At 65.8% G+C, this 56,381-nt stretch carries 48 protein-coding genes; 21 read left to right on the top strand and 27 right to left on the bottom strand.

What is annotated here, in order from left to right:
* On the top strand, positions 1–399 hold a 399-nt coding region (locus Q8M13_RS15650; RefSeq protein WP_305300958.1), incomplete at its 5' end, for an SDR family oxidoreductase.
* 12 nt (positions 400–411) lie between these two features.
* On the opposite strand, the gene Q8M13_RS15645 is transcribed toward Q8M13_RS15650, so the two are convergent.
* Positions 412–1,383, bottom strand: coding sequence for a polyprenyl synthetase family protein (locus tag Q8M13_RS15645; protein ID WP_305300961.1), 972 nt, complete (start codon positions 1,381–1,383; stop codon positions 412–414).
* 157 nt (positions 1,384–1,540) lie between these two features.
* Between Q8M13_RS15645 and Q8M13_RS15640 the strand changes: the two genes are divergently transcribed.
* Positions 1,541–2,308: a tRNA1(Val) (adenine(37)-N6)-methyltransferase gene (locus Q8M13_RS15640; protein ID WP_305300957.1), complete on the top strand. Its 768-nt coding sequence runs from the start codon at positions 1,541–1,543 to the stop codon at positions 2,306–2,308.
* A gap of 67 nt (positions 2,309–2,375) precedes the next feature.
* Here Q8M13_RS15640 and otsA read toward each other — a convergent pair whose 3' ends face one another.
* Entirely contained in the window at positions 2,376–3,779 is a 1,404-nt protein-coding gene (otsA, locus tag Q8M13_RS15635; protein WP_305300960.1) for an alpha,alpha-trehalose-phosphate synthase (UDP-forming), read from the bottom strand.
* 392 nt (positions 3,780–4,171) lie between these two features.
* Between otsA and Q8M13_RS15630 the strand changes: the two genes are divergently transcribed.
* Positions 4,172–4,864: a M23 family metallopeptidase gene (locus Q8M13_RS15630; RefSeq protein ID WP_305300955.1), complete on the top strand. Its 693-nt coding sequence runs from the start codon at positions 4,172–4,174 to the stop codon at positions 4,862–4,864.
* A 65-nt stretch (positions 4,865–4,929) separates the two neighbouring features.
* Here the strand turns inward: Q8M13_RS15630 and ilvC are convergent, their stop codons facing one another.
* Positions 4,930–5,949 (bottom strand): ketol-acid reductoisomerase, encoded by a 1,020-nt coding sequence (ilvC, locus tag Q8M13_RS15625; RefSeq protein WP_305300954.1) that lies wholly within the window; start codon positions 5,947–5,949, stop codon positions 4,930–4,932.
* Between the two features lie 203 nt (positions 5,950–6,152).
* Between ilvC and Q8M13_RS15620 the strand changes: the two genes are divergently transcribed.
* The 7 genes from Q8M13_RS15620 (at position 6,153) to Q8M13_RS15590 (ending at position 11,875) form a co-directional block, all read left to right on the top strand.
* Positions 6,153–6,707 carry a DUF924 family protein gene (locus Q8M13_RS15620; RefSeq protein ID WP_305300953.1) on the top strand — a complete coding sequence of 185 codons (555 nt, stop codon included), beginning with the start codon at positions 6,153–6,155 and terminating at the stop codon, positions 6,705–6,707.
* A gap of 92 nt (positions 6,708–6,799) precedes the next feature.
* Positions 6,800–7,648: a thymidylate synthase gene (locus Q8M13_RS15615; protein ID WP_305300952.1), complete on the top strand. Its 849-nt coding sequence runs from the start codon at positions 6,800–6,802 to the stop codon at positions 7,646–7,648.
* Positions 7,649–7,923: 275 nt separating this feature from the next.
* Entirely contained in the window at positions 7,924–8,145 is a 222-nt protein-coding gene (locus Q8M13_RS15610; RefSeq protein WP_305300951.1) for a hypothetical protein, read from the top strand.
* 109 nt (positions 8,146–8,254) lie between these two features.
* Positions 8,255–8,938 (top strand): response regulator transcription factor, encoded by a 684-nt coding sequence (locus tag Q8M13_RS15605; RefSeq protein ID WP_305300950.1) that lies wholly within the window; start codon positions 8,255–8,257, stop codon positions 8,936–8,938.
* Positions 8,939–8,943: 5 nt separating this feature from the next.
* The gene (locus Q8M13_RS15600; protein WP_305300949.1) at positions 8,944–10,296 is read left to right on the top strand and encodes a HAMP domain-containing sensor histidine kinase; all 1,353 of its coding nucleotides are present in this window, start codon (positions 8,944–8,946) and stop codon (positions 10,294–10,296) included.
* 19 nt (positions 10,297–10,315) lie between these two features.
* Positions 10,316–10,834: a dihydrofolate reductase gene (locus tag Q8M13_RS15595; protein ID WP_305300948.1), complete on the top strand. Its 519-nt coding sequence runs from the start codon at positions 10,316–10,318 to the stop codon at positions 10,832–10,834.
* A gap of 129 nt (positions 10,835–10,963) precedes the next feature.
* Entirely contained in the window at positions 10,964–11,875 is a 912-nt protein-coding gene (locus tag Q8M13_RS15590; protein ID WP_305300947.1) for an SMP-30/gluconolactonase/LRE family protein, read from the top strand.
* Between the two features lie 156 nt (positions 11,876–12,031).
* On the opposite strand, the gene Q8M13_RS15585 is transcribed toward Q8M13_RS15590, so the two are convergent.
* Complete coding sequence (locus Q8M13_RS15585) at positions 12,032–13,132, bottom strand: NADH:flavin oxidoreductase (RefSeq protein WP_305300945.1); 1,101 nt, start codon at positions 13,130–13,132, stop codon at positions 12,032–12,034.
* Positions 13,133–13,299: 167 nt separating this feature from the next.
* On the opposite strand from Q8M13_RS15585, the gene Q8M13_RS15580 reads away from it, so the two are divergent.
* Entirely contained in the window at positions 13,300–14,574 is a 1,275-nt protein-coding gene (locus Q8M13_RS15580) for a cytochrome P450 (RefSeq protein ID WP_305300943.1), read from the top strand.
* Between the two features lie 69 nt (positions 14,575–14,643).
* On the opposite strand, the gene Q8M13_RS15575 is transcribed toward Q8M13_RS15580, so the two are convergent.
* Together Q8M13_RS15575 and Q8M13_RS15570 are read right to left on the bottom strand one after the other, a co-directional pair.
* Positions 14,644–15,783, bottom strand: a complete 1,140-nt coding sequence (locus Q8M13_RS15575) for an OprO/OprP family phosphate-selective porin (RefSeq protein WP_305300941.1) — start codon at positions 15,781–15,783, stop codon at positions 14,644–14,646.
* A gap of 221 nt (positions 15,784–16,004) precedes the next feature.
* Complete coding sequence (locus Q8M13_RS15570) at positions 16,005–18,230, bottom strand: tetratricopeptide repeat protein (RefSeq protein WP_305300939.1); 2,226 nt, start codon at positions 18,228–18,230, stop codon at positions 16,005–16,007.
* A 238-nt stretch (positions 18,231–18,468) separates the two neighbouring features.
* Here Q8M13_RS15570 and Q8M13_RS15565 point away from each other — a divergent pair, with 238 nt between their 5' ends.
* Positions 18,469–19,071 (top strand): TetR/AcrR family transcriptional regulator, encoded by a 603-nt coding sequence (locus Q8M13_RS15565; RefSeq protein ID WP_305300938.1) that lies wholly within the window; start codon positions 18,469–18,471, stop codon positions 19,069–19,071.
* A gap of 67 nt (positions 19,072–19,138) precedes the next feature.
* On the opposite strand, the gene Q8M13_RS15560 is transcribed toward Q8M13_RS15565, so the two are convergent.
* The 3 genes from Q8M13_RS15560 to Q8M13_RS15550 all read right to left on the bottom strand — a co-directional run bounded on the left by Q8M13_RS15560 (position 19,139) and on the right by Q8M13_RS15550 (position 24,149).
* Positions 19,139–21,454, bottom strand: coding sequence for a TonB-dependent receptor (locus tag Q8M13_RS15560; RefSeq protein WP_305300937.1), 2,316 nt, complete (start codon positions 21,452–21,454; stop codon positions 19,139–19,141).
* A 274-nt stretch (positions 21,455–21,728) separates the two neighbouring features.
* The gene (locus Q8M13_RS15555) at positions 21,729–22,604 is read right to left on the bottom strand and encodes a crotonase/enoyl-CoA hydratase family protein (RefSeq protein WP_305300936.1); all 876 of its coding nucleotides are present in this window, start codon (positions 22,602–22,604) and stop codon (positions 21,729–21,731) included.
* A gap of 120 nt (positions 22,605–22,724) precedes the next feature.
* Complete coding sequence (locus Q8M13_RS15550; RefSeq protein ID WP_305300935.1) at positions 22,725–24,149, bottom strand: MFS transporter; 1,425 nt, start codon at positions 24,147–24,149, stop codon at positions 22,725–22,727.
* A 366-nt stretch (positions 24,150–24,515) separates the two neighbouring features.
* On the opposite strand from Q8M13_RS15550, the gene Q8M13_RS15545 reads away from it, so the two are divergent.
* Positions 24,516–27,020: a TonB-dependent receptor gene (locus Q8M13_RS15545; RefSeq protein WP_305300934.1), complete on the top strand. Its 2,505-nt coding sequence runs from the start codon at positions 24,516–24,518 to the stop codon at positions 27,018–27,020.
* 115 nt (positions 27,021–27,135) lie between these two features.
* Here the strand turns inward: Q8M13_RS15545 and Q8M13_RS15540 are convergent, their stop codons facing one another.
* A complete protein-coding gene (locus tag Q8M13_RS15540; RefSeq protein ID WP_305300933.1) occupies positions 27,136–27,666 on the bottom strand; it encodes a TetR/AcrR family transcriptional regulator in 531 nt (176 codons plus the stop codon).
* 369 nt (positions 27,667–28,035) lie between these two features.
* A complete protein-coding gene (locus Q8M13_RS15535; RefSeq protein ID WP_305300932.1) occupies positions 28,036–30,048 on the bottom strand; it encodes an ATP-binding protein in 2,013 nt (670 codons plus the stop codon).
* 45 nt (positions 30,049–30,093) lie between these two features.
* On the opposite strand from Q8M13_RS15535, the gene Q8M13_RS15530 reads away from it, so the two are divergent.
* Positions 30,094–30,468: a hypothetical protein gene (locus Q8M13_RS15530; RefSeq protein WP_305300931.1), complete on the top strand. Its 375-nt coding sequence runs from the start codon at positions 30,094–30,096 to the stop codon at positions 30,466–30,468.
* Here the strand turns inward: Q8M13_RS15530 and Q8M13_RS15525 are convergent.
* The 5 genes from Q8M13_RS15525 to Q8M13_RS15505 form a co-directional block, all read right to left on the bottom strand.
* Positions 30,444–31,133, bottom strand: coding sequence for a response regulator transcription factor (locus tag Q8M13_RS15525; protein ID WP_305300929.1), 690 nt, complete (start codon positions 31,131–31,133; stop codon positions 30,444–30,446). The two genes, Q8M13_RS15530 and Q8M13_RS15525, sit on opposite strands and share 25 nt — an antisense overlap.
* A 158-nt stretch (positions 31,134–31,291) precedes the next feature.
* Entirely contained in the window at positions 31,292–31,864 is a 573-nt protein-coding gene (locus Q8M13_RS15520; protein ID WP_305300928.1) for a thioesterase family protein, read from the bottom strand.
* A 7-nt stretch (positions 31,865–31,871) separates the two neighbouring features.
* Positions 31,872–33,218: a hypothetical protein gene (locus tag Q8M13_RS15515; RefSeq protein WP_305300927.1), complete on the bottom strand. Its 1,347-nt coding sequence runs from the start codon at positions 33,216–33,218 to the stop codon at positions 31,872–31,874.
* Positions 33,215–36,382: an outer membrane lipoprotein-sorting protein gene (locus Q8M13_RS15510; protein ID WP_305300926.1), complete on the bottom strand. Its 3,168-nt coding sequence runs from the start codon at positions 36,380–36,382 to the stop codon at positions 33,215–33,217. The genes Q8M13_RS15515 and Q8M13_RS15510 overlap by 4 nt, the downstream gene beginning before the upstream one ends.
* Before the next feature lie 208 nt (positions 36,383–36,590).
* The gene (locus Q8M13_RS15505; RefSeq protein ID WP_305300925.1) at positions 36,591–38,006 is read right to left on the bottom strand and encodes an aldehyde dehydrogenase family protein; all 1,416 of its coding nucleotides are present in this window, start codon (positions 38,004–38,006) and stop codon (positions 36,591–36,593) included.
* A gap of 106 nt (positions 38,007–38,112) precedes the next feature.
* Between Q8M13_RS15505 and Q8M13_RS15500 the strand changes: the two genes are divergently transcribed.
* Together Q8M13_RS15500 and Q8M13_RS15495 are read left to right on the top strand one after the other, a co-directional pair.
* On the top strand, positions 38,113–38,457 hold the full coding sequence (locus Q8M13_RS15500; RefSeq protein ID WP_305300924.1) for a hypothetical protein: 345 nt from the start codon (positions 38,113–38,115) through the stop codon (positions 38,455–38,457).
* A 66-nt stretch (positions 38,458–38,523) separates the two neighbouring features.
* Positions 38,524–39,225 carry a glutathione S-transferase gene (locus Q8M13_RS15495; RefSeq protein WP_305300923.1) on the top strand — a complete coding sequence of 234 codons (702 nt, stop codon included), beginning with the start codon at positions 38,524–38,526 and terminating at the stop codon, positions 39,223–39,225.
* 31 nt (positions 39,226–39,256) lie between these two features.
* Here the strand turns inward: Q8M13_RS15495 and Q8M13_RS15490 are convergent, their stop codons facing one another.
* Both Q8M13_RS15490 and Q8M13_RS15485 read right to left on the bottom strand, forming a co-directional pair.
* Positions 39,257–39,556 (bottom strand): hypothetical protein, encoded by a 300-nt coding sequence (locus tag Q8M13_RS15490; RefSeq protein ID WP_305300922.1) that lies wholly within the window; start codon positions 39,554–39,556, stop codon positions 39,257–39,259.
* A 141-nt stretch (positions 39,557–39,697) separates the two neighbouring features.
* Positions 39,698–40,291, bottom strand: coding sequence for an inner membrane-spanning protein YciB (locus Q8M13_RS15485; protein WP_305300921.1), 594 nt, complete (start codon positions 40,289–40,291; stop codon positions 39,698–39,700).
* Between the two features lie 95 nt (positions 40,292–40,386).
* On the opposite strand from Q8M13_RS15485, the gene Q8M13_RS15480 reads away from it, so the two are divergent.
* Positions 40,387–40,989, top strand: coding sequence for a TetR-like C-terminal domain-containing protein (locus Q8M13_RS15480; protein WP_305300920.1), 603 nt, complete (start codon positions 40,387–40,389; stop codon positions 40,987–40,989).
* 68 nt (positions 40,990–41,057) lie between these two features.
* Here Q8M13_RS15480 and Q8M13_RS15475 read toward each other — a convergent pair whose 3' ends face one another.
* The 9 genes from Q8M13_RS15475 to Q8M13_RS15435 form a co-directional block, all read right to left on the bottom strand.
* Positions 41,058–41,696 (bottom strand): glutathione S-transferase family protein, encoded by a 639-nt coding sequence (locus tag Q8M13_RS15475; RefSeq protein WP_305300919.1) that lies wholly within the window; start codon positions 41,694–41,696, stop codon positions 41,058–41,060.
* 203 nt (positions 41,697–41,899) lie between these two features.
* A complete protein-coding gene (locus tag Q8M13_RS15470; protein WP_305300918.1) occupies positions 41,900–42,880 on the bottom strand; it encodes a transporter in 981 nt (326 codons plus the stop codon).
* Positions 42,858–44,213, bottom strand: a complete 1,356-nt coding sequence (locus Q8M13_RS15465) for a Dyp-type peroxidase (RefSeq protein WP_305300917.1) — start codon at positions 44,211–44,213, stop codon at positions 42,858–42,860. The genes Q8M13_RS15470 and Q8M13_RS15465 overlap by 23 nt, the downstream gene beginning before the upstream one ends.
* Positions 44,214–44,222: 9 nt before the next feature.
* Positions 44,223–45,230: a hypothetical protein gene (locus Q8M13_RS15460; RefSeq protein WP_305300916.1), complete on the bottom strand. Its 1,008-nt coding sequence runs from the start codon at positions 45,228–45,230 to the stop codon at positions 44,223–44,225.
* Positions 45,231–45,237: 7 nt separating this feature from the next.
* The gene (locus tag Q8M13_RS15455; RefSeq protein ID WP_305300915.1) at positions 45,238–45,795 is read right to left on the bottom strand and encodes a hypothetical protein; all 558 of its coding nucleotides are present in this window, start codon (positions 45,793–45,795) and stop codon (positions 45,238–45,240) included.
* Positions 45,796–46,078: 283 nt separating this feature from the next.
* Positions 46,079–47,302 (bottom strand): acyl-CoA dehydrogenase family protein, encoded by a 1,224-nt coding sequence (locus Q8M13_RS15450; RefSeq protein ID WP_305300913.1) that lies wholly within the window; start codon positions 47,300–47,302, stop codon positions 46,079–46,081.
* Between the two features lie 5 nt (positions 47,303–47,307).
* A complete protein-coding gene (locus Q8M13_RS15445) occupies positions 47,308–47,598 on the bottom strand; it encodes a putative quinol monooxygenase (protein ID WP_305300912.1) in 291 nt (96 codons plus the stop codon).
* A 197-nt stretch (positions 47,599–47,795) separates the two neighbouring features.
* Complete coding sequence (locus Q8M13_RS15440; RefSeq protein ID WP_305300911.1) at positions 47,796–48,098, bottom strand: hypothetical protein; 303 nt, start codon at positions 48,096–48,098, stop codon at positions 47,796–47,798.
* Between the two features lie 102 nt (positions 48,099–48,200).
* Positions 48,201–48,896 carry a DnaJ family molecular chaperone gene (locus tag Q8M13_RS15435; RefSeq protein WP_305300910.1) on the bottom strand — a complete coding sequence of 232 codons (696 nt, stop codon included), beginning with the start codon at positions 48,894–48,896 and terminating at the stop codon, positions 48,201–48,203.
* Between the two features lie 71 nt (positions 48,897–48,967).
* Between Q8M13_RS15435 and Q8M13_RS15430 the strand changes: the two genes are divergently transcribed.
* The 4 genes from Q8M13_RS15430 to Q8M13_RS15415 all read left to right on the top strand — a co-directional run.
* Positions 48,968–52,621: a hydantoinase B/oxoprolinase family protein gene (locus Q8M13_RS15430; protein WP_305300909.1), complete on the top strand. Its 3,654-nt coding sequence runs from the start codon at positions 48,968–48,970 to the stop codon at positions 52,619–52,621.
* Positions 52,622–52,633: 12 nt separating this feature from the next.
* Positions 52,634–53,236 (top strand): hypothetical protein, encoded by a 603-nt coding sequence (locus tag Q8M13_RS15425; protein WP_305300907.1) that lies wholly within the window; start codon positions 52,634–52,636, stop codon positions 53,234–53,236.
* 104 nt (positions 53,237–53,340) lie between these two features.
* Complete coding sequence (locus tag Q8M13_RS15420) at positions 53,341–54,018, top strand: ParA family protein (protein ID WP_305300906.1); 678 nt, start codon at positions 53,341–53,343, stop codon at positions 54,016–54,018.
* Positions 54,019–54,422: 404 nt separating this feature from the next.
* The coding region (locus Q8M13_RS15415) for a TonB-dependent receptor domain-containing protein (RefSeq protein WP_305300905.1) at positions 54,423–56,381 on the top strand (1,959 nt) is incomplete at its 3' end.

The following is a 56,381-nucleotide window of genomic DNA, read 5'->3' as shown; positions in this document are numbered from 1 at the left end:
ATGAAGTCCCGCGGCTGGGGTCGGATCATCTCCACGGCCTCGGCTCACTCGCTGGTGGGCTCGCCCTACAAGTCGGCCTATGTGGCGGCCAAGCACGGCATCGCCGGGCTTACCAAGGCTGTCGCTCTTGAGGTGGCCACCAACGGTATCACCGTCAACTGCATCAGCCCCGGCTATGTCTGGACGCCGCTGGTGGAAAGCCAGATCCCGGACACCATGAAGGCCCGCAACATGACCAAAGAGCAGGTCATCAACGACGTGCTGCTGGCCGCCCAGCCCACCAAGCAGTTCGTCACGCCGGAGGAAGTCGCCGCCGTGGCCATCTTCCTCTGCTCGGACGCCGCCAAGCAAATGACCGGCGCGAACATCTCCGTCGATGGGGGATGGACGGCGGCCTAGCCGCCGCAGCGCCTAGGCCTGGCGCCCGACCGCGAAGTCCGCCAGGTCCTCAAGCGCCGGACGCCAGCTATTGTTGCTGGCGAATTCGGCGAGCTGGGCCTTGGCTGTGTCGGCATAGTCCGCCGCCAGGTCCAGGGTCGCGGCGTCCGCGCCGGTGGAGACGATCAGGTCGCGAGTGCGCTCGAAGTCGCCTTCGTTCTGTTCCAGCCGCCCGACCGTACGATCCCAGAACGCCTTCTCGGCCGCGCCGGTGCGGGCGATGGCCAGCAGCAGCGGCAAGGTCGCCTTGCCCTCGCGGAAGTCGTCGCCTGGGTTCTTGCCGAGCGTCGAGCTGACGCCGCTATAATCGAGGGCGTCGTCGACGAGTTGGAACGCCAACCCCAGATCCTGGCCGAACGTCCGCAACGCCTTGCAACGCTCAGGGCTGGCGCCGGCCGAAACCGCACCGGCTTCCGCCGCCGCCGCGAACAGCTCGGCGGTCTTGGCCTTGATGATCTCTAGATAGAGATCCTGGCCCAGGTTGAGATCGTGGGCGCGGGTGAGTTGCAGCACCTCGCCCTCGGCGATCACGCGGCTGGCGCGCGCTAGGATCTCGAGCGCTTGCATCGAGCCGGCCTCGACCATCAGTTCAAAGGCGCGCGCGAAAAGGAAATCCCCGACCAACACGCTGGCCGGCGCGCCCCAGATCAGGTGGGCCGCGACCTTGCCGCGCCGCAACTGGGAGGAATCGACAACGTCGTCGTGCAACAAGGTGGCGGTGTGGATGAACTCGACCGCGGCCGCCAGCTTGAGGCAGGCGTCATCCTGCGCGCCGGCGACGCGCGCGGCGGCGATCGTAAGCAATGGACGCAGCCGCTTGGCCGATCCGCCGATCAGGTGTTCGGCGAGGGCCGGGATCACCGAGACAGGGCTTTGCATCCGATCGCGGATGAGCGCGTCGACCTTGGCCATGTCGGGCCGCGCGAGTTCCAACAGCCCGTCGATGGACACGGGCTTTTCACGGGCGATCGCAGCATTGACGACGTCCAAGCTATCGAAACTCCAAGGCGTTGCACGGCGCCGAACAGGGCCGTCATTTGCGGGCGACAATGGTCACGGGTAAGACCAGGGTCAAGGCGGGCTAGGCTGTCTCTAGGCGTAAATGGAACCGACGTCACACCCCTTGCTTAAAGGCAGCGTCACCGAGGACCGCCTCTTGGGGGGCAGGATCGTGCTGCGCCAAGGCCAGGACGGCTATCGCGCGGGCATGGACGCGGCGCTTCTGGCGGCCGCATGCGACGCCGGCGAAGGCGCGCGGGTGCTGGAAGCGGGCTGCGGCGCGGGCGGCGCGCTGCTGGCGGCGGCGGCCCGCAGGCCTGGCGCGAGCTTCCTTGGCGTGGAGCGTGACAGCGCTGCGGCCGGCTTCGCTCGCCAAAATGTCCAATTGAACGACCTGCAGCATCGGGTCGAGATTGTCGAAAGCGACGTGCGCCAACCGTTTCGCGCGCTCGGCCTCGCCCCGTTCGACGCCGTGATGAGCAATCCCCCGTTCTTCGACGATCCCAGCGCCCTGCGCGCGCCGGCCGCCGCCAAGCGCGGCGCCTGGATGGCCGATGGCGGGCTTGGCGTCTGGACGAGTTTTCTACTGAAGGCCGTGCGGGAAGGCGGTTCGATCACCATCATTCATCGCGCCGACCGCCTGGCGGACATCCTGGCCCTGCTAGCGCCGAAGGCCGGTTCATTTCAGATCCGGCCCGTTCTGCCCCACGCGGACGCGCCGGCGAAACGTGTGCTGGTCAGGGCGCTGAAGACCGGCAAGGCGCCGCTGCAACTGCTGCCGGCCCTGGTGCTGCATCCACGTGAGGGCGCCAAGCACACGCCAGAGGCCGAGGCGATCTTTCGCGGCGAAGCGGCCCTGCCCTGGCTCTAGCCCTTGAACCAGACGACCTGATGCGACATGGCCCACCCTGCCCCGCCGACGGCCGCCTTGTCGACAGCTACGAGGCCGCCAAACGGTCTGACGCAGCGTCATCCCCGCGCAAGGCTGCGACGAATGCGTCTCGCCAAGCCATGACGTCAGTCCGCTTCAGATCGGCCATGAGCTCGGTCCAGCGGGCGATGCGTTCGGCCTTCGGCATGTTCAGGCCCTGGACGATCGCCTCGGCGACCTCCTCGCGGTTGAACGGGTTGACGATCAAGGCCTGGCGCATCTGCTCGCTCGCCCCAGCGAACTCCGACAGGATCAGGACGCCAGGATCTTCCGGATCCTGAGCTGCGACATATTCCTTGGCCACCAGGTTCATCCCGTCTCGCAGCGGCGTAACCAGCCCGATCTTGGCGGCGCGGTAGACCCCGGCCAGCTCATCGCGGCGATAGGCGCGGTTTACATAGCGGATCGGCACCCAGTCCACGGTGGCGAAGGCGCCGTTGATGCGTCCGGTCACCGCGTCCAGCCGGGCGCGAATGTCCTGATAGGCGCCCACCTCTTCACGGCTGGGCGTCGCGATCTGCAGCAGGAAGACCTGCTCACGCAGTTCCTCATGGTCGATCAGCGCCTGCTCGTAGGCCAGGAAGCGCTCCTCAAGCCCCTTGGAGTAGTCCAGGCGATCGACGCCGACGATCATGGCGCGGCCGCTCAGGCTGGCCTGCATGCGCTCGAACTCGGCCTGGGCGACCTCGTCCTGCGCGGAGGCCTCGAAGGTCTCGACGTCCAGGCCGATAGGGAAGGCCCCAACCTGTGCAGTTCGGCCAAAAGCGTGCGCGCGCCGATCGGGCGTCACCGTCCCGCCAAGCTCGCCGGTCACATAGTCCTCGAACGCGCTGGCCGAGTCCTCGGTCTGGAACCCCAGCAGGTCGAACTCAAACAGCGCCTCGACCAGCTCGCGGTGGTTTGGAAGCGTCGCCAGCAATCGCCGCGCAGGCCATGGGATGTGCAGGAAGAAGCCGATCCGGTTCTTCACCCCGCGCCGCCGCAGCTCCTGGGCCAGCGGCATCAGGTGATAGTCGTGAACCCACACCAGATCGTCCGGTTGGATCAGCGGGGCCAGGGCGTCGGCGAACCGCGCATTGACCCGGGCGTAGCCTTCGCTGAACGAGCGCTCATAGGCGCTCAGGTCGACGCGATAGTGGAACAGCGGCCACAGGGTCTTGTTGGCGTAGCCGTTGTAGTACTCCTGCCGGTCCTGCTCCTCGAGATCAATGGTCGCGACCGTGACGCCGCCGATCCGCTGCACCGAAAGCTGGCCGGTGTGCTCTTCGGTGGTTTGACCGCTCCACCCGAACCACACGCCGCTGTGTTCGCGCAGGGCCGCGGCCAGCGCCATCGCCAGCCCGCCGACGGCGCCGCTGGACGCATCGCCAGGCGGCTGCACGCGGTTGGAGACAACGATCAGCCGCCCCAGGGGAAACTCCCCTTCAGATCATGAAAGACCGAATCCATCCGGCCACGCATTGCGTTCAATAGTAAGATTGAAATTACAGAATTTCCCTCTATGCGCGCAGAATAGTTTCGGCTCGTCCGAAATATGGGAACCCAATAGTTCGCGCTATTCGCGCGACATCACCTCATCCGGCACGGGATTGCTGCCCGCCTGCGCTGAGAACTCATACCACATCTTGCGCTTGTGTCTGCCACGCTCACACATCTGTGACCTCAACCAGCGGCAACCGGTCACATCCGAATTTGTCGCCATACCCTCCATATCAACCGCCAAGGGGACCAGAACGCCAATCCACAGCCAAGAGCAGCGACAGACCGCTCGGCCAAAACATCGGGAATAGGATCGAACCCTGCATGATGCGAACTGTGACGTTGCCCAAAGCCACCTCCCGGCGGACGTGGCTAGCCCAGACCTGTGCAACCCTGGGCGCGGCCGTAGGTGTGGCGGTATTGCTGCACGCCGGCGCTGCGGCGGCGAAGTTCGACGTCAATTTCACCAGCGCCCGCCCCTCGGCCCGGCTTGACCTGGCGATCACCTCGACGCCGGCCACGGTCAAGGTCCTGACCTGGCAGGGGGCCGACATCGACGGCGACGGCGCGCCGGACTTCGTCAATCCCACCGGCAAGGCGCCTCGCCAGCATGACGCCTATGGCTACGGCGCATTCGGCGCCTCGCGCGACGGCGGCTCGCGACCGCACGAAGGGGTCGACTATATGGTCGACGCCGGTCAGGACGTGGTCGCGCCGGTTTCCGGCTTCGTGACCAAGATCGGCTTCGCCTATGCCGACGACGCGCACCTGAAGTTCGTCGAGATCACCAATCCGGCGATCGGCTATGTGGCGCGCGTCTTCTACGTCGATCCGTCGGTCGAGGTCGGCGACACCCTGCGGCTGGGAGAGGTCATCGGCCGCGCCCACGGCCTTGAGGCCAAGTACCCGGGGGGCATGACCGACCATGTGCATTTTGAGTTGATCGCGCCGGGCCAGAACCGCATCGATGCGACCCGCGTCCTGGCCGAACGCTACGTGACCCGGCTCGCCACCTAAACCCCAATAGAAAAAGGCCCGGACTTGCGTCCGGGCCTCTCTGTCGTTCTGGCTGTGCGCCGCGCCTAGTTGCGCGCGGTGTCGACCAGCTTGTTCTTCGTGATCCAAGGCATCATGGCGCGCAGGCGGCCACCGACGTCTTCGATCTCGTGCTCGCTGGCGCGGCGACGGGTCGCCTTCAGGCTCGGCTGACCAGCCTCGTTCTCCAGCATGAAGTCGCGCACGAAGCGGCCCGACTGGATGTCTTCCAGCACGCGCTTCATTTCCGCCTTGGTGTCGGAGGTCACGATGCGGGGGCCGGTCACGTACTCGCCGTACTCGGCGGTGTTCGAGATCGAGTAGTTCATGTTGGCGATGCCGCCTTCGTAGATCAGGTCCACGATCAGCTTCACTTCGTGCAAGCACTCGAAATAGGCCATTTCGGGCGCGTAGCCCGCTTCGACCAGGGTTTCGAAGCCAGCGCGGATCAGTTCCACCAGGCCGCCGCAGAGCACGGCTTGCTCGCCGAACAGGTCGGTTTCGCACTCTTCACGGAAGGTGGTCTCGATGACGCCCGAACGGCCGCCGCCGATGGCCGAGGCGTAGGCCAGACCGAAGTCCAGCGCATTGCCGGTGGCGTTGGCGTGGATGGCGATCAGGCAAGGCACGCCGCCGCCCTTTTGATATTCGCCGCGCACGGTGTGACCCGGGCCCTTCGGCGCGATCATCAGGACGTCGATGCTGTCCTTGGGCTCGATCAGGTTGAAGTGAACGTTCAGGCCGTGAGCGAACAGCAGAGCCGCCCCGTCCTTGATGTTCGGCGCGATTTCTTCCTTGTAGATGCCGCGCTGCAGTTCATCGGGCGCCAGCACCATGACGGCGTCGGCCCAGGCCGAAGCCTCGGCGACAGTCATGACCTTCAGGCCGTCAGCTTCCACCTTCTTGGCGGTGGCCGAACCCGGACGCAGGGCTACCACGACGTCCTTGACGCCGGAGTCCTTAAGGTTGAGCGCGTGCGCGCGACCCTGGCTGCCATAGCCTACGATCGCGATCTTCTTGTCCAGGATGCGGGCGAGGTCGGCGTCGCGGTCATAGTAGACGCGCATGATCATTCTCCTGAAGTCGAAGGTAGCTGCGGTTCCGCGCAACGGCGCCGCAGCAAAGGCGGGGCTATGAAGGGGAATCTTGCGCGAACGTCAAGGGAAGGCCGCCCATCTGCGGCGATATCTCCGCAAAAAGACGCCGCAAGCCGCCGCTTGAACCAAACGCCGGGCTGTTGGACATAGTCGGCTGGCTTGGAGGGCTCCCCATGGCGGCGACACCGCAGGACGTGATCGGCTTCTGGCGACTGGCCGGACCGGAGAAATGGTTCTCCAAGAATCCGAAGTTCGACGACGCCATCGCGCTGAAGTTCGAACCGGTCCATCTGCGCGCCGCCCGGGGCGAATATGACGCCTGGGCCGCCAGCCCGGAGGGATCGCTGGCCCTGCTGATCCTGCTCGACCAGTTTCCGCGCAATCTCTACCGCAACTCCGGCCACGCCTTCGCCACCGATCCGAAAGCGCGGCAGATCGCCCGCACAGCCATCTCCGCCGGGCATGACAAGCAGGTCGATGCGAACCTGCGGCAGTTCTTCTACCTGCCGTTCGAGCATTCCGAGGACCTGCCCGACCAAGACCGCGCGATCGAGCTGTTCACAACCATGCGCGACGAGACCGGCGACGCCGAGGGCTTGAAGTGGGCCGAACTGCATCGCGACATCATCGTGCGCTTCGGCCGCTTCCCGCATCGCAACCCCTGCCTGGGACGCACCACCACGCCGAACGAGCAGGCGTTCCTGGATGAAGGTGGTTTCTCAGGCTGAGCCGAATCCATCTGTGGATGACGCAAACCTAGATCCCAATCGTTCTACAGTATCGGCTACGAATCACCCCGATCACGAGAACGGGCCGCCCGATGAACGTCCACGTCGCCATCGCTGACACGACCGATGCCGCTCCGGCCGACCATCCTGAGCGCCAGTATCTGACTCTGCTGTCCGACATTCTGAACAACGGCGTCCAGCGAGGCGACCGCACCGGCACCGGCACTCTCGGCGTGTTCGGCCGCCAGATGCGCTTCGACCTGGCCAAGGGCTTTCCGCTCCTGACCACCAAGAAGCTGCACCGCAAGTCGATCATCCTGGAACTGCTGTGGTTTCTGCGCGGCGACACCAATGTCCGCTGGCTGCAGGAACGCGGCGTCAGCATCTGGGACGAATGGGCCGCGCCCGACGGCGAGCTCGGCCCGGTCTACGGCAAGCAATGGCGCTCCTGGACCGCCCCCGACGGGCGGGTGATCGACCAGATCGCCAATGTCCTCGAAGGCCTGAAGACCAACCCCAACTCGCGCCGCCATATCGTCTCGGCCTGGAACCCTGCCGACGTCGACGACATGGCCCTGCCGCCCTGCCACTGCCTGTTCCAGTTCTTCGTGGCTGACGGAAAGCTGTCCTGCCAGCTCTACCAGCGATCGGCCGACGTCTTCCTGGGCGTGCCGTTCAACATCGCCTCCTACGCCCTGCTGACCATGATGGTCGCCAAGGTGACGGGGCTGGAGCCGGGCGAGTTCGTCCACACCCTGGGCGACGCCCACCTCTATCTGAACCACCTGGACCAGGCGAAGGAGCAGATTGGGCGCGAGCCCCTGCCCCTGCCGATCATGGAGATCGCCGACAAGCGCGACCTCTTCGCCTTCGAATACGAAGACTTCAAACTGCGCGGCTACAAGGCCCACGAAAAGATCGCCGCTCCGATCGCGGTCTGAGCAGCTCTCCGCTGACGTCCCGGATTGTCATCCCGGTTTGCGAAGCAAGACCGGGACCTATGAACACCTGATGGTTCAAGCTGCGGCGAGACCTCTCCATTTTCTGAAGCCCCAGCGTGAATGGGTCCCGGCCTTGCTTCGCAAACCGGGATGACACCTGGAGCGTCGCTCGCTTCCAACCTTACAGATTTGCGAGCTGAGCGACCGCGGGCCGTGGGGCTGCGATGGTCTTCTGTGATCACCGGCACAGACCGGTTGAACACATGGAGAGCCTTATGCGTAACCTGATCGCCCCCGCCGCCCTGATCCTGAGCCTGGCCGCGGGCTCCGCCGCTTTCGCCGCCACGCCTGCGCCAGCCGCCGCCGTAAAGCCCGCGGCCACCGCCAAGATGGACGCGAGCGCCAAGCGCACCGCCTGCGAGCAGTCCTGGAAGAGCCAGAAGACCCACACCGGTACGGAAGCCGCCTTCGTGAAGGCCTGCGTCGCCAAGGGATAGCTCGGCGCTGGCAAGGTCGGGCGGCCGGTCTCCCGCGGCCGCCCGATCGCCATTTGGATCGCCGGCGAAAGAGGGCCATCTTCAGCAGACCTAACGTTAGGAAGGCCCCATGAGCCGCCGCATCCTGCTGGTCGAGGACGACGCCGAGACGGCGGACTACATCCTCAAGGGACTTCGTGAGGAGGGCTACACCGTCGAGCATATGGCCGACGGCCGTGACGGCTTCTATGCAGCGTCGGGATCGGAATTCGACGCCATCGTCATGGATCGCATGATCCCCGGAATGGACGGCCTAAGCGTCGTGAAGGCGCTGCGTGCGGCCTCGATTCCCACCCCTATCCTGTTCCTCAGCGCCCTCAGCCACCTGGACGAACGTGTCACCGGGCTGCGCGCCGGCGGCGACGACTATCTCACCAAGCCCTTTGGCTATTCAGAGCTCTCTGCCCGACTGGAGAACCTGTTGCGGCGGCGGACCGGGCCGGAGGTCGAGACCCAGCTTGCCTGCGGCGATCTTGTGGTCGATCTCCTGACCCGCCGGGTGAGCCGCGCCGGCCGCGCCCTCGACCTGCTGCCCCGCGAATTCAAGCTGCTTGAGTACCTGCTGCGCCACAAGGACCGCGTCGTCACCCGCACGATGCTGCTGGAACAGGTCTGGGATTATCGTTTCGACCCGCACACCAGCGTCGTCGACACCCACATCAGCCGCCTGCGCAAGAAGATCGACGACGGCTTCGCCCAACCGCTGCTGCACACCCTGCGCGGAACCGGATACCGGCTATCCCTGGAACCATGACGCCCGTGCGATCCAGACTGCGGCCCGGCGCAGTGATTTTTGTCATGCTCGCCGTGGCGCTGTCGGCCCTGGCCGTCGGCCTGCTGATGATCGATCGGATCGGCGAGGCGATCATCGCCGAGCGGCAGCAGGCCGTGGCCACCGCCGCCCGCGACTATTTCGTGGCCTTCGCGCATGAGGAGGGCGTCGCCCCTCTCGCCCGCGCCCTGGACCTGCGCGAGCGCACCGATCCAGGCGGCGCCTTCCGCTATGCTCTTTACGCCGAAGACGGCCGACTTCTGGGCGGCGCGCGATTGCTGGGCGCCGAGCGCCTGCCCGCCTCGGGCGCGGCAAAGCTGAAGATCCTGACGGAGGGCCGCGACACGCCCTGGCGGGTGCTGGTCCAGCCGCTCTCGGTCGGCGGCACGCTGGTGGTCTACGAAGACATCGGCGAGCGCATCGCCTTCCAGCGCGCCCTGGTCGCCAGCGGCGGGGTCGCCCTGCTGGCCGGGGTGGGGGTGGTGCTCCTGGCCGCCCTCTGGCTCAACCGCCTGCTGCTGAGCCGGATGGAGACCCTGGCCTCCACCGCCGGCCGCATCGCCGAGGGCGACCTTTCGGCCCGCACCGAGACGCACCCGAAGGGCGACGTCTTCGACCGCCTCGGCGAGGCCATGAACGGCATGCTCGACCGGATCGAGGAGCTGATGACCGGCATGCGGACCGTCACCGACAGCCTGGCCCACGACCTACGCTCGCCCCTGACCCGCATGCGCGCCGACCTTGCCCGCGCCATGGAGCCCGGCGTGGATGAGCGCACGCGCCTGGACGCCATCGAGCTGGCCCACGCCGAGGCCGACCGCTCTCTCGCCACGCTTTCGGCCTTGATGGACATCGCTCGCGCCGAGGCCGGCCTCTCGCGCGAAATGATGGCGCCGGTGGACCTGACCACCCTGGTCAGCGAAATCGGCGAGCTCTTCGCCCCGATGATCGAGGACGCCGGCCAGGCGCTGATGACCTCGACCCCATCGGAACCGGTCGTCGTCAACGCCCACGAACTGATCCTGCGCCAGGCGGTCGGCAACCTGCTGCACAACGCCGCCCTCTATGCCGGCGAAGGCGCCGTGATCCGGCTACTCCTCGAACGGACGCCAGGCCGCGTGAAGATCGTCGTCGCCGATTCCGGCCCCGGCATCCCGCTCGAGCACCGCGGCCGGGTACGCGAGCGGTTTGTGCGGCTGGACGCGGCCCGCTCAGCCCCCGGCGGCGGCCTTGGCCTGGCTATCGTCGCGGCCTGCGCCAAGCTGCATGGCGGGTCGCTCGACCTGCTGGACGCCGACCCAGGGCTTCGCGTCGTGATCGACTTGGCCGACCACCGATAGAAGCTGCTAAGAGGCTGGCATGACCTCACCCATCCTCACCGCCGGCCCCATCGCTCGCTCCCGCAACGGCGTCATCGGGCGCGACGGCGCCCTGCCTTGGCGGTTGAAATCCGACATGGCGATCTTCCGCGCGGTGACCATGGGCAAGCCGGTGATCATGGGGCGCAAGACCTGGGACAGCCTGCCCAAGAAGCCCCTGATCGGCCGCACCAACATCGTGCTCTCCAAGGACGGCTCGTTCGAGCCGAAGCAGGCCGTGGTCTGCGACGAGTTCGCCGAGGCGGTCTCCATCGCCCGCGAACAAGCCGAGGAGGATGGCCGCGACGAATATTGCGTGATCGGCGGCGCCTCGCTGTTCGAGATCGCCCTCGGCCGCGCCAAGCGCCTCTACCTGACCGAGGTCGACGCCGAGGTGGAGGGCGACGTGAAGCTCTCGCCGATCGATGAAAGCCGCTGGACCGAAGTCCGCCGCGAGGAACATCCCGCCGGGCCTGACGACGAATACGCCTTCACCTTCCGGGTGCTGGAGCGCCGCTAGTCCCGCGCTCGGCCTGCCGCAACGGAAGGTGAACGGTCGTTTAAATTCCGGCTGTTGCAACGGCGCTGATCGGTCATAGTCGCTCCCAAACGCTGCCGATCCGTGCGGCGAACCGCCAGGGAGATGACCATGGACATGCAGCTAGTCGCCGAGGGCTTCGAGTTTCCGGAAGGCCCGATCGCCATGGCCGACGGCTCGGTGATCCTGACCGAGATCAAGGGCCAGCGCCTGACCCGGGTCTATCCCGACGGCCGCAAGGAGACCGTGGTCGAGACCGGCGGCGGTCCCAACGGCGCGGCCATCGGGCCGGACGGCGCGATCTACATCACCAACAACGGCGGCTCCTTCACCTGGCCCCAGCAAGACGGCCTGACCATTCCAGGCCCGACGCCCGACACCCACAAGGGCGGCTATATCCAGCGCTTCGACCTGGCGACCGGCGAGCTCAAGACCCTTTACGAAACCTGCGATGGCCGGCCCTTCGTCGGGCCCAACGACCTGGTGTTCGATAAGCAGGGCGGCTTCTGGTTCTCCGACCACGGCTGCTCGACGCCCGAAGGCCGCAAGTTTGGCGCGCTCTACTACGCCAAGATCGACGGCAGCCATGTCAGCTGCCAGCGCGACCACCTGATCTCGCCGAACGGCGTCGGCCTCTCGCCCGATGAGAAAACGGTCTATCTCGCCGACACCCAACTCGGCCGCCTCTGGGCCTTCGACGTCGTCGAGCCGGGCGTCCTGGCGCCGCAGGTAGGCTTCGGAGCCGGTCGCTCGGTCGCCAACCTGCCCGGCGTGCAGTTCCTCGACAGCCTGGCCGTCGAGGCTTCCGGCAAGGTCTGCGTGGCGACGATCCTGAACGGCGGGATCACCGCCTTCGATCCGTCAGGCTCGACCGAGCACTATCCGGTGCCGGACCTGATCGTGACCAACATCTGCTTCGGCGGTTCAGACATGATGACCGCGTGGATCACCGCCTCGTCCACCGGCAAGCTCTACAAGACCACCTGGCCGCGCGCAGGCCTGAAGCTGAACTTCAACGCCTAGCGGTCGCTTCATTCCTCTCCCCGCTGGCGGGGAGAGGTTAGGTGAGGGGTTGGGCGCGCCAGCGACGACATCCGGCCTGGCGAGCAAACGGCGATGTTCGTGAAGGAGCGGCAAGCCGCCCCCTCACCTAGCCTCTCCCGAGGGAGAGGAACCGCTCTAGTACAACGTGCCCAGCGCGGCGCGTTCGAAGCTCTTCAGTTCGTCCGTCCGGCCATCGCGGATCTTCAGCACCCAGTCAGGGTCCTGCAGCAGCGCGCGTCCTACCCCGACCAGATCGAAGTCGCCGCGATCGAGGCGGCGCTCCAACTCGTCCAGCGAAGCCGGCTTCGAGCCCTCGCCCGCGAACGCGGCGATGAACTCTCCCGACAGGCCTACCGAGCCCACGGTGATGGTCGGCACACCGGTCAGCTTCTTGGCCCAGCCGGCGAAGTTGAGATCCGAACCCTCGAATTCCGGCTCCCAGAACCGGCGTTGCGAGCAGTGCAGGATGTCGGCGCCGGCGTCGACCAGAGCGCCGAGCCAGGCTTCCAGCGCCTTCGGATCCTGGGCCAGCTTCACCTCGTAGTCCTGCTGCTTCCACTGGCTGATGCGGATGATAACCGGATAGTCGGGGCCGACCTCCTTGCGCACCGCCTTCAGGATGTCGCCGGCGAACCGCGCCCGGCCAGGGAGGTCTTTCGAGCCGTAGGCGTCCTCGCGCAGATTGGTGCCGTCCCAGAAGAACTGGTCGATCAGATAGCCGTGCGCGCCGTGCAGTTCGATGGACTCAAAGCCCAACTTCTTGGCCGCGCCCGCCGCTTCGGCGAAGGCGCGAACGGCGTCCGCCACTTCTTCCTCGGTCATCGGCGCGCCGAACGGCTTGTCGGGACGCGAGAGGCCCGACGGGCTGTCATAGGGGCCGGGCGGGGTCCACTCGGGGTCGCGCGTGCGGACATTGCCGACGTGCCATAGCTGCGGGGCCATCACCCCGCCGACCGCATGAACCTCGTCGATTACATGCTTCCAGCCGGCCAGTTCCTTCTCGCCGTGGAAACGCGGAACGTTCTTGTCGTTCAGGGACGCGGGGCGATCGACGCCGGTGCCTTCTGAAACGATCAGCCCGACCTCGGCCGCCGCGCGGCGCTTGTAGTACTGGGCCACCTCATCCGTCACTACGCCGCCCGGCGAGAACGAACGGGTCATGGGAGCCATGACAATGCGGTTCTTTAGATGCAGGCCCTTGAAATCAAAGGGCTTGAAGAGGGCGTCGGCCGACATGGGCGCTCCGGATTCAAACGATTGTTCGCTAGCCTCAAATAAGCACGACCGGTCGCTTTGTCAGTTAAGATTTTCTGTTGCACACCCGTAACTTCCCCTGAAGGCGATACGGCGCCATTGTAATGTGAACAGCGGTCACTCAAGGCCTGGATGCGGAGGAAGTTGTCATGAGCGATGGTGCGATCGATCTCAAAGCCGAGGCGCGCGCGAAGGCCTACGCCATGCCGCTTGAGGAAATCAACGTGGCCGATCCGGACCTTTTCCGGACCGACACCATGTGGCCCTACTTCGAGCGCCTGCGCAAAGAGGACCCGGTTCATTACAACGCCACCGGCCACGAGGACGGCCCCTATTGGTCGGTGACCAAGTACAACGACATCATGAGCGTCGACACCAACCACGAGGTCTACTCGTCGGAACCGTCGATCACGATCTTCGATCCCAAAGAAGACTTCACCATGCCGATGTTCATCGCCATGGACCCGCCCAAGCATGACATCCAGCGCAAGACCGTCAGCCCGATCGTCTCGCCCGCGAACCTGCACGAGCTTGAGCCGCTGATCCGCCAGCGCATCTGCGCCACGCTCGACGCCCTGCCGATCGGCGAGGAGTTCGACTGGGTGGACAAGGTGTCGATCGAACTGACCACCCAGATGCTGGCCACCCTGTTCGACTTCCCCTGGGAAGAGCGGCGCAAGCTGACCCGCTGGTCGGACGTCGCGACCGCGGGCCCGGAGTCGGGTTTGTTCAGCTCCGAAGATCCCGACATCGTCGATCAGGAACGCAAGGCTGAGCTGTTCGAGTGCGTGGACTACTTCACGCGGCTCTGGAACGAGCGGGTCAACGCCCCGCCGAAGGGCGACCTGATCTCGATGCTGGCGCATGGCGAGGCCACCCGGAACATGGACCGGATGGAGTATCTCGGGAACCTGATCCTGCTGATCGTCGGGGGCAACGACACCACCCGCAACACCATGACCGGCTCGGTGGTCGCCCTGAACCAGTTTCCCGACCAGTACCGGAAGCTGCGCGACAACCCCTCTCTGATCCCCTCGATGGTGTCGGAGACCATCCGCTGGCAGACCCCGCTGGCCCACATGCGCCGCACCGTCACCCAGGACACCGAACTGGGCGGCAAGCAGCTCAAAAAGGGCGACAAGGTCATCATGTGGTACGTCTCGGGCAACCGCGACGACGAGGTGATCGAGAACCCGAACGCCTACATCATCGACCGCGAACGGCCCCGCCAGCACCTGTCCTTCGGCTTCGGCATCCATCGCTGCGTCGGCAACCGCTTGGCCGAACTGCAGCTCAAGATCCTCTGGGAAGAGATCCTGACGCGCTTCCCCTCCATCGAGGTCGTCGGCGAGCCCAAGCGTGTCCCCTCCTCCTTCGTGAAGGGTTACGAAAACCTGCAAGTCGTGATCCCGAGCCGGCTCTAAGCTCACCACGCCTCGTCATCCACCGGTCGCCTGAAAGGTGACCCGGAGGGTGACGAGCAATTGTGGTCTCTAGAACGCGACCTGCAGCCGCCCAGCCAGGCTGTCGCCAGCATCCTTGCCGGCGAACTTGCCGACCTTGTGCTCGATGTCCCAGTGGCTGACATTGACCATCAGGCGCAGCCACTCTTCCAGGCGCCAATTGACGCCGACCGTAGCCTCTCGCCCCTTCGCGCCACTCGGCGCATCGCTGTTGTCCAGAAGTTGGTAGCGCAGCGCGAGTTCGAACGCCCCGGCTCCACCCTTCGACAACGGCGCCCTGGGATGCACCTTGCCCAGCGTCCCGCCGCGCGACGAATAGGACGGCGTCTCGCCCGTGATCATCCAGCCGGCCGACAGCGCCAAAGCGTCGATATCGACATGGTCGGTCCGCGTCTGGATCTCGCGCCGCCCCACTTCCAGGAAGGTCCAGGACGTGCCCGCCACCCCGCCTAACTCCAGCCCGTAGCCGGTTCCGTCCAGCGGATCTCGCAGCGCGCCCAGCGGCACCTGCAGCCGATCGTTGAAGTGACCGCCCCAACTGCTGTTGCGCGATACGCTGTTCAGGTCGGCGGGGAAGTCCTCATAATAGCTCCAGGCCGCCACATGCAGGGTGGCGTCCGCCGTCTTGACCGGGTTCCAGTGCCCCCGCGCCAGATAGGTGAACGTGTCGCGCGCGACGCCCGGATTGCCGAGTTCATCGCCTGCGACCTGGGTCGCCACGTGCCAGTCGCGGCCATAGACCTTGCCGATCACGCCCAGGCCGTAGAACCCCTTCAGCGGCGTGATCGCAGACGCGACCGCATTTCGCTCCATGAACGGCACGCCATCCGAACCGCTGGACCCTTCCAGGCTCCGCTCGCTCAGCCGGTTGCCAAAGGTGAACTCGACATCATTGGCCCGCCAATGATCGCGCCAGACCAAATAGGCGCCCTTCACGACCGCCTTGTGGTCCACGAAGTCGCTCTCAAAACTGTAGGCCAGGTGGCCTCCCACCCGGCCCTCGAACCCGAGACGCAGAGTGCGAAACTCGTCACCCGACAGGTTGCGCTCGGGGCGGTTGGAGCCCGTGGTGGAGCCGACGTCGAGGATGATCCGTCCCTTGGGGCGGAAGGTGATCTGGCCATCCAGGCTTGAGAGCTCCGGCACGCCCTTGTCCCAGTTCACGTTCACCGACGCGAGCCCAGGGGCGATAGAGGTTTCAGACGCCAGAGCGGGCGAGATCGCGCAGAAAGCTAAAACGCCACCCGTAAGCGCCGGCGCAATTCCGGCCGCAGGCGACAAAACTGATACTTTGAAAATGAGAACGCTCCCCCCGGAGACGAAAGCCCGAGCACCGCGTCTCAATAGCCATCGACCGACGGGCTTCCAGCCCTATTCTTCGGTCGGCCATGCTAATTTCCCGATCTGGCCGTCCTGATGGCGCCCTGCCCCGGCGAGGGCGGAGTCCGCGCCAGCAGGGCCGCTCGCATACGGGCGTTGTCGGCCTGCACCTCCCGGATCATGCCCTGGAACTGGGGATCGTTTCGCAACGACTGCAGCATGGGTTGGCGATCAAGCCGCATGAAGCCGTCCAGGTCGTAGAGCTGGCGGTAGCCGCTATCGATGGCGCCGCGCAGTTCGGCCAGGCCGCGCTCCTTGTCGCCAAGCATCACATAGGCTTTCAGGCGCGCGATCCGCCGCGCCTGCGTCTGACGAAGCCCAGGCTTGGGCTCGGTGACCTTTAGAAGCGCCTGGAGTATTCGCCGCGCCTGCCCTCGGTCGCCGGTCTGTTCGATGACGAAGGCCGCCCCCGCCGCCTCGTTGGCGAGCCGGGGCGACACCTTCGGCTCGGGCTCGAACATCTCGGGCGACATCGCGACCAGTTGCTCGCGGGCCAGGTCGTACTGGCCGAGCGAGGCGGCCGCCTGGGCGACTCCCCCCTGCCAGATGGGATCTGGTTCAGTCCCCACCAGCTTGGCCTGCGAAAACGCGAGCAATCCCGGATAGTCGCCGGCCACGATCATCTGGATTGCGACCGCGACCGGTCCCACCACCGGGTGGTCCTTCCAACCCTTCAGCGCCTCCTGAGCCTCCATCGGCATTTCGAGGTTGTAGTACACATTCGATAGCGCCAGCGAAGCGGCCGGATCGGTCTGCGGGGCGGCGGCCAGTCGATACCAGGTCGCGGCCTCGTCCAGCTTCCCGCGCTCCACCATCAGGGTCGCGAGTTGCTCTTTGGAATCCACGAATTCCGGAAACAGCTCCACGTTCGCCCGGTACCGCTGCTCGGCCTCGTCCAGGCGGTTGGTGGCGACCAATGACCCCGCCAGGGCGTTGTTGGCGACCCGGTCGAGCGGATCGACCTCGAGCGCGCGGCGCAGATAGCTCACAGCTTCCACCGGCTTGGGCTGCGCGATGAAGTCGCCCAGCAGGCTCAAGGCCTCGGGATTACGCGGCGCCAATTCGACGGCCCGGCGATAGGCGGCTTCCGTGGCGATTTCGAAGCGCGGTTCTCCCTCCCGCACGAACTGGATGGCGTTCAGCATTCCCTTGGCGACGTAGGCCTGGGACGACTTCGGATCCAACTCCAGCGCCTTGGCGATCTGCGCCTCGGCGTCCCGGACCGACTGATGATAGTCCCCTTCCTGATAGTTCTGGGTCAGGTAGGCGGTGGCGTAGGCATAGCCCGCGTGCACATCGGCGTTGTCGGGCTCCATCTCCATCAACCGCTTGTAGATCGCCTGCGCAGACTGCAGCTGTTCTTTGCCCTTGCGCCGCAACTGCCCCTTGGCGACGACTTCCAGCCGATAGGCCTCCGGATCGCGCCCCGCCTGTCGATCGCCGTCGCCGCCGGCATGCAGCTCGGCCTTCAGCGCCTCGGCCACCCCGTCGGCGATTTCGCTCTGGATGGCGAAGGCGTCGTCCATCGTACGGTCATAGGTCTCGGACCAAAGGTGGAAGCCGTTCTTGACGCTGATCAGCTGGCAGGTGACGCGCAGCTTGTTGCCCGACCGCCTGACGCTGCCCTCGACCACGTGGGCGACGTTCAGCTTCTTGCCGATCTCGCGCACATCCTCGTTCTTGCCCTTGAAATAGAAGGCCGAGGTACGCCCTGCGACCTTCAGGTCAGGCACCTGGGCCAGGCTGTTGGTGACCTCCTCGGTCAGGCCGTCGGCGAAATATTCGGAATCCTCGGCGGCGCTGAAACTCGCGAACGGCAGCACCGCCACCGACTTGCTGGAGGCCGCCATCTGCAAGGCCGATCCGCCGCCGCGCCCGAAGGATCCGACTAGGCCGACCGTTGTGGCGACCAACACCACCGCGACTGCGACGATCGCCGCCAAGGCGCCCCAGTCCATCCAGTTCAGCCGCCGCTTGGGGCCATCGCTCTCCGACTTGCTGGTGCGCCGGATCGATCCATCGGGACCGAGCTCGAACGCCCATGACCCCAGCGCGGCGATGGGCAGGCCCAGCACCAACAGCATCAAGGTCAGTGCAGATATCCACTTGGGAAGATCGAGGGTTTCGAAGATTGTCCTGGCGACCTGGAAACCGCCCCAGGCCGTGACCGTATAGACGCCGGCCACGCGGACCACGTTGCGTTTCTTCAATTCGCTGAGGAACACACGGAAATCCAAGGGAACCCCCCGTATCCAGCCGCCTCACTATGCTACAGACTGAGCGTTTACTGAAGCGCCACAATCAACTGAACTAATCGCCGCCGCAATCGGCCAGTCAGGTCGAGAATAGGCTGCAAACCGGAGCGGGCTATGAGCCTGGGCGCGCGCGCTGAAGATCGTATTGACGGCGCCCCGCGACACGGGCCTCTAGACATGTCATCCCCGCACATTCCCGGCGCGCCGAGGGGCCCAGGCTATGAGTTCGACTGCAGTCACAGCGCCCGATCCGGCCCGCCGGAGCCGCGGGCGGCCTCGCGACAATGTCCTGCAGGAACGCATCAAGGACGCCGCCTTGACGGTGTTGGCGCGTCACGGCTTTTCGGGTCTCACCCTTGAGCGGGTTTGCACCGAGGCTCAGGTCCCCAAGGCCACATTCTATCGCCGCTGGGACAACCCCACCGCCTGCGTGATCGAAGCGTTCCTGGAGCTTTGGAGCGAGGTCGAATTCGACGACACCGGATCGCCTGCCGAGGATCTGCGGATATTTGGCCACAAGCTCATCGAGCTCTATAGCCACCCGAAACTGGGTCCGTGCTCCGTAGCCATCCAGACGGAGAGTTGGGTCAATCGGGAGATTGGCGCCTCGCAGAACGCCAGCGCGCTCCAACGCCGCGCGCGGAACGCTGGAACGCTTCAGCAGGCGTTGGACAAGATGGCGGCCCCGCCGGCGCTATCGGCCGAGCTGATCCTCAACGTCGTGAACGGGGTGGCCCGTAACGTCCGATCGCTGAATTGGCCGATCAGCGACGAGGACCTGCGGCGCCTCATCCAGAGTCTGCTGACCCCCGCATCCGACTAGCGCCAATAAGAAAAGGCGCCGCTCCCGCGACGCCTCCTCAATGCTTTTCGGCCGATGGGCTCGAAAATCAGAAGCTGACTCGAGCCTCGACCCCAAAGCGCTGGAACGCATCCTGGGTGATGGTCTGGGTGTAGCCGGCGCCGGTGGCGTTGGTGTCCAGGAAGCCTGGGACGATGCCGGACACGAACTGCTTGTCGAGCAGGTTGCGCGCGAACGCGGTCACCTGATAGCGGCCATCCTTGCTTTGCAGCCCCAGGTTCAGGTTCAGCAGGCCATAGCCGGGCTGCACCGCATTGGGGTCGCTGTAGGTGAAGAACACCGACGACCGGTAGCTGTAGGACACGTCGGCCGTCAGATCGAACGGCGCGTTCTCCAACTCGCGATTGTAGCGACCGCTCAGGGTGTAGGACCACATCGGCGCGTTTGGCAGTCCGCTGCCGGTCACATCCTGGCGTCCGCCCACGCAACCCAGAGCCGCCGTCTGGCCTGGGTAGCAGGCGGGTGAGAAGTCCTCGACCCGCGTGTCGGCGTAGGCGACGTTGCCCGAGAACTGCAGCGCCCGGATCGGGCTGTACTGGGTTTCGAGTTCCCCGCCCCGTGAGCGCAACTTGCCGGCGTTGGCCAGGGCGAAGCTAGTCGTGGTCGCGTCGAAGGTCTGGGCCTGGAAGTTCTCGAACTCGGTGTGGAAGAAGGTGAGGTTGAAAGTCAGCTTCCGCTCGAACGGAGTCGAGCGCAGGCCGATTTCATAGTTCCGGACCGTCTCCGGGCTCAGGACATATTGGCCGGAGTTGACCGTCGCCGCGCTCAGATTGTTCAACAGGTTGATCGCCTGGCCTTTGTAGCCTCGCGAATAGGTCCCGTAGACCATGACGTCGCCGTTGAACTTGTACTGCGCGCCCAACTTGTAGGAGACGTCGTCATCCTTCGCGGGCAGGTTGGGCGCATTGAGCGCCGGGCCGCCCAGACCTGGCACGCCGCCAACGGTGCCGGCGGTCAAGATCCGGCGGAAACGCGCGTCCAGCCGCTCATTGGTATAGCGAAGGCCCCCGATCAGCCGGAGCTCGTCGGTCACATTGAACGTCGCCTGGCCGAAGGCGGCGTAGTTGCGGGTGCTTATGGCTCGGTCGATGAAATTGCCGAAATAGGCGCCGGCCGGGAGAACCTGGCCGAAATTGCCCCTGACGTCGGTCGTCGTCGAGACGTCCTGGTCGAAGTAGAACAGGCCCGCCACATACTCCAGCCGCTCGCCTGCCGGAGAGCTGATCCGCAATTCCTGGGTGAACTGGTCCTGCTTCTGGTGGGCGCTGTTGATGTTAAGCAGCGCCAACGGACCGCCGTCGGAGTCGTTGTTGTCCTCAACCTCGAAGGCTCGATAGGCGGTGATCGAGGTCAGGGTGAAGGCGCCGAGTTCCTTGGTCATTTCGACCGAGGTCCCCCAGGTGCTTTGGTCGTTGAAGGTCTTGCCGTCGAAATTGGCCTCGCGGCTGTAGGGACCGACATCGACGCCCGCGAACAACGAGGCGCGGGTCGGCCCGTTCGGACCGAAGTAGCGGGTGGTCGGCAGGATCGAACGCACCGTGCCGACACAGCAATCCTGGTCCGCGCTCGTATAGTCGATGGTCGCATAGAGATCGAAGGTGTCGCTCGGGCTCCAGGCGATCTTGCCGCGCACGCCATAGGAGTTCAGGCCATTGTACTTCCGGCCGTCGAAGACGTTGGTGATGATGCCGTCGCTCTCGTTGTAGAAGCCCGAGATCCGTGCCGCCAACTCACCGCTCTTGATCGGCATGGAGATCGAGCCCTTGGCCCGCACCTCATTGAAGCTCGCATAGCTGATGGAGGCGTCGCCTTCCATTTCCGTCAGGTTCGGACGCGCGGTGACGATGTTGATCACGCCGGCCGCCGCGTTCTTGCCGAACAGCATGCCTTGAGGCCCGCGCAGCACCTCGATCCGCTCGACGTCGTTGAAGTCGAAGAACGAGCCGGCGCTACGGCCGATGACCACGCCATCCAGCACCACGGAAACCGTCGGTTCCACGCCGTCCGAGAAGTTGAGCGTGCCGATGCCGCGCACCGACAGGCCCTGGCCGCGGGTGTTTGCCGACGGCGTGAAGGTCAGCGAGGGCGACAGCTGCTGCAGTTGCTCCAGGCCAGAGATGTGACTGTCGGCGAGGGCGTCCGCAGATACGACGTTCACCGACACAGGGACGTCCTGAAGCCGTTCCGAGCGCTTCTGCGCTGTGACGACCAGCTCTCCCAACGTCGTCTCGCCCGCGCCGTCGACAACGGCCGTCTGGGCCATGGCGGCTGAGGCCGATCCCAGCGCAACAGCGAGCGCCCCGCCGACAAAGAGCCCCCGCTTGCCGGTCACAGCCGACCGCATAACTGCACCTTGGAACATATTCCCCCCTTACCCACCGAACCTTGTTGGGCGGAACCTCTCCGCGGAAGGGCAATATGTCAACTATGGAGTATCGTAATTGAACGATTGAACGCGCGCGTTCGCCCGGACGTGCCGCAGCAAACACAGGGCGCGGCCCATCCGCCTCTGCAGGCGGGACACATCATGGAAGCGGACGCGGCGCGCCGCGCTAAAGCGGACTTAGGACCATTGCGATCAGGCCCGAGCCTTCAGGCCGAATGTCGCCGCCGGATCCCTAGGCATCCCATGGGAAGAAGGCAGGCATCTGCGAAGCACGGCCACCGAAGCGTGGATCGCGTTTTTCCAGGAAGGCGGCCACGCCCTCCTTGCCGTCCCCGAGGCTGGTGTAGAACATCGCCAGGGAGTCCACCTCGTGCGCCGCCATCGGATGTGGCTGGGCGCTGTTGCGCAGCATCATCTGGCGAGCCAAGGCCACGGCGACCGGAGAGCGCCCGTCGATAAACTTGCGAGCCAGCACGTGAGCGGCGCTCAACAGCTCCTCCGGCGGATGAACCGACCGCAGAAGACCGCCGCGCAACCCCTCCGCCGCATCGAAGATTTCAGCCGACAGCACCCACTCCAGCGCCTGTTGCGGCCCCACGAGTCTCGGCAGGAACCAGCTTGAACAAGCCTCCGGTACGACGCCAAGCTTGCCGAACACAAAGCCGATCCGCGCCTTCTCGGACGCCATGCGGATATCCATGGCCAGCGTCATGGTCGCGCCGATGCCGACCGCCGCGCCATTGATCGCGCCGATCACCGGCTTCTTGCAGTTGTAGATCGCCAGCGTCACCCGGCCGCCAGTGTCGCGCACCCCGTCACGGACCGCCGGATCGTCGCGCCGCTCTCGCATGTCGGCGAGCGTCGGGCTCAGGCTTTCGTCCAGTCCGAAAACGTTGCCGCTCGAAGACAGGTCCATCCCGGCGCAGAAGGCCCGGCCCGCACCCGTCACCACCACGGCGCCCACCGCATCGTCCTCGCTTGCGCGCTCGAAGGCGTCGATCAGTTCGTGCGCCATCTCCACCGTAAACGCGTTGAGCTGGTCTAGGCGATTCAGGGTGAGGGTGAGGACGCGGTCGGCCACCTCCCAGGTCAGGGTCTTGTAGGTCATAGGTCCCCTTCGGCCGGCTTGTCTTGGTCGCGGAGAGCGAACTGACCATGGAAGACGGCTCGGCGTCCAGCAGCAGGCGCCGTCGTCAAACTCAGGCGGACGCCGCGCCCTGTGCGCGCCTCACTCGCGAGGCGGCAGGCTCGCGATCGCCGCCTCCCCGGTCAGGCTCTCGACGATCGGCGCCTCGTCATAGAGCGCATCGCGGGCGTCCAGTTGTCGGCGGATGTCGGCGTGGCGGATCGCGTCCAGGCCGTAGCCGATCATGCACGCGCCTCCCAGCATCACGAACACCACCGGGCCAACCAGGAAGACGAGCTCCAGATTGTGGATCGCCTGGGCGGTGTTCCTGGCGCCCTCAGCGGCGTCATATCCAACCTTCGACAGCACGAAGAACGTCAGGCCGATCGAGAACGCGCCGGCGATCTTGCTCGTCATTGTGGTGATCGCGTAGAGCAGCCCCGAGCGCTCCTTGCCGTGCTCCAGCCGGATCTCGTCGGCGATATCGGCGGTCATCGCCCGGGTCAGCAGATTGAACCCCGACGCCATCACCCCGGCGATAAATAGCGGGATGATCGCAACCATCAGATTGCCCTTCGGAACGGCGATCAGGGACACCAGGGTCAGCGAGTACAGAGTCGTGGCGACCATGACCGTCCGATGCTTTGAAATCCGCATGGCCAGCCGCCCCATCAGCGGCGCCCCGACAATGCCGGCCAGGAAATAGGTCGCCAGCAGGATACTGGCCTGTCCGGTCGTGAACCCCCGGCTGTCGGTGAAGAAGAACAGGTAGGTGGCGCTCATCCAGCCCGGCCCAAGCGACAGGCAGAGGTCGGCGAGCAGGATCCGCGCAAAGGCCGGCCGCGTGATGAGCGCGCCGTAGTCTCGCAGGCGGAACTCGTCGCCGGGCGCCTCAGGGGCGATCTTCTCAGGCGTTTTCCAGACAACGATCGCCGCGGTGATCGGGGCCAGCGCGATGATCAGCCAGCCCATCATGGCGACATTGCCGGCGTCGGAAACGCCGCGTGCTTCGTTGACGATGGGGATCGCCAGCACACTCGCGGCGCCCAGCACGCCGACCGCCGTCATGATGGCGAAGACCCGGGACCGGTCGTTGTATTGAGGTGCGAGGGTCGCGGCCCAGGCCGCATGGGACAGCGCCAGGATCGAGTTGCCCAAATAGAGGATAAGCACCCAGAATATCAGGTAATTCCGCCCCACTCCTGCCGGCGGAAGAAACAGAAAATAGACCCCCAGCATCAGGATCGGAGCGCCCAGGATGGTCCATAGCCGGTAGCGGCCCCATGGCGTCCGGGTCTTGTCCATCGACCATCCCAGCAGGCCGTCGACCGGGATATCGATCATCCGGACGATGAAGAACGCCGCCCCGACGACTGCTAGGTCGATCCCCAGGTGGCTCGCATAGTGCCGGGGCAAGTAGACCGCCATGGCGATGCCGACCGCCGCGACCGGCAGAGCGGTCGCCGCGAAGGCCAGGGCGGTGAGAAAGGGCACCCGCTTGGCCGGTGACGAAGCAGCCTGAGTCAAGCGTAGACACTCCCCTGGGTTCGGCGCGGGTTCCTGGTGGACCGGCGCTCTTGGTCATTCGGTCGGCCGCGATCGGAAAGAGCCGGCTGCCCCGCAGCACTCCCAAGGTCTCACGACGCCTGGAAGCCTCCCCGCTGCTTCATCGACCTGCGAGCTTCGAACATCGTTCCACAAGCGCGACGCCGAAAAACCGATCGCGCGCCTTCCGTCGCGTCATACGCACAAAGGCTTTTCGAACGTCATTCGAGCCCCTTCTCGTCCGGTCCAACAAGCAGAATCAGATCCAGGGAGGATTAGTTGTTTTCCACGAGTAACGAGCCGAGCCGCGCGCCGATGTTCCGGCAGCGGCTGCGGAGCGGATTGATTATGGGCGCGTCGATCGCTGCTATCTGCGCGATCAGCCCACAGGCCTTCGCCCAGGTGTCTGAAGACGCTCCAATGGTCGAAGAAATTGTCGTGACGGCCGAGAAGCGCGAGCAGAGCTTGCAGAGCATCCCGGTGGCGGTGTCGGCCTACACCAGCGAAAAGCGCGACGTGCTCGGGGTGAATACGGTTGAGGATCTCGCCCGTGTCACGCCAAGCCTCAGCTATACAAACAACGACCGCATGTCGATCCGCGGGCTCGGCCGACTGACCAACGCCATCGGCACCGATCCTTCGGTGGCGCTCTATTCGGACGGCATCTTCTCGAACTCGATGACCGACGCGTCCACGCCGTCGCTGTTCATCGAACGCACCGAGGTGCTGCGCGGGCCGCAAGGCACGCTCTATGGCCGCAACTCGATCGGCGGCGCGATGAACATCGTGTCCAAGCGCCCGACGGAAGAGTTCAATGGCGAAGTCCGCGCCATGGTCGGCAACTTCGAAAGCTATCGCCTCGACGCCATGGTTCGCGGGCCGATACTCGACAACCTGCGCTTCCTGCTCGGCGCCTCGACGGAGCGCCGCAACAAGGGCTTCATCGACAATATCGGGTCAGGCGGAAACGCAGCCGGAATCAAGCGCTACACCTTCGAGGCGCAGCTTGAAGCCGACCTCGGCGACAACACCACGGCGCGCCTGCGCTATACGAAGTTCGACTGGGACGACAGCTACGGCGTCGGCAACACCTTCGCCAACAACATCTCGCCCTATGACACCACGTCATTGAGCGGGGCTGGCACCAGCGCCCTCTACTACAACACGACCTACGGCTTGACCGCGCCGAACCCCGGCGTCACCGATCCCTACGTCCAGAACGCCAACTCGCCCGCGCGCGGCTCGCTCAAGGATCACCACCGCCTGCACTTCGACGTGACGACCGACCTCGGTTGGGCGACCCTGAAATATCTGGGTGGGTATCAGCAGTACAACTACTTCACCTCGACGGACTCCGACCTCTCCGGCCGCACCGCGCCGCAGAACATCCTGGTCAACGCCGGCTCCGGGGCGCCCTTCGTCGCGACCAACGTGTCCACCGACGCGCGCACCTTCTACGAAGAACGCCAGAGCTGGCTGTCGAACGAGATCAACCTCTCCTCGAACGGCGATGGCGACCTGAACTGGATCGTCGGCCTCTACCAGTACGCCCAGGACTATGATCAGCCGCAGGGCATCCGCGTGGTCGGCGACCCCTCGATGTTCCAGCCACTGACGCTCCAAGGCACGCCGTCCAGCCCCAATCCGAACGGCGCGTTCCTCTATGTCGATGGTCACCTGGAAACCAAGTCGTACGCGGCGTTCGGTCAGGTCGACTGGAAGTTCGCCGAAGGTTGGACCCTGACGGCCGGCCTCCGCTACACGAAGGACGAAAAGACCGGCTACGACATCGCCCGCTATGTCGCCCGCAATCCGAGCATCGCCATGGCGTTCGGCGCGGCCCTGCCGCCGGCCATCGCTCAAGGCTACGCCGTGGACGTGACGACCCAGCAGATTTGCGGCGGGACCACCCTGGCCTCCTGCGCGGCCAATCCGCTGACCGCCAACCTGAAGGCCAACCCGGGCGGCGGCCTGCGGCGTGACCTATCCGGCGACTGGGACGCCCTCACCGGCACCCTGGCGCTGCAGTGGCGGCCGGATTCCAGCACCAACCTCTATGCGCGCTATTCCCGCGGGTACAAGGCGGGCGGCTGGCTGGGTTCGAACGGCCTTTCGCCCGATCCCTATGCCGATCCTGAGTACGTGAACTCGTACGAAGTCGGCGCGAAGAAGACCTTCGGCGGTCAGTTGCAGATCAACAGCGCGCTCTTCTACACCGACTATCAGGGCTTCCAGGCCCCGCTGACGGTGCCGCTGGGCTCGATCACCGCCACGCAGTTCCTGAACCTCGACGCGACGGTCTGGGGCCTGGAACTGGAGACCCAATGGTCGCCGGTTCGCGATCTGCAGTTCTTCGTGAACTACGCCTATCTGAACACCGAACTCGATACCGGCTGCTGCTTCGTCGACACCGTCGATCCGCTCGCCAAGGCGCCTGGCGCCCAGCCGGTTGGGCCTGCCGTCAATGGCCGAGTTCTGCAGACCGTAGTCGGCAACGACCTACCGCTGTCGCCCCACAACAAGGTGACGGTGGGCGCGACCTACACCATCGACTTCGAGCCGGGCTCGCTGACCTTCAGCGGCACCGCGACCTATACCGACGCTCAAAGCTCATCGCTGTTCAACAACCCGCTCTACCGTTCGCCGTCCTTCACGACGGGCGACGTCCGGGTGCTGTGGCGTGATGCGGCAAGCCGCTACACGATGATCGGCTTCGTGAAGAACGTGACCGACGAAGTCGGCTTCGGCAGCTCGGTGGCCAGCCCCACCAGCCCCACCGCCGTCGGCGCCCGCCGTCAGGTCAGCCTGATCTTCCCGCGGACCTACGGGGTCGAACTTCAGTACCGCTTCTGACGGGTCTTAGCCGGGTCCCTCGTCGAGCGACCCGGCGCCCGCTTCCGTTCTCCACCCTCTGCGAGCAGCTCACGCTGCTCGCTATTTTCTTTCCGCAACAGCCTCTCGCGAAGGCCTAGTCGGGATGGCTGATCAGGTAACCTGCGCCGGACATGAGCCTCTCGGTCAACTCCGGCGGCAGTTTGCCATCCGGTTGAGACGACATGATCGCCGCCATTCCCCGGGCTAGAGCCCAGAGGGCGTAGGCCGCGCCTTGGCGATGCAGGGCCGGAATTCGTTCGTCGGAGTAGACGACGGCCTCATGCGCTAAAAATGTCCGGTTCTCCGCGTCACGCAGCGCCTCGTGGCGAGCCAGCAGTCGCTGGTTGAACATCAGTGAAAAAAGTTCGGACCTGGTCTCGGCGAAACGAAAGAAGACCGCCGCGCTGGCGCCGATCGGCGAGAGAGAATTGTCATCGGCAAGGGTGCCGAGAATGTCGCGCCGAAGGTCTTCGAAGCCCATCACGCCAAGGCTCAGGAGGATGTCCTCCTTGTTGTCGAAGTAGTGGTACATGGAGGCGATGCCGATGCCGGCCTTTTCGGCGATGGCTCGCAGGTTGAGTTCCTCTATCCCGCGCGTGTCGAGGATATGGGCCGCCGCCGACATCGCCTTGGCTTTCAGGCCATGGGTCTCGTGCGATGCGTACCGGTATCGGGACTTCCCCTCGTCGCCCGACCTAAGGGCGCCATCTTCGCCTGACATCGCCACCTACCGCCCCACGACCTGGAAGATCGACGCAGCCGCGAAGCATTTTCGAACCGTGTTTGCAGCCCTTACAAACATGCCGCTTGAGCCCCAAAGAACATTGCCAAAACGAGAGAGCCGAGAGCCCGAAATTACGTGACCCGACAAATCTTGGCCTTCCCTTTAGCAGCATCCGAATGACAAGCAGCGCCACATGTTTTGGCTGGCCTCTGCGATGAGACACGACTGGGTGATAAGGCGCGCCCTGGCCATGGATATCCCGCCAAAGCTCTAGGCCGCGGGCCGCGCCGAGAACCGGCTAAGGTCGGTATCGGCGTCCAATGGCTTGACGACCACGCCATCCAGAGCGGCCGCTTCCTCACCGGCGACGTCGCTGCCGGTCAGGGCGACGATGGCCGGTGGGATGCTGAGTTCGGCGCGCAGGCGCCTCGCGACCGACAGGCCCGAGCCACCTCGGCCAAGGTCGAGATCGAGCAGGACCAGGTCGAACTCCTTGGCGGTGGCCCAGGTCACCGCCTCGTCTTCGTCCGCCGCCGGCTGAACCTGGTGTCCTACGGCCCGCAAAAGCGCCGCCGTCACCTCGCGGCTGATCGGATCGTCCTCGACGAGCAGGATAGAGAGCGCGCGCGAGGGCTTGGTCAAGGCCGGCGCAGGCGGCGGGCTGCTCGCCGGGAACGGCAGGGCCACGCGGAACAGGCTCTCGTCGTCGCGCCGCACATAGGTCAGTTCCCCGCCCATCGCCTCGGTCAAACGCCGGCAGATATCCAGACCCAGCCCGAACCCGGTGAGGGGGACGTCTGTGGGCCCCTGAACAAAAGCCTCGAACATTCGCTGTCCGATAAAGGGGTCGAGGCCCGGCCCGGTGTCCCGCACCTCGATAAGGAGCGGCAACTTGGTTCCCGGCCGCCAGTCGGCCGTCACCCAGATCCCACCCGAGGGCGTATAGGTCACGGCGTTGGAGAGCAGGTTGCCGACCACTTGCTCGAAGCGAAGCCGGTCGCCCGCCACCCACGCAGGAACCTCCTCCGTACGCCGGTAGGACAGAGACAGCCCCTTGGCGCTGGCCGCCGGCGCCTGGAGCCTGACGATCTCATCGAGGCTTCGCTCCGGGTCGAAAGGCGTCATGCGAACCACCGGTTCGCTCGCATCGGCCCGTGCGGATTCCAGGATATCGGTGACCAGGTCGGCCAGATTGCGCCCGGCCCGAAGGCCAAGGTCGATCAACCGCCGCTCCTCGGGTTCCTGCGGCGAGCGGGCCAGCACCTGCATCACCCCCACCAGCCCGCTCAGCGGCGTGCGCACATCGTGGCTGATCATGGTCATCAATCGGAAGCGGCTGGCCGCGATGGCCTCGGCCAAGGCGCGCTTGCCCCGCTCCAACGCCAACGCGCGGCGAAGGTCAGCCACCACGGCGGCCAGCATCTGCGCGGTCAGGGTCTGGGCGAAGACGAATGCGTACAGCCGCGCCATGGTTTCCGGTTGGCTTGCGCCGACAAACGGCCCCATCCCCAGAAATGTCACGGCCGAGACGCCCAGCGCCATCAGGAGGTTTACCGCCGCCCCGCCGTGGAGCCCGAAGCGTCCCACGGCCGCCAGACTAAGCGCCAGCCAGGCCAGCTTGTAGAAGTCCCCGATCCAACCTAGCTCCGGCAGCCACGCGAGGGCCGCCACCAGTGCGGCGCAGGCGCCCAGAAACCCCGACACCGCCGCAAAGAAGCGGGGCGTCCGACGGTGTCCCAACCAGCGCACGCTGAGAAGGATGGCCGGCGCCATGAGCAGCACGCCGGTCGCGTCGGCCAGCCACCAGGAGGTCAAGATCGACCGCGCGGGATAGGCCGGGCCGCCCGCCCCCAACCAGGCGATCACGGTAGCCCCCACCGCCGCGCTGACCAGCGTGCCGCCGACGACTGCGACTGCGACAAAGGCCAGATCGGACAGCACGGCGCGGGTCAGTCGGCCGCTGGCGCCCCAGGCCCGCAGCAACCGGGCGCTTGCGAGCCCCGGCAGCAGGTTGCCTAAGGCCACGATCAGGGCCGGCGCCCAGGCGCCGAACACCAGGAAGTTCACCAGCAAGGCGCCGACGAACGCCCCCGGCATCATTCGCAGCCCGCCGATCCACGCCACCGCGAACGCGATGCCGCTGGGCAGCCAGATCAGCGGCAATCGATCGGCCAGGACGCCCAGCTTCAGACCCGCATAGGCCGTCGTTGCGTAGACAGCGAAGATCATCGCATGTTGCGCCAGCAGCGCCGGCCACCGCACATTCTTGCCCGCAGCGGTCATGGGCTACAGCGGTCCCAGGCTATCGCCGCCCGAGAGGACGTCACTATGCCCCCAGAGCTGTGCGCAAATCGCCTGGAGCAGGTCCGGTCCGCGGTCGGCGCATCGCGAACCCTCGAACTCGCCGACGAACTGACGGCCCGGGTAGCGGCCCTGCTCGAAGCCATTGGCTCGCAATCCGGCGCCAATGCAGAGCTCGCCGCCGAAGCGCACAAGACCCGCAGCGCCGCCGGGGCCCTGGCGCTTCTGCGGCTGAGCGATACGCTCGAGCGACTTGAAGCGGCTCTGCGCAAGCCGCAGGCGCATGCCGCTGTGGCCGCCGCCGCCCAGGCCGTGCAGCGCGACATGGCGGCCGGCGCCGCGGCGCTTGCCGAAGCCCTTTCGGCGGGAGGCGCCGCTCACCCCTCGGTCCTCACGAGCTGATAGCCCTGGGCGTGGACGGTGACGATCCGCGGGGCCGACGGCCCAGCCGCCGCCAACTTTCGCCGAATCCGACTGATCAGCACGTCGACTGTGCGAACGTTCGTAGTCGCCTCGGCCGATGCGATCACCTCGACAAGATATTCGCGACCCAGCGGGACGCTTCCCGACTGCGCCAGAGCCGCAACCAGATCGAATTCGGCGCGCGTGAGGCGTAGGATCGCTCCCTCGGCGTCGGCCAGTTCGCGCCGGACGATATCGAGCGTCCAGTCGGCGATCTCGATGACCCGGTCGACCCGGCCGCGCTGGTAGCGGCGCAGCACCGCGCGGACGCGCGCGGTCAGTTCGCGCAGGTCGGCAGGCTTCACAATGTAGTCGTCACCCTGCGAGAGCCCGAGGATGCGATCGTCGCTCTCCCCGCGCTGGGTCACATATATGGCGGCGCAGTCCCGCCGCGCCTTCATCCGGCGCACCATGTCGTGCCCGAGGCCGTCGGGAAGATTCACGTCGGCGAGAACGAGATCGATCGGGAGTTCGGAAAACAGACGCAAGCCGCCGGCGACATCCTGCGCGCAGACGACCTCCAGCCCCTCTTTGCGCAGGTGGGCCGCGACGATCTCGCTAAAGATCGGATCGTCCTCCACGAGAAGGAGCGTGACGACACTCACGACAATGCGCTGCTCCCCCGCCCAGGCCGATTGCTCTTAGCCCAGCGGCAGCGCCGCACAACCCTTTGTAGGGCGTCGCTCGACCTTTAGCCCCAACGTTGAGCAATGCGAGCAGAAGTTGAGCACATCTCACCTCGCCTAACAATTCGCGCCAGCGGTCAGGCCGTGTGGCCAACGCTCGCCGCGGCGCCGCTCTTCCACTTGCGAGCCATCTGGCCAAACTGCTCGTCCAGGGTCTGCCAGGTCACCACATGCTCCGGCAAATTAAGGGCGGTCATGTCGGGCGCCGCCAGCGCGACCATCGCCGAGGTCGGCACCCAACCGTCGGCGGAGCGAAACGCCGCCTTGGCTAGGGAGGTGGCGACCGTGCGCCCATCAAGCGTCTCCACCCGATGCTCAAAGAAGAACCAGCGGTCGTCCCATCCGGCCAGCCGCGTCTCGGCGACGCCGCGGTCAAACAACCTCAGCTCGCGACGGAAATGGATCGCGCTGCTGCCCAGGATCGGCCTCCAGCCCTGCTTGAAGCACGCGTGTAAGACTCGGGTCCGCAGCGCCCATTCGAGCCGGTTCACATCGATGAGCTGCATGTAGCGCCCATTGTTCAGGTGCATGTTCACGTCGAGATCAGCGGGCAGCACGCGGAACTGCGTCCGCACCGGCTCGGTGGCCTCGACCGCCGCGCCCCTCAAACCCCGGACGGCCATGGGGAGCATGCGAAAATAGAGCTTCATGGCGCGGCTAAAATCCGTAGACGATCTGGGCGTAGGCGGCCGAAAGGTCGCGAACGCGTCCGAAGTAGCTGAGCTGAGGTCCAAGAAAGACGTCGGCGCCCAGCACGGCGCGCGTGCTGTCGGTTAGCGCGTAACTGAGGCGCGGCCGGATCGCGACGTCGCGGGTTTCGAAGTAGCCCGCCGCGCTGGTCTCGAACTCCAGGCGCTCGTTCATCCAGGTGCGCGCGACCCGCAGCGTCATCCCGTTCTGCCGACGGTCGAGCTGATTGTTGACCGCAGCGCTCTGCAGCGCGATCGCCCTCACCACGGGATTTGGCAGCAGCGCCGGATCCTCATAGTCGACGATATATCGGAAGGAATACTGGAGGTTGACGTTCCAACCGCTGTCGAACGTCCGGTCGACGCCGACCACGATCCAGAAGTTATCCTTGGTCCGGAACGGCGTGGCGGCCCCACCGACGTCAGTATAGGCCGCCTCCGCCCGATAGCCGAAGCGGCCCGCGACCCCGGCCAGATCCGCGCCGAACACCGTGGTCTGCGGAAATTGTTGCTGAACGGCCGCTAGGGCGACTCTCGCCATCGCGGGCGGAACGGGGACCAGCGCGATGTCACGCGTCCGGCTGCGTCCCTCGAAATACGAGATCGACCAATCCAGCGCCCCGCCCGTGTGGTCGATCCGCGCCGCGAACTGCGAACGGTCCTCGACCTGCTGATCGTCAAGGATGACGACGCCGGGGCGCGAACGATCGACCGGAAAACGGTTGGGCCGGAACTCCGGCAGCCAGAAAGCCGAGACCGTCCAGGGTCCGGCGCCATAGGTCACCTGCGCGATCAGGGCGCCGCGTCGCTGCTCGTCGTCGCTGGCCAGCAATCGGGTGTAGTCGCGCGCGCCGATGACGTCAGTCGGATTGAGCCGGTCGGCCCGTCCCCACGCGACGATCTGGCGGCCGACGATCAGCCGGGCCGGCCCGCCGGTGAACCTCAGCCAGCCCTCCTCCAGATCGACATCGCCGCGGCCGGTGCTGTCGGCCTGCGCGCGCGCCTCGCCATAGGCGTCCAGACCACTCCCAAGACGCGGCGCCGCGCGCACGACGAGGCCCGCTACGGAGACGGCGCCCGGATCGGTGAAATCGCGGCTGTGGCTCCACAGCCCGCCGCGCAGGAAGACCTGAGGCTGTAGAGCATCGAGCCTTTCGCCGCCGTCCTCGGCAACGACCTCGCCCCGCTCAGGGATCTCGACATACTCATCAGGCTCGGCGGGCTCGATCACCATGTCGCTCGCCATCGCCGGGAGAGCCGACAGCAACGCCGCGGCGGCCAAGGCGCAGGCCGTCGGCCAAACGTTCGGTCTCAAGGCTGTTCAAGGCCCCGCGTCGTGAACTTCTCCGGCGGAATGGCGGCCGAGGTGTTGAAGGTCGCGTACTCGATCACCGTGCGGTGGCCGGTCTGCACGTTGGTCATCTGCTGGCGCATCGGCTGGAAGCGGCGATTGGCGCTGTCCACGAGCTTGATGTTGGACCCGACATAGACCTTCAGCAGCCTGTCCTGCAGGTCGTAGTACTCGGCCTTGACCGGCACGGCGTCGGAGGTCCGGATCCAGGTGATGCGGCGGTTGTAACCAGAGTTAGCCGCGATGGTCTTGTCGCGCGGCGCCGATTGCACGACCTGGGTCGCGACCCCGTCCACGGTCTCGGTCCGCAGGATCTTGTGGCTCCAGTCCTCGGCGGGATGACCAAGGATGTCGCCATAGCTGAAGTCCGTGCCGATGAACGCGTCGCGTTTGTTGGACGCCGTCAGACGCCGAACCTTCTTCAGGGCCGGCAGATAGACCCAGATGTCATCGTCGGCGCCGGCGTTCTCGATCGTCAGCACGGCTGTGCCGCGAATGTCGGCGGGGCTGTTGAAGCGGATCAGGCGGCGGTTGTTCTGCCGGTCGGGCTTGAGTTCCGACAACGTGCTGGTCTCCCGAATCCGCTGCTGGCCGGCCTTGTTGGTCAGGATGAAGCGCGCCGTGGCTGTCGATCTGAAAACCTTCGTCGCCTTGATGCTGCTGGCCATCAGCGCGGCGGCGTCGCTCGAAGCGGCATGCGCCATCGCCGGCCGAGGCGCCATGACCGCCGCCCCGCAGAGCAACACCAGCGCCAGGCCAGCCACCTTGGCCAGGGTCTGGCTCGGCGCGGCTTGCACGGCGCGGGCATAGACGACGCGCGGCCGCAGCGCGACCATCAGCGCCGCGAACAGGGTCAGGGTGCTGGCCGACGCCACCAGCATGGCCGAAGCGACCAGCAGGCCGAGCCAGAAGTGGACGTTGAAGCCGATCGACAGCATCAGCAGCGAGTAGCCGCCGGCCACCGCCGTCGCCACGAACATGATCGCCTTGCCCGAACTGGCGAAGGCCGCGGTGATGGCCTCACGCTCGGTCGGTTGCCGCTCGAGCTCCTCGCGCAGGCGATAGGTGAAGTAGATCGCGTAGTCGGCCCCGATCCCGATGGCCAACGCACACACCGTCGCCGTCACGATCTGGAGCGGGATGCCCGTCAGGCCCATGATGCCGAACACGGCCAAGGCCGTCGCCGCCAGGGGGACCAGGATCAGCGCGCCCAGTTGCGCCGACCGGAAGAGCAGTGAGCCGACCACGAAGACCACCAAGGTGATCTGGGCGATGTTCAGCATCTTGCCCGAGACCATGACCTCGTTCATCGCGGTCGGGGTGGTGATGCTTCCGCCCAGGCGGACCTTCACGCCGGGCGGGAAGTTGGCCTGGATGACCGGCAGAATGCGCTCGTTGAGGCTGGCGACATAGGCCGAGCTGTCGGTCTTCACGAACGCCTGGATGAGGGCGTTGCTGTAGGTGTAGTCGACGACCCCGTCGAAATCGCCGGGCTCTCCCGAGATCGAATAGAGCAGCAGATACTGCGAGATCGTGTCGCGATCGGTCGGCAGGCTGTAGGCCGCCGGATCGCCGTTGTTGGTCGCCTGATTGATCTGCTTGAGGAAGTCGACGATCGACACCGACCGGCCGATCTCCGGCTCCTTGGCCAGGAACGCCTGCGTGGCCTCGATCCCTCTCAGGACCGCGGGGTCCTTGATCGCATCGGCGCTCGCCCCCTCGACCAGGACGTAGAAGGTGTTGGATCCGGCCATGGCCGCATTCAGCGCATGGTCGTCCTTGCGGGCCGGTTGGCTCTCCGAAAGGAAGCCGCGCACCGAATTGTCCACCCGCAGCAGGCTCGCGCCGCCGACGAAGATCACGCAGATCGCGCCCCAGATGAGGAAGATCCGGCGCCGCCCCTTGGTCTCGGCGACCTGGCCGGCCAGGAAACGCGCCAGGCGATCCCATTGCGTCTCCCGTTTTTCAGCGTTGGTTTCCTTGTCGCCGGGAGGCGGCAGGATCGCCCGCAAGGCCGGCGTGAAGGTCAGCTCGACCAGGGCGACGCTGAAGATCCCGAGCCCGGCGAAAATCCCGAAGTTCCGGATCGTCTGGATCGGGAAGACCGCCAGCGACATGAAGCTCAGCGCGGCGATCGACCCGGCGGCCACCATCACCGGCCCCACATAGACGATGGAGTTCACCACTGCGCGCCGGTTCGCCTCGGTCGGATCGAGCTTGCCGTCGCGGCGCAGCAGCCGGTACTCTTCGTAATAGCGTTTCAGCACCTGCACCGCGTGACCGGCGGCGACCGCGAGGATCAGGATCGGCGTGACGTTGTTGAACGGGTCCAGGTGAATGCCGGCCAAGGTCATGAGGCCCAGCGCCCACACCACCGCGAGGATGGCGGTCAGCAGCGGCAGCACCAGGCCCTGGATCGTGCGGAACGCCTCCAGGTGGATCAGGCCGATCAGCACCACGGCCAGCGGCAGCAGGATCCCCATCCGCTTGGAATAGGTTTCCACCGCGGCGAGGAACACCGGTTGTCCGGCGACCGCGATGGTCACGCTGTCGTCGCGGGCCGGGGCGATCGCGGCCTCGACCTTGCGCATCACGTGCTCGAAACCCTCCGGGTCCTTCTTGAACTCCGCGTAGATGGCCGCGGTGCGCCCGTCCTTGCTGACCAGAATGTCGCGATAGACGGGATTGGCCTTCAGCCGCTGAGCGATGGCCTGCGCGGCTGCGATGTCGGCCGGTTCATGGTCCAACAGCCGAGATACCTGGAGGCCCTCACTCGATCCGGCGAGGTCCTTCGCCCGCGTGGCGGCCAGGCTTTGCAGGTTGCCCGGCGTAATTCCCGGCGTCGCCGCCAGGGCCTCGGTGATGGCGATGACCTTGCCTAAAGTGGCCGGCGTATAGACGTCGCCGTCCTTCACGCTCACCCCGATGACGACCGTGAACCGGTTGCCGAACAGGGTCTCCACCCGTTCCGTCACCTGCACGAACGGATGGTCCTTGGGCAGCAGTTCGTCGGCGTCGACGATCACGTTGAGGTGCCGCAGTTGCAGCCCCAGCAGCACCGTCGCCGCAAGCGACACGGCCAGGACGAGGTATCTCCACCTCACGATGAATTCTGCAAATGCCCGCATTGATGTCCCGCCCCTGCGGGTCTCCCATCGGGCGAACCGCATTCCCTGCCAAACGCGGCTCAGCCGCGGGCGCAGCACAGCTCACGTGTTCGCGGGCCAGGCAAGATCACCGAACGCCGATATAAACAGCCGTTCACATCAAGGCCGGTGAGCGCCCAGTCATGTTGCCGTGGAGGTCAGATCGTGCAGGCGGCGCCCCTGCGCCGGCTCAGCCCTTGGCGACGTACATGGCTTGGGGCGCCATGTACTCCAGCAGGCCGTCCATGCCGTTCTCGATGCCAAAGCCGCTGTTCTTGCGGCCGGCGAACGGGGTGTCGGGCCGCAGGTTGAGGTTCTGGTTGATCCAGACCGTGCCGGTCTCCATCCGCCGGGCGATGGACATCGCCTGGTCGATATCCTTGGACCACACCGCCCCCGCCAAGCCGTACTCGCTATCGTTGGCGCGATCGATCACCTCGTCGATATCGGCGAACTTCAGCATCGGCAGGATCGGACCAAAAGCCTCCTCCTGCACGACGCGCGAGTTCTCGGGCGGATTATCCACGATGGTCACCGGCACGAAGTAGCCGCCCGCCGGAACCGCCCCGCCCTGGATCAGAGTCAGATTGTTGGCCTTGGCGTCATCCAGCAGGTCCATCACCCGGTCGTACTGGCGCTTGTTCTGGATCGGCCCCAGCACCGTTCCCTGCTCGCCGCCGTCACCGACCTTCACCGCCGCGGCGATCCCGGCCAGACGGTCGCGCAGGCCGTCATAGACGTCCTCGTGGACATAGAGCCGCTTGGTCGCCACGCAGATCTGGGCGGTGTTGAAGAAGGCGCCGAAGAAGATCTTCTGCGCCACCGCGTCCAGATCGACGTCGGGCATGACGATGGCCGCATCGTTGCCGCCGAGCTCCAGGGTGAGGCGCTTGAGATCCTTGGCCGCGCTCTCCATCACCCGCTTGCCGGTCTCGGTCGAGCCGGTGACGGAGATCTTGTCGAAGCCCGGATGACCGGTCACCCACGGGCCGAGATCGTCGCCGCCGCTGATGACGTTGAACACGCCCGGGGGGAAGATGTCGCGGAACAGCTCGCCGATCTTCAGCGTGCAAAGCGGGGTGAAGGGCGAGGGCTTCAGCACCATGGTGTTGCCGGCCACCAGGGCCGGGGCGACCTTCCACATGGCCAGGCTGACCGGGAAGTTCCACGGCGCAAGGGCGCAGACCACGCCCAGCGGCACGTAGCGGGTTTCGATGAATTGAGTCGCCGAGTCCTCGGAGACATGTACCGGCGGCGTCATCTTTGACACCGCCTGCAGCCAGCCGCCGGCGCCTTGGATTTCCTGCTTGGCGGCGTCGACGGGCCGCCCCTGCTCCTGGGTGAACAGCCGGCCCAGCTCCTCGGCATGGGCCAGCAGCGTCTCGCCAGCCGTGCGCACCAGCGCCTGCCGCTCCTCGATCGGCGCCTTCCGCCAGGTCTTGAACGCCGTTCGCGCCGCAGCCACCGCAGAGTCCAGTTGCTCACGACTGCAGTCTGGAGCCGTCGCGAAGGTCTGGCCCGTCGCCGGATTGACCACGTCGATCCTCGCCTCGCCGCGAACGGCCTCGCCGCCGATGGTCATGGTGTAGTCGGAGTGGAAATCCATGGAGCGGTTCCTCGGAAGAGCTGGGTGCGACGACAGTCGTGGGCGCGCCCAGCCAAGTTACAGACAAGGGCCGCCGGATGAGAAGTCGGAAAGCCAGAAGGCACGCGTGTCACGCAACAACGCCCCCTCGCGCATGACCGACCTTGCTCGGCGCCGGGGCTTGAGACCCTACCCGCGCTTGAACCGTCCTGGCGTCGGCACTATCCAAGCGCCGATGAAGTGCACGATCCGTTTTCGAAACCTGCCAGCCCTCAACGACGCTCCGACCTATTATTTCAGCACCGGCGTCGCCGACTACGACAACATCACCCAGGCGATTGTCCACGGGCAGCGCATTGCGATGACCGAACTCATCGGCGTCCATTCATTCATCGTCGAGGATGAGAACGGCCGAGTTCGCGCCGAATGGGCGCGGATGAATGGTGAGTGGAAGGCCGTCGTCGCGGCTTGATCGGCAACGCGAGCGGCTAAGTCCCACCACGGCTGAACGAACCTAGCTTCGCGGCGTTGTGCTCGAATGTCCGATTATGACCTCTACTACTGGTCTGTGCCGTTCCGCGGCCAGTTTGTGCGCGCGGTCTTGGCCCATGCCGGCAAGACCTGGACCGAAGCCGGCGACGCCGCGATCTCGGAAATGATGGGCGCGAAGGTGCAGAACATGCCGGCGCCGTTCATGGGCCCGCCCCTGCTGATCGACAACAAGGCCGAGTTCGCCATCGCCCAGATGCCGGCCATCATCCTCTATCTGGGCGAGACCCTGGATCTCATGCCGAGGTCGGCCGCCCTGCGCGCCTTGACGATTAAGGTCGTCAATGACGCCAATGACGTGATCGACGAAATAACCCTCGATGGCGGGCGCGAAATGTGGACGCAGGCGCGCTGGCGAGACTTTACCCCCCGCCTGAAGAAATGGATGTCGATCTGGGAGGAGACCGGACGCCAGCACGGATTGAAGGTCAGCTCTGGATTCCTGCTGGGCGGCGAGACCGCCGGCATCGCCGACATCGTGACCGCGACCCTGTGGACGACAATGACCGACCGGTTCGGCAAGATCGCAGATATCCTGGAGGAGTCCGCGCCCATGACGGCCGGCCTTTCGCGCCGCGTTGCGGACCTGCCCGCCCTGGCCAAGCTGGCCGCCAAAGCCCGCGCAGACTACGGCGACGCCTACTGCGGCGGCCAGATCGAAGCCTCGTTGCGAAAGGTGCTGGGCGCTTAGGCCCGACTGCTCGGCGTCTGGCCGGCGAGGCCTAGGGCCGCACCTGGTCCACCGCGTCCACCGGCGCGCCATAGCTCAACTGTGCGACCCGGTCAGGATCGGGCGACCAGAGCTCCGCCCCAGCCGCCTGCATCTTCGCCAGCGCCGACTGCTCATGGTGGCGGCGGAGGACGCGAAGAGCCGCGACCAGTTCCTCCTGTTCGGATGGCGGCGGGCTCACCGTGGATCTGGCGCCGAGCCGAACACCCACGAGCAAGCCGATGAAGCCCACGCTGAGAAGGCCGACGATGTAGCCGAGCGCCCCGGCCGAAACGAAATTCGAGATATCCATGAAAGGCTCATCCTAACGCCCCTCCTCAGTTAGGACGCAGAACCCTCGGCCGAAAGGCCTTGCATGGGAAAACATGGCCCGCTCAAGGCCATCCAACCCTCGGCTCGCAAGGTTGTGATGGAGGCCATCGTCATGCGCCCGTCAGACGGCCGATGTTTTGGGAGCCGAACCAGCAAGTTCACTCCCCACCCTCGCCCGCCTTTGGCCGATGAAACGGACGATGGCGAATTGAACTGCGAACAAGCCTAGCTTCGAGACAAGGGGAAACACGGCGATGAAAGTCGGCCACCAAACCGTGAAGGCCACCGCCACCACCAGGTTCAAGGCCCCGGTCACGAACATCATGCCCGACCAGACATAGCCGAAGCGGGTCATCAGGTCCTCGACCAGCGCAAGACGCGCCGGCGGCACATAGCGGTTCATCCATCCTCGGCGCAGCATCGCCGCGCCGATCACCGCATAGATCACCGTTGGCTTGGCCATCACAAAACGAGGGTCATGCGTCGCCAGGGTCGCTCCGGCCGACAGGACCACCATGATCAGGCTCAGCCACTGCAGGGCTGCGACCCTGCGCCGATGGACAAGCTCCCAGGCCACCACCGCGCAAGCCACCGCCGCGCCCGCGGCCGTCGCTAGAACCAGATCGACCTTCAGCGCGATGAGTACGGCGAAGACGATCACCCCGAGGGAGTCGAACAGCAATGGGACGATGGCGTAGAGCAGTTGCTTGACCATGCCGAGCCTCGCATGTTTCCATTGGCAACATTGACGATGCGGCCCGCCAGCGCCCAAGTCAACTTAAGATTTACACCGTCAACTCAAGAGCGCCCATGGCCGTATCTCCACCGAGCGACGCCAAGCCCTATCACCACGGCGCGCTGCGCCACGCCCTACTCGCGGCGGCCGAGGCACGCCTGGCCCAAGCTGGCCCGGACAGCCTGACCTTGCGCGCTATCGCCCGGGATGTCGGCGCTTCGCACACCGCGCCACGAAACCACTTCGATGACCTCACCGGCCTGCTCAGCGAGTTGGCCGCCATGGGCTTCGAACGCTTTGCGCGTCATCTTCTCGCCGCCGCCGCCGACCAGCCGACCGCGATGGCGCGCCTCAACGCGACGGGCCGCGCCTATGTGGAGTTCGCCCTCGCCCACCCCGGTCTGTTCCAGCTGATGTTCCGAGGCGAACGCCTGGACGTCACCCGCCCCGCGCTGCGGGATGCGATGGCGCGAGCTTATCTTGTGCTTCAGGAAGCCGTCGCGGCGGCGCACCCATCGGACGCCGAAGAGATGTCGGCCAGGGTCGCGCGGGCCTGGTCCATGGCGCACGGCTTCGCCATGCTGCTGCTGGATGACCAGCTAGGCCCGCTGCTCGGCGATCAAGCCGGCGCCGCCGGCGCGATGCGGCTGCTCGACACCATTCTCGCCATCGATTGAGGGCGCCGAGCATCGCGCCGACGCCCACCTCGTGATGATCGGTCTCTGAGAGCCGCCGGTCCCCTCGTTCAGGACGCCGGCTGTGCTTGGGCGGCGAGGAGCGCGTTGTCGATCCCGTCAGCGCGCAGGTCGGCGGGGCGCTGCAGGTGTGGCTCCACATAGGCCTCGAACGCCGGGCGCTTTTCGATCGTGCCGAAGTTCATCCCCCAGGACAGGTGAGAGGCCAGGTAGAGGTCGGCGGCTGTAAAACCGTCTCCCACCAGATAGGTCCGGTCCTTGACCGCTCCCTCGACGGTGCCCAGGACGTCCTCCATGCAGCCGAAACCCAGCGAGCTGCGCTGCTCAATCGTCGGTTCCAGGTTCACCATCTTGGCGGCCACGGCCTGCTCGATCGGGCCAGCCCCGAAGAACAGCCAGCGATAATAGGGGCCGCGTAGCCGGCTGTTCGCAGGCGGAGCCAGGCCCGCTTGCGGGAAGGCGTCGGCGAGGTAGGCGCAGATGGCCGCGCATTCGGTGACGACCACCCCGTCGTGAACTATGGCCGGCACCTTGCCCATGGGATTGATGGCGAGGTAGTCGGCCGCTTTCGCCTCTCCGGTCTCCCAATCCAGAACCCGGGTCTCATAAGGCTGACCGACCTCCTCGAGCATCCAGCGGATGATGCGCCCGCGCGACATGGGGTTGGTGTAGAAGACAAGGTCGGACATGGGGTCGGCTCCTGTTGTTGAGACTACATAACCGGAGGCTGCTGACAGCGGGTTGGCAGCAGCCTTCTGCGGCGGACCGGCACAAAATCAACTCCCACTTCCCGCCTCCGCCAAGGGATCGTTCCGCTTTCCGTGCGGCCTCGGTCGGCCTTCGGCCTTGCTAAAACCCGCCACCATCAAGGTCGGCTACAGCCAGCCCTGACTCAAAACGGGGCGACGAGCGCCGTGCGGAAGAACCATCCGTCGGGTCCGTTGTCGCTGCGCTCGATCACGTGCTGGTAGGTAAAAATCAGCGTCGTTTGCGAGACGAACGGCAAGGCTGCGCTTAGTCCAGCGGACCAGCCGTGCATGCCGTTGTCATCCGATCGACCATCCGTGGAGGTCTCTCCGCCCAGGCGATACAACATGTCGGCCGACACCCAGATGCGGCGGCTGAGATTGTGCGTCAGGTGGGCCTCGACGCTGAACAGGAGGTCTTTGCTGCTCCGCGCGGCGTCGAACGGATCTTCATTGTCTCCGTAGAACGTAAGACTGGGAAGAATCTCCAGGCTGGTCAGCGAAGGGTCGCGATACGACTTTCCCGAAGCCAGCACCATTGGCAGACCAAGTTGGTAGGCGACACGGTTCGAGCCGAGATTCACCGGCTTCCCATCGCTATAGGCGCCGGTCGGAAGGTAGAGACGTCCGAGCAGCCCCATTCCGAACCCTGGCTTGAAGGCGGTAAATTCGGTGCGTGACAACGCCGGGGCTCCCATTAGCCCAATCGTTCCGCCGACCTGCACGTCGCCGAATCCCGAACTGGTAGGTTTTCCAGTCGAGCGGACCTCTCCTATCGGGAGGATCAAAAACGGGGTGACCGGACGCCCCGCCATCTCGACTGTCCGTGCGTAGCGGAACACCAGGATATCCGTGTGGATGTCGGCGCCGCGACTAATCGACCCTGGTTCCGGTGTCTCGTTGCCGCGTTTGTTGACCAGGAACGCGGTGACATTCTGCGCTCCCACCGGCGCAAGTTGGTAGACGCGAGGCCCATCGTCCTGCGCCAGGGCGGGCGCGGCCAGGCTCAGCAGCGCGAACACCGCCAGCGCCGTCACGCCGATGATGCCCCGAGTCACGCGTTGTCCGAGGCCGCCAGGCCCGCGCCGATCACCACCACGTCGGTCAAGCGGCGCCTCCGGGTTCATCGGGCAGGTCGGCGAGCCAGCGCAGGGCCTTCAGCCCCGGCATGAATCCGTACTCGCCTCCGCGCATGGTCACGAAGCTGGGCAGGCCCTTCATCCGCCGGGGGATAGGCCGGCGTGGGATCGAGTACGTCGCCGTCCCTTCGGCGGCCGCAATGGGATCTCTGGCGTCGCCAAGGCCGAGGAACTCTCCGCCGTTGACCCACTCGGACTGCACGAATTCGAACTGCCGCTTCAGGTGAGCGCCGACAAAGGCGAACATCAGCCCCCTGTCGGCTCCATCATCCTCAAGCATGCCTTCCGGCAGCAACGGGCCATATGCCGTGCCCCGACGGATCATGCGGTGCAACCGAACGACGCCAGCCACCTCTGCGTCTCGGGGATTGCAGCGACGGATGTGAGAACCGGGCGGCGTGCTGTAGCCGGCCGCGTCTTCAGCGCCGAACAGGAAGGTGTTGTTGCGCTCGCTATCATGCCCCAAGGCCGCGTCGTCGTGCAGCGGGCAAAGCGCCAAAGGGGCGCCGCTGCGCCAACGCCCCATCATTTTGGCGGCCAGCAACTCCTCGTCGTCAGGCCCGCTCGCAGCGTCCCGCAAATAGGTCCGGAACTGGGCCACCTTTTGGTGCAGCTTGCGGAACGCCACATATGTGCCGTTGCGCCCCAACAGGTCCGGCGTCGGAGCTGGCGGCAAGCCGCCCGTCTCATCGGGATAGCCCAGCACCAGTTCGCCGGCTTTCAGTGGACGCTCCAACGCGTTCGAACCTGGCACGCCGCTGCCTTCGATCGCTGGATGGCTGATCCCGTCTTTGAAACCGAAAGGCTCCTTTTCGCCTGGCGGGGCGTAGCAATCCTGCCGCCAGATCGGCGCGACCCCGGCCAGGTCGGCGAAGGCGGCGCGAGCACGAACGAGCGCGGCCTCCAGCGTGTCCGAATCCGGAGCCACGCCCACCAGGATGACGTGAACGGCCGCGGTTCCAAACGGGGCTTCCCAGTGTTCCGGCGCGCTTTCGCCCACGTCACCCAGGGCGGCCGCCCGCGCGACCATCCCCTGTCGAAACTCCCATGCAAAGCTGTCCAGCGACGGCTGCGGGACGCCCAGGGCCTTCAGACCCTCGAACGTCAGGGCCACGCTGACGAACGTGTCGCGGCCCGGCCGTACCGGCGCGGCGGCCGAGGTCACGATGTCGCTCAACCGCCGCAACAGCTCACGCCCCGCGCGCGCCTCGTCGATCCGGAGCAAGATGTAGGTCGCGGCGTAGGGCGACGGTCGCGGCCTCAACACCCCGCTTTGAATGTCGGCCAGTTCCAACACCGGCACGCTCGTATCGTCAGCCATCGCCTCGCCTCACGACACCAGGTTTTTCCAGAATCGCTCCAGGCTCTCATCGGCGCCGAAGAGGGTGCTGAAGACGGTTGAATCGCAAACGACGACGTCGCCCGCCCGGTCTCCCGCCGGCGGCGCCCAGACCAAGGTGTTGAACTCCGTTTCGCCGCTCAACGTCATCGGGTGGGGCCGGGATAGATCTATCGCCTGCTTGGCCAAGACCCGCGCCGTGCCGTCGTCGCGCGTGAGGGCGTAGTGCGGCAAGTGCATGTGGAAGTTCAGGCTTTCGACGCCAGCCAAGATTCCCTTCGTGTCCACGTCGCGGAACGCGTTCAGCGGCACAATCTTGTCCCGGGTCCCTTCACGGACCGCCGGGCGCATGGCGTAGCGGTTCTCCACCGGGATACCGAGCGCATGCAGGAGGGCCAGCGCATAGGCGCCGAACCGCTGCTGGCGGGGCACCAGCAGGTCGCCGTGGTGGGCGTACTCCATCGCCCTCTGTTCCATATCGTCCGTCGCGCCGACATCGTGATGAGGACCGATCACGAGACGTGTGCCTTCACGGCGAAGCCAGGCGCGAACCGCCTCGATCTCGGCGTCCGCCGGCATCTGGCCGCTCACGTTATGATCCAGGCCGAACAAGAACAGCGTATCGACGTCATCCAGCACCCGCTCGTCCAGCGGCTGCACGAATCCGGCCTGGTCCACCCGCTGGAACACGGGCACGGCGTGGCCGGTCACCTCGCACACCAGCTTTTGGAAGGGGACCCAAGCCCAGAAGAACAGTTCCAAAGCCCCGGCGACGCCCTGTTGGAACTGCAGCGGATCGGCGAAGCGCGGAACCTCGTAGGCGGGCCACAGAACCCGGCGCACCTCCGTCATCGTCGAGAAGCGGTTGTCCAGTTCGGTGATGTTGCGGTTGGCCTCGGCCGGATAACTCCAGGCGATGTAGATGCTCGCGCGCCGACGGCCGGGCGTCGGCGGCCGCGGCACATGAGTTTGATTATAGGTGCGGGCGGGCTCGCTCATGGCTGGCCTACTGCAACTGATCGAGGGCGTCGCTGAGGGAGGCCTTCAACCTCAGGGCCTTCTTGATCTCGTCGGTCGAGACGTAGGGGTACTCGGCATATTCCATGAAGCTGGAAACCTGATGCGCCCGCACGAATTTCACGAAAGAGGCGGAGTTGGTTTTCCAATCGGCGGGAAATCCCTCCAGGTTTTCAAACACCGTATCGACGCCGACCAGCTTGAACAGTGCAACCGCATCATCGGTGTACTTGTCAAAATCAGTGTCGAATATGCCCTGATACATGAAGTAGGTGTCGGCCCCGATCGGGAACAACAGCCAACGCAGATAGTGCAATTTCAACGGCGCGAGCAGCGTTGGGTTGTTGCGGATCGCCGCCTCGATCGTCGGCCCATACGCACGTATAGTCGCCTCACGGCCCGGTATGATCTTGGCCAGGATCGAGAAGCCATAGTTGGCCGGCGTCTTCGGAAACAACGGACCATACGGCCCGTCCACCTTCTCGAAGTATCCTTCTGGCGGAAGCGCCATGGCCGCAGGCGTAAGGAAGTCCCCGGAAGCTGTCATGACGCCCTCTTCGGCACCGCGCGGCCTAGTCGGCTGCATGGCGTCACCTTACGGCGCGAGGCGGCCCCAAACCCTACAGCGAAACCCTCGCCGGATTGGACCAACCACCTGAGAGAAGCTGGCGATCGGAGAGAACAGCACCGCCGCGCCCTGAGGAATCGGTTGATCAGCAATCGGACATACGCAAGACGTCGACCAGCTCCAAAAGCTCGCCGACGCGAAACAGGCTTTTCAAATGTTTTCAGTGGGTTCCGAGCATGTCGGGACCCACTGAACAAGGGCGCTACAGCCCGAGCACCATCTTGGCCATGATGTTGTGCTGAATCTCGTTCGAGCCGGCGTAGATCGAGGTCTTGCGGTAGTTGAAGTAGGTCGGCGCCAGGGTCGCGGCGTAGTCGGGACCGGCGCGGGGCTCGTTACGTTCGCCGCGAATTTCCGCCCAGGTGTCCTGGACGAAGGGCTGGCCATAGACGCCCGCCGCCTCCAGGGCCAGTTCGGTCACCGCCTGCTGGGCCTGGGAGCCTTCGAGCTTCAACATCGAGGACGCCGCGCCCATCGCTTCGCCCGCCGTCCGCGCTGAGAACATGCGCAGTTCGGTGGCGTTCAGCACGTCGACCTTGATCTGCAACTCCGACAACTTCTTGCGGAAATCGGGATCGTCGATCATCCGCGCCCCGCCATCCGACGGCTCGACGGTGGCGATCTTCTTCACCTTGGCCAGTTGGTTGGTGAGGCCGGCCGCGTACGGATTGCCGCGCTCGAACTGCAGCAGGTACTTGGCGTAGGTCCAGCCCTGCCCTTCTTCGCCGATGCGGTTCGACACCGGCACCCGCACATTGTCGAAGAAGACCTGGTTGATCTCCTGATCGCCCTCCGGCGGCCCATCCAGGGTCGGCAGCGGCACGATGGAAATGCCGGGCGTCTTCATGTCGAGCAGCAGGAAACTGATGCCCTTTTGCCGGATCGCTTCGTTGGACGTCCGCACCAGGCAGAACATCCAGTCCGCCCACTGAGCGTAGGTTGTCCAAATTTTTGAACCGTTTAGGACGTAATCCTCACCGTCCCGATCAGCCTTCATCGACAGCGAGGCGAGGTCCGATCCCGAGCCAGGCTCCGAATAGCCCTGGCACCACCAGACGTCCGTGGAGAGGATCTTGGGCAGATGCTGGGCCTTCTGCTCCGGAGTGCCGAAGGCCATCACCACCGGGGCGCACATCTTCAGGCCCATGTTCGAGGTGGACGGCGCGCCTGCCAGGGCCATCTCCATGTCGAAGACGTATTTCTGCGCATGGCTCCAGCCCGTGCCGCCATATTCGGTCGGCCAGTCGGGCGCGATCCAGCCCTTTTCGCCGAGGCGCTTGAGCCAGCGGACCTGGCCTTCCTTGTCGATGTGGCCGTTCTTCGATTGGGCCATATGGGCCCGCATGTCGTCATCGAAGGCTTCGGCGATAAATGCGCGGACCTCGTCGCGGAAGGCCAGGTCCTCTTTGGAGAACTCGAGATCCATCGCGCCTACTCCACAGCGTCGAGGTATTCGATTTCCGGACGACCACCCATGCACGGAGCCATCTTGGCGCCCGCGGCCTTGAAGTAGTCGGTCTGGCCGTGCGCCTTCAGGGCGTCTTCGTCCTTGTAGAGTTCCAGCACCTTGTAGACCGTCGGGTCGGTGCGGCTCTTGGTCAGTTGGTAGACGATATTGCCCGGCTCATTGGCCCGAACCTGCTTGCTGAGGTCAGTGAATACCGCCTCGAACTCAGAACCCTTGCCCTCTTGGACCTTCAAGGTCGCGACCACGCCGATCATGCCGTCTTCTCCCAACGTTTGTTTGAATGGGAGCCTAGAGGCGGGGTGGTGGGCAAGCAAGGCGAAGTTGGGGTCCCCCACCTGACGGATCGTCATCCCCCGGGATTGTCCGCGTGATCCATAGACACGGACGGCTCGCGCCAACCCACCGAGAGGCCAGCCATGACGATCAATTGGGGGCTATTTGCGACGAGGGCCTACCGGCCCTGGCGTTCGTTCCAGCCGTAAGCGACCCAGTGATGGCCGCCGAGGTTGCGGGCCTCGATCACGCCGTCATTGGCGCTGTCGTTGCGATGGGCGCGGGCGCGCTTGGCGCGCAGCGCCAGTCCGGCCAGTGCGAGCAACGCCGAGGCCATCACCGCGATCACCACCACGGTGGCGGCGAAGAACACTGCCAGAACCGCACCGATAGCCACCGCCGCTGCAGTGGCGAGCGCGCCGCCCACAGCCGACAGGCTGCGAAGGGCTGGACCGTGCTTTCGTGCGAATTCGCGAACCATGGCTTCCTCAAGGGCGCCGCTTGCTTACGGCTTAACGAATAATTTGCCCGGGCGATCCCGGACGTCAACAACCTGTAGTCAAATCACGCGAAAGTGGCGTCATCATGCCACGCCTTCGAGCGCCATAGCTTTGCGCTCGCGCATTATGGAGTCAAAGGCGGCGTTGATGGACGCGGCCTTGGCCTCCGCCACCTCAATGAATTCGCTGGGCAACCCGCGCGCCCGCGCGCGGTCCGGGTGGGCTTCCGACAAGGCCGCCTTCCAGGTCGAGCGCACCACCTCGTCGGGCGCATCGTGCGGCACAGCCAGGATGCCGTACGGATCTTCGCCCTCCATCCCGAGGTGCACGGCCTTCAGCCGGCGGAACACCAGCGGCGAAAAACCGAACAGATCCGAGACGCTCTCCAGATAATCGAGCTCGTCCTGCGTCACCGCGCCATCGGCGGCCGCGATATGGAACAGGCCGTCCAGCACGTCCTCAAGCAAGGTCGGGCAACCGGCGTAGCGTTTGGCCAGCCGCCGGGCGTAGCTCTCGTATCCGCGCGTGGTCTGGCGTGCGAGATCGTACAGCCGATGGATATTGCGTTCCGAAGCCGCGTCGGTCTGGAACACCTGGGCGAACTTATCGAATTCGCCCACGCTGGCGCGGCCGTCGGCCTTGGCGAGTTTCGCCCCCAACGCCGTGACGGCGGTGGAAAAGGCGGGATCCTCGCCCGGCCGGGTGGCTGGACAATCGGCGCAGTCTCCAGCATCGGGCCGGCGAACTGCGAGCCCAGCAATGTTGCGCCAGAAGCTCATGGGAGTAACGAAAGCTGTAAGGGCAGGTTCTCCCCCTGACAATGCGAATCGACCCACGGGAAGGTTACGGTTTGGACAGACTTTGGAACTTCTGGATCGATCGCGGCGGCACGTTCACCGACGTCATCGCCCACGCCGACGACGGCGAGGAAGTCTCCCTGAAGCTGCTGTCGACCTCGCCGTCCTATGAAGATGCAGCGGTTGAGGCCATGCGCCGCGTGCTCGGCGCGGGGCCCGGCGAGCCCTTCCCCGCCGCCCGCGTACAGGCCATCAAGATGGGCACCACCGTCGCCACCAACGCCCTGCTGGAGCGAGCGGGCGCCAAGACCCTGCTGGTCACCACCGAAGGCTTCGCTGACGCCTTGGTCATCGGTGATCAGTCGCGCCCTGATCTCTTCGCACTCAACATCGTCCGGCAGGACCCGCTCTATACCGGGGTCGTGGAGGCGCAAGAGCGCCTGGCCGCCGATGGCGCAGTGATCGCTCCGCTCGATGAAGCCGCCCTCGCCGCTCAGTTGGCTAAGGCCCGGGCCGACGGCTTCACCTCGGCGGCCATCGCCTTCCTGCATGCCGACCTGAACCCAGCCCACGAACGCGCCGCCGGCGCGCTGGCCCACGCGGCGGGCTTCGACTTCGTCGCGCTCAGCCACGAGGTCTCGCCCCTGCCGCGCTTCGTGCCCAGGGCCGAGACCACCGTCGCCGACGCCTATCTGACCCCCATCCTCCAGGCCTATGTCGAACAGGTGGCCCGTGCGGTGGAGGGCGCGCCGCTGTTCTTCATGACCTCGGCCGGGGCCTTGGTGCGCGCCGAGGCTTTCCGTGGCCGTGACGCCGTCGTTTCCGGTCCGGCCGGCGGCGTGGTCGGCGTGGCGCGCACGGCCGAACTGGCCCAGACGCCCCAGGCGCTCGGCTTCGACATGGGCGGCACCTCCACCGACGTCTGCCGTTATGCGGGATCGCTGGAACGCCGCGATTCAGCCCGCGTCGCCGGCGTAAAGCTGCGTAGCCCGATGTTGGACGTCGAGACGGTGGCCGCCGGCGGCGGCTCGATCCTCGCCTTCGACGGGCTTCGCGCCCGGGTCGGGCCGCAAAGCGCCGGCGCCAACCCAGGCCCCGCCGCCTATGGGCGGGGCGGACCAGCCACGGTCACCGACGCCAACCTCGTGCTTGGCCGGCTCGATCCGCGTTTCTTCCCGTCGATCTTCGGGCCGGCGGGCGATGCGCCGCTCGACCTGCCCGCGGCCCGCGCGGCCATCGGCAAGCTGGCCGAGCAGATGGGATCGCCCAGCATCGAGGCCGCCGCTGAGGGTTTCGTCGCCATCGCCGTCGAGCAGATGGCCCGCGCCACCGACCGCATCTCCACCGAGCGCGGCTTTGATCCGCGCGACCACGCCCTGACCGCGTTCGGCGGGGCGGCCGGTCAGGTCGCCTGCGATGTCGCCGACGCGCTGGGACCGGCCAAGGTGCTGTGCCCCCGCTACGGCAGCGTGCTGTCCGCCTGGGGCATAGGCCAGGCCCAGGTCGCCAGCCTGCGCCAGATGGGCCTGGACGCCGTACTGGACGCCGACGGCCTGGCGCGCGCGCAGGCCTTGGCCGTCGAGGTCGCGGCCGCCGCCCGCGCCGCCCTGGCCGAACAGAACGCGCAGGCCTCGGAAATCCGCCGCATCCTGCGCCTGCGCTACGAGGGCGCCGACGCCGAACTATCGATCCCCATCGGCCCGCTCAGCGACGTCCGAGCCGCCTTCGAGGCCGGCCACAAGCGCCTGTTCGGCTTCATCGAAGCCAAGCTCCCCATCGTCATCGCCGCGGTCGAGGTCGAGGCTGTGTCGGCGGCGACTTCTCCCTCTCCCCGCTGGCGAGAGGGCGGGGTGAGAGTTGCGTCGCCCAGCGACGCCACACAATCTCTCCCCCGCCACGGCGCAACCGAGAGCCCCCCCTCACCCTCCCCTCACCCGCCGGAAGACGGGGGGAGAGGGGATATCACCCAGATGTTCTTCCACGGCGCGTTTCACGACGCGCCGATCATCGCCGCCGAGGCGCTCACGACGCTCTCCGGCCCGGCGCTCATCATCCGCCCCGACACCCAAATCGCCCTCACCCCAGGCTGGGTCGCCACCACCGGCCCAGATGGCATGATCCTGCTGGACCGCGCCGAGCGGATCAGGACCGCTTCGCTCGACCTCGATAAGCCCGATCCTGTAACGCTGGAGCTGTTCAACAAGCGCTTCATGGGCGTGGCCGAGGCGATGGGCGCGGCGCTGGAGCGGACCGCCCACTCGGTCAACATCAAGGAGCGGCTCGACTTCTCCTGCGCGCTGTTCGACGCGGGCGGCGGACTGGTCGCCAACGCGCCCCATATGCCCGTGCACCTCGGCTCGATGGGCGCCAGCGTGCGCGCGGTGCGCGACCGCCACGCCGACCTCCGGCCCGGCCAAGCCTTCGCCCTCAACAATCCCTATGCGGGCGGCACGCACCTGCCCGACATCACCGTGGTGATGCCGATCTTCATGGACCAGGACCTGGCGCCTGCCTTCTATGTCGCCGCGCGGGGCCACCATGCCGACGTCGGCGGCATCCAGCCCGGCTCGATGCCGCCCTTCTCCCACACGCTGGATGAGGAAGGCGTGCTGCTGGACGCCCTTCCGATCATGACTGGCGGCGACTTCCTCGAAGCTGACGTTCGGGCCGCGCTCTCCTCCGGCCCCTACCCGTCGCGTGCGCCCGATCGCAACATCGCCGACCTGAAGGCCCAGATCGCCGCGTGCCAGGCCGGCGCAAGCGCCGTCCGCGCGATGATCGAGACCTATGGCGCCGGCGCCGTCGCCGCCTACATGACCTTCGTTCAGGCCAACGCCGCCGCATCTGTCCGCCGCGCAATCGGCAAGCTCTCGGACGGCATGGCGCGCGTGCCGATGGACGGCGGCGGCGAGATCGTGGTCCGCACCACCGTCGATGCGGCCGCCGGCGAGGCGGTGCTCGACTTCCGCGAGTCGGCCGATCAGCTCGGCTCGAACTTCAACGCCCCGTCCGCCATCGTCGACGCCGCGGCGCTCTATGTGTTCCGCACCCTGGTCGACGACGACATCCCGCTGAACGCCGGATGCCTGGAGCCGCTGAAGATCCTGACCCGCGACGGCTCGATGCTGGCGCCGCGCTATCCGGCCGCCGTGGTCGCCGGCAATGTCGAAACCAGCCAGCACGTAGTGGACGCGCTCTATGCCGCGCTCGGCGTCATGGCCAACGCTCAGGGCTCGATGAACAACTTCACCTTCGGCGACGAGACCCGCCAGTATTACGAGACCATCTGCGGCGGCGCCGGCGCCACCGCGCTGCAGGCCGGAACCAGCGCGGTCCACACCCACATGACCAACTCGCGGCTCACCGACCCCGAAATCCTGGAACGGCGCTTTCCCGTGCGGGTCGAGGCCTTCGCCATCCGGCGCGGATCAGCGGGGGTCGGCGCCCAGCCAGGGGGCGAAGGCGCCTACCGCCGGGTGCGGTTTCTGGCGCCGATGGAGGCGGCCCTGCTATCCACCCGCCGCGACCACGCGCCCCAGGGTCTGGCGGGCGGCGGACCGGCCCAGACCGGTGCTCAGCGTTTGATTGCGGCCAATGGCGCGGTAAAGGAACTACCCGGCTGCTTTTCGCTTAATGTCGCGGCTGGCGATATCATCGAGATCGAAACCCCCGGAGGCGGGGGATTCGGCCCGGCTACCCGATCATAATTCCGAGGTTACATGTCCGCGCTTCTCCTTGCTCTCGCTCTCCTCGCGCAAGATCCGGCCGCCGGTGGCGGCGGCGCAGCGCCCGCACCCGCGCCCGAGGCGACCGAACTGCCGTATCCCGCCGGCGCGCCGCGCGACGACTACGGTCTGGTCTCATGGTGCCACGGCGCCCTGACCGGCTATGTCGAGCTGCACGATCAGGTGATGCCGGAGGTCAAGCGCATCGAAACCACCTATCGCGCCCCCGGCTCCTCGCTAGCCGCCGACATGAAGGTCTATGCCGACATGAACAAGCAGGCCCAGAAGGACCTGAAGCTGTTCGCCAGCGCCATGGAAGCGGCCGAACGCGCCAGCATCAAGCCGATCAACACCATCGGCGCGGCCGCCGTGCAGCGTGGCCGCGGCAGCTGGTCGATGGCCGCCAACCTGCCGCCCGCCCGTGTGGCCCAGGAATGGATGAGCTGGACGCCGCCGGCTCGCTGCGCCCCCACCGCCCAGCGTCTCGAAAAGAACGCCAAGCTGCTGGGCGCCGCGTTCGATCCTGGCGCCGAAGTGGCCCCTGCCGATCCGATGTCGGTCACGGCCGTGTCGAGCGATGCGCCCGCCAATCCCTGATCGGACGCCTTTCGGCCATAGAGCCGCCAGACCGTCTCGATAGTCGGGTCGCCGGCGGGTATGGTTTATGCCCGCCCGCCGCCGCGGCTTGAAAAGAGACCTGATTGCCAACCGTCGCGTTTGTTAACCCTAAGGGTGGTGCGGGCAAGACCACCGCTGCGCTTCTGCTCGCACTGGGTTTGAGCGAGATGGGCCTACGAGTCGCCATGATCGACTCCGACCCCAATAAGCCCCTGGTCCACTGGGCCTCCCTGCCCGGCCGCCCGGAAAAGATCTCCGTCCACCCGGCCCCGATGCTGGAAGACATGCGCGACGCCCTTCGCGAGGCCCAGCGCAAGCAGCCCGATTGGCTGATCCTGGACACCGAGGGTTCGATCCGCGGCGCCATGGCGTTCACCACCCTGCGGCTGGACCTGGTGGTCACGCCGCTGGCGGCCTCCCAGCTCGAAGCGATCCAGGCGATCAAGGCCGCCGAGATGGTGCTGCAGTTCGGTCGGCGCGCCGGCCGCCCCTTACCGCACCGGGCGTTGCTCACCCGCGTTCCGGCCGCTCTGCGTCCCCGCTCGCTGAAAGAAGTCGTTGAGCAACTGCGCACCAGCGACATCGAGATCCTCTCGACCCCGCTGATCGAGAAGGAAGCCTTCCGCACCCTGTTCGCGGTGGGCGGCGGCTTCGATCAGCTGGCTCGTAGCGGAGTAAGCGGCGTGCCCGCCGCCAAGGCCAACGCCGACGCCTATGTCCAGGCGATCCTCGAACTGCTTCGGAAGCCGACCGAGACCTAGATTTCCGCCAGGGAACCTTTCCCGGGTCAGCACTAGGATTCGCGCAGAAGCCCCTTCTGACGCTCACAGCGCCGCCGTACTCCGCCCTCGAAATTCATTTCCGCGCCTTGTGGCTCGAAAGCTACACTTTTGCGCCTGAAGTCAATTTGACAGCAATGCCAAAATCGCCCGCTGAAAACTAAGGATAAATTCGGACGGCTTTCGAAAATTCGGTGTGTTTTCGAGCCGCCGACTTGGATTTCTTCAACAACAATTGATCGCACTGGCAAATGCGACTTCAAACATCACCGATTTTTGGGGAGGTCGAAAAAAACACCCTTGTGTACGCGACGTCAGCCTGCATTTTCCCGCGCATATTCCATGACGACCACAATTGATAACATGGTTATACATTAGGAGAACGTATGCTGCATTGTAGATACCTTGCCGGAGCCTCACCTTTGGCGCTCCTGGCGGTTCTGGGCTTCGCCGCCCCGGCCAACGCGCAAGACGCCGCGGAAGTCTCCGAAGTCGTCGTCACCGGCTCCTTCATCGCCGGCACTCCTGAAAACGCCGCCCTGCCGGTCAACGTGATCGGCGCCGACGAGCTGCAGAAGCAAGGCTCGCCCTCGACCGTCGATCTCATCAAGTCCATCCCCGCCATCCAAGGCGCGGTCGGCGAAACCAACCAATTCGGCGCCGGCCAAGTCACGGGCGCCGGCAGCGCCAACCTGCGCGGCCTGGGTTCGGAACGCACCCTGGTGCTGATGAACGGCCGCCGGATGACCATCTCGCCTGGCTCGATCTTCGTCGACACCAACCTCATTCCGACGGCCGCGATCGGCCGGGTCGAGGTGCTGAAGGACGGCGCGGCCGCCACCTATGGATCGGACGCCGTCGCCGGCGTCGTCAACTTCATCACCCGCAAGAACCTGAGCGGCCTGGAAGTCAGCGCCGGCTACTCGCTGATCGACGGCTCGAACGGCGACTATAATGTCAGCGCCGCCTATGGCTGGCAGGGCGAGAACGCCGATGTCCTGCTGACCGCCGGCTATCGCCATCGTTCGGAGCTGTCGACCACCGAACGCGACTTCGCCGTCCGTCCGTTCGCCGAAAACCCGCAAGGCGGCTGGTCCAGCTTCGGCAACCCCGGCACCTACCTGACCAGCGCCAACGGCGGCGCCAGCTTCACCAGCCCGTTCGTCGATCCTGCCTGTAACGTGCTTTCTGGCCCCGCCTCGGCGACCACCTGCCAGTTCCAGTACATCGGCTTCGACAACCTGATCGAAGACGAGGACCACTATCAGATCTACGGCGAGATCAACGTCGATCTGACCGAGAAGACGAAGTTCCACGCCGAAGTGCTGTTCGCTGGCCACGACGTGATGGCGGAAAACTCCTCCCCGTCCTACTCGCCGAACAACTTCCCCACCTCGGCCCTGACCACCAAGGCTCAAGGCAACGGCTTCTTCATCGACCCGCGCAACCCCGGTCTGCAGGCCCTGCTGGCCTCGGGCGGCATCAACCCCGCTCAAGCCGCGTCCGCGGCCGCCAACGGCGTCTTCACCTCGGTGGCCTGGCGTCCGCTCGGCGTCGGCGGCAACGAGCTGTTCGGCGGCAAGGGTAAGGAAGACAAGCGCTCCTTCCAGGCCTACCGCGTGTCGGCCGGCTTCAAGGGTTCGCTGGACATCGGCGACGGCATCGGCTGGGACGCCGCTGTCACCTACATGGACAACAACAGCGACATCGCCACGCCGGACGTTCTGATCGGCAAGATGCAGCTGGCCCTGCGCGGCTTGGGCGGCAATGGCTGCACCGGCAACACCCCTGGCCAGAACGGCTGCCTGTGGTTCAACCCGTTCTCCTCGGGCGTCCAACAGAACGTCATCGATGGCCGCACCAACCCGAACTACAACGCCGCGACCGCCAACAGCCGTGAAGTCCTCGAATACATGTTCGCGGACTACGCCTACAAAATCCGCTCGCAGATGTTCACCGCCGACCTGGTGTTCAACGGCGAGCTGCCCGTCGACTTCGGCGCGGGCCAACTGGCCTGGGCGGCCGGCGCGCAATATCGCTGGAGCGGCATCGAGCGTCAGAACAACGACAACACCAACATCGCGGTCAGCCCCTGCCCGGACTCGTCGGTCAATCCGGCGGCCACCTGCACGGCTCAAAACGGTCCGTTCAGCTTCTTCGGCGCCCTGGCTGACTACGACCTCGACCAATCGGTCGGCGCGGCCTTCGCCGAATTCCAGATGCCGTTCACCGACACCCTGACCGGCACCTTCGCGATCCGCTACGAGGACTACGGCGGGAACATCGGCTCGACCACCAATCCGAAGGTGGCCCTGAAGTGGCAAGCGACCGACTGGCTGGCGTTC

The organism is Phenylobacterium sp. (assembly GCF_030681155.1).
Lineage (GTDB): Bacteria > Pseudomonadota > Alphaproteobacteria > Caulobacterales > Caulobacteraceae > Phenylobacterium.
Note: the sequence above shows the minus strand (reverse complement) of the source record. Positions and strands in the feature narration are given on the sequence as shown.

What these genes read in the sequence shown, in the direction of transcription:
- Q8M13_RS15640 (WP_305300957.1), top strand. Translation starts at nt 1,541, where the DNA reads ATGGAACCGACGTCACACCCCTTGCTTAAAGGCAGCGTCACCGAGGAC.
- Q8M13_RS15630 (WP_305300955.1), top strand. Translation starts at nt 4,172, where the DNA reads ATGATGCGAACTGTGACGTTGCCCAAAGCCACCTCCCGGCGGACGTGG.
- ilvC (WP_305300954.1), bottom strand. Translation starts at nt 5,949, where the DNA reads ATGCGCGTCTACTATGACCGCGACGCCGACCTCGCCCGCATCCTGGAC.
- Q8M13_RS15620 (WP_305300953.1), top strand. Translation starts at nt 6,153, where the DNA reads ATGGCGGCGACACCGCAGGACGTGATCGGCTTCTGGCGACTGGCCGGA.
- Q8M13_RS15615 (WP_305300952.1), top strand. Translation starts at nt 6,800, where the DNA reads ATGAACGTCCACGTCGCCATCGCTGACACGACCGATGCCGCTCCGGCC.
- Q8M13_RS15610 (WP_305300951.1), top strand. Translation starts at nt 7,924, where the DNA reads ATGCGTAACCTGATCGCCCCCGCCGCCCTGATCCTGAGCCTGGCCGCG.
- Q8M13_RS15605 (WP_305300950.1), top strand. Translation starts at nt 8,255, where the DNA reads ATGAGCCGCCGCATCCTGCTGGTCGAGGACGACGCCGAGACGGCGGAC.
- Q8M13_RS15595 (WP_305300948.1), top strand. Translation starts at nt 10,316, where the DNA reads ATGACCTCACCCATCCTCACCGCCGGCCCCATCGCTCGCTCCCGCAAC.
- Q8M13_RS15590 (WP_305300947.1), top strand. Translation starts at nt 10,964, where the DNA reads ATGGACATGCAGCTAGTCGCCGAGGGCTTCGAGTTTCCGGAAGGCCCG.
- Q8M13_RS15585 (WP_305300945.1), bottom strand. Translation starts at nt 13,132, where the DNA reads ATGTCGGCCGACGCCCTCTTCAAGCCCTTTGATTTCAAGGGCCTGCAT.
- Q8M13_RS15580 (WP_305300943.1), top strand. Translation starts at nt 13,300, where the DNA reads ATGAGCGATGGTGCGATCGATCTCAAAGCCGAGGCGCGCGCGAAGGCC.
- Q8M13_RS15565 (WP_305300938.1), top strand. Translation starts at nt 18,469, where the DNA reads ATGAGTTCGACTGCAGTCACAGCGCCCGATCCGGCCCGCCGGAGCCGC.
- Q8M13_RS15560 (WP_305300937.1), bottom strand. Translation starts at nt 21,454, where the DNA reads ATGCGGTCGGCTGTGACCGGCAAGCGGGGGCTCTTTGTCGGCGGGGCG.
- Q8M13_RS15555 (WP_305300936.1), bottom strand. Translation starts at nt 22,604, where the DNA reads ATGACCTACAAGACCCTGACCTGGGAGGTGGCCGACCGCGTCCTCACC.
- Q8M13_RS15545 (WP_305300934.1), top strand. Translation starts at nt 24,516, where the DNA reads ATGGGCGCGTCGATCGCTGCTATCTGCGCGATCAGCCCACAGGCCTTC.
- Q8M13_RS15540 (WP_305300933.1), bottom strand. Translation starts at nt 27,666, where the DNA reads ATGTCGGCGGCGGCCCATATCCTCGACACGCGCGGGATAGAGGAACTC.
- Q8M13_RS15535 (WP_305300932.1), bottom strand. Translation starts at nt 30,048, where the DNA reads ATGACCGCTGCGGGCAAGAATGTGCGGTGGCCGGCGCTGCTGGCGCAA.
- Q8M13_RS15530 (WP_305300931.1), top strand. Translation starts at nt 30,094, where the DNA reads ATGCCCCCAGAGCTGTGCGCAAATCGCCTGGAGCAGGTCCGGTCCGCG.
- Q8M13_RS15520 (WP_305300928.1), bottom strand. Translation starts at nt 31,864, where the DNA reads ATGAAGCTCTATTTTCGCATGCTCCCCATGGCCGTCCGGGGTTTGAGG.
- Q8M13_RS15510 (WP_305300926.1), bottom strand. Translation starts at nt 36,382, where the DNA reads ATGCGGGCATTTGCAGAATTCATCGTGAGGTGGAGATACCTCGTCCTG.
- Q8M13_RS15505 (WP_305300925.1), bottom strand. Translation starts at nt 38,006, where the DNA reads ATGGATTTCCACTCCGACTACACCATGACCATCGGCGGCGAGGCCGTT.
- Q8M13_RS15495 (WP_305300923.1), top strand. Translation starts at nt 38,524, where the DNA reads ATGTCCGATTATGACCTCTACTACTGGTCTGTGCCGTTCCGCGGCCAG.
- Q8M13_RS15490 (WP_305300922.1), bottom strand. Translation starts at nt 39,556, where the DNA reads ATGGATATCTCGAATTTCGTTTCGGCCGGGGCGCTCGGCTACATCGTC.
- Q8M13_RS15485 (WP_305300921.1), bottom strand. Translation starts at nt 40,291, where the DNA reads ATGGTCAAGCAACTGCTCTACGCCATCGTCCCATTGCTGTTCGACTCC.
- Q8M13_RS15480 (WP_305300920.1), top strand. Translation starts at nt 40,387, where the DNA reads ATGGCCGTATCTCCACCGAGCGACGCCAAGCCCTATCACCACGGCGCG.
- Q8M13_RS15475 (WP_305300919.1), bottom strand. Translation starts at nt 41,696, where the DNA reads ATGTCCGACCTTGTCTTCTACACCAACCCCATGTCGCGCGGGCGCATC.
- Q8M13_RS15470 (WP_305300918.1), bottom strand. Translation starts at nt 42,880, where the DNA reads ATGAACCCGGAGGCGCCGCTTGACCGACGTGGTGGTGATCGGCGCGGG.
- Q8M13_RS15465 (WP_305300917.1), bottom strand. Translation starts at nt 44,213, where the DNA reads ATGGCTGACGATACGAGCGTGCCGGTGTTGGAACTGGCCGACATTCAA.
- Q8M13_RS15460 (WP_305300916.1), bottom strand. Translation starts at nt 45,230, where the DNA reads ATGAGCGAGCCCGCCCGCACCTATAATCAAACTCATGTGCCGCGGCCG.
- Q8M13_RS15455 (WP_305300915.1), bottom strand. Translation starts at nt 45,795, where the DNA reads ATGACAGCTTCCGGGGACTTCCTTACGCCTGCGGCCATGGCGCTTCCG.
- Q8M13_RS15450 (WP_305300913.1), bottom strand. Translation starts at nt 47,302, where the DNA reads ATGGATCTCGAGTTCTCCAAAGAGGACCTGGCCTTCCGCGACGAGGTC.
- Q8M13_RS15445 (WP_305300912.1), bottom strand. Translation starts at nt 47,598, where the DNA reads ATGATCGGCGTGGTCGCGACCTTGAAGGTCCAAGAGGGCAAGGGTTCT.
- Q8M13_RS15440 (WP_305300911.1), bottom strand. Translation starts at nt 48,098, where the DNA reads ATGGTTCGCGAATTCGCACGAAAGCACGGTCCAGCCCTTCGCAGCCTG.
- Q8M13_RS15435 (WP_305300910.1), bottom strand. Translation starts at nt 48,896, where the DNA reads ATGAGCTTCTGGCGCAACATTGCTGGGCTCGCAGTTCGCCGGCCCGAT.
- Q8M13_RS15425 (WP_305300907.1), top strand. Translation starts at nt 52,634, where the DNA reads ATGTCCGCGCTTCTCCTTGCTCTCGCTCTCCTCGCGCAAGATCCGGCC.